Consider the following 57,671-nt stretch of genomic DNA (forward strand, 5'->3'; position numbering starts at 1 on the left):
TTCGTGTCGGTCCTCTCCTGGTACGACAACGAGTGGGGCTTCTCCAACCGCATGAGCGATACCGCGGTCGCGATGGGAGCCCTGATCTGACATGAACGCGCCTCGTGAAAGCTTCGTGGCCGAGACGGCCGGCCGCATCCTGCGCAAGCGCCGCACCAAGATCGTGGCGACGCTGGGTCCGGCGTCGTCCGATGCGGCGGTGATCGCTGCCCTCTTCGCGAGCGGCGTCGACGTCTTCCGCCTCAACTTCAGCCACGGCGCTCACGAGGACCACCTGCAGCGCCTCCGGATCATTCGTGATCTCGAGGCCAAGACCGGCCGGCCGATCGCCGTGCTGGCCGACCTGCAGGGGCCGAAGCTGCGGCTCTCGACCTTCGCGGCGGGCAAGATCGCCCTCCGCGAAGGTCAGGCCTTCCGCCTCGACCTCGACAAGGCCAATCCGGGCGACGAGACCCGGGTGGGCATGCCGCATCCCGAGATCTTCGCAGCCCTCGTCCCCGGCGCCGAGCTGCTGCTCGACGACGGAAAGGTGCGGCTGGAGGTCGTCGCCTGTGGCCCCGACTTCGCCGAGACCCGCGTGATCTCCGGCACCGCGCTCTCCGACCGCAAGGGCGTCAACGTCCCCGGCGTCGCCCTGCCGATCTCGGCGCTGACGCCCAAGGACCGCGCCGACCTCGCCTTCGCGCTCGACGCCGGCGTCGACTGGGTGGCGCTCTCCTTCGTCCAGCGTCCGGCCGACGTCGAGGAGGCCCGCGGCCTCGTCGGCGACCGGGTGGCGCTGCTCGCCAAGATCGAGAAGCCGCAGGCGATCGATCATCTCGAAGCCATCGTCGAGCTCTGCGACGGCATCATGGTGGCGCGCGGCGACCTCGGCGTGGAAATGCCGCCCGAGGACGTGCCGGGCCTGCAGAAGCGGATCGTCCGCGAGGCGCGCCGCGCCGGCAAGCCGGTGATCGTCGCCACCCAGATGCTGGAATCGATGATCACGGCGCCGGCGCCGACCCGCGCCGAGGCCTCCGACGTCGCCACCGCCATCTTCGACGGCGCCGACGCGGTGATGCTGTCGGCCGAGACGGCGGCGGGTGCCTATCCGATCGAGGCGGTGACGATCATGAACCGCATCGCCGAGCGGGTGGAACGCGATCCGGCCCATCGTCAGATGGTCGATGCCCAGCGCGCCGAGACGGAGCGCGCCTCGCCCTCCGACGCCATCACCGTGGCGGCGCACGGCGTCGCCCAGGCGATCGGCGCGGCGGCGATCGTCACCTACACGACGTCGGGTTCGACGACGCTGCGGGCGTCGCGCGAACGTCCCGACGTGCCGATCCTGTGTTTTGCTCGTTCGATCGCCATATCTCGGCGTATGATGCTCGCCTACGGCGTCCACTCGGTGGTCGCCGCGGTGCCGGACGGGTTCCGGGCCAAGATCGACGGTGCCGTAACGGCAGTGAAATCCGAGGGAATCGCCGTGGACGGCGATCTGATCGTGGTGACGGCGGGCGACGGCGTCACCGGCTCGACGAATGTCTTGAGGATCGCCACGGTCGGCGCATGATGCATGACGGACATGTTCGCCTGCATCACGATCACGGGACAACACGTATGATGACTTTAATCCGAAAGTATTAGGATCAAAGTCGACAGGGAGCCAGAGCGCGCGCTCAGGAGAGGGCGGGCGCCGAAACCGAGGTTCGGGACCATGAACATCCATTCTCGCGACGTCGCCGATGCAAACGCCACCGACCGGGTCGACCCCTGGCGGGGTTTCGTGCCCGGTTCCTGGAACCGGGCGATCGACGTACGCGACTTCGTCCAGCGCAACGTTCTGCCTTACGAGGGCGACGCGAGCTTCCTCGCGCCGGTGACCGCGCGCACCGAGGCGCTGTGGACGAAGCTCAAGGAAGTCCTCGCCGCCGAGCGCGCCAAGGGCGGCGTTCTCGACGTCGACGGTTCGGTGATCTCCTCGATCGTCAGCCACGGTGCCGGCTACATCGACCGTGACCTCGAGCAGATCGTCGGCCTGCAGACCGATGCGCCGCTGAAGCGCGCGATCATGCCGTTCGGCGGCTGGCGCATGGTCAAGAACGGCCTCGAGGCCTATGGCTTCCAGGGCCAGCCCTGGCTCGCCGAGGTGTTCCCGAACGTCCGCAAGAGCCACAACGACGGCGTCTTCGACGTCTACACTCCCGAGGCGCTGAAGTGCCGCAAGTCGGGCGTCATCACCGGCCTGCCGGACGCCTATGGCCGCGGTCGCATCATCGGCGACTATCGCCGCGTCGCGCTCTACGGCGTCGCCCGTCTGATCGAGGACAAGAAGGCGCAAGGTGCGAGCCTCGAACTCGACGTGCTGTCGGAAGACGTGCTGCGTCTGCGCGAGGAGATCGCCGAGCAGATCCGCGCGCTGAAGGAACTCGTCGCGATGGCGGCGAAATACGGCTGCGACGTCTCGCGTCCGGCCGAGAACGCCCGCGAAGCGGTGCAGTGGACCTATTTCGCCTATCTGGCGGCGGTCAAGGAGGCGAACGGCGCTGCCATGTCGCTCGGCCGCGTGTCGTCCTTCCTCGACGTCTACATCGAGCGCGATCTCGACGAAGGCGTTCTCGACGAGGCGGCGGCACAGGAGCTGATCGACCATTTCGTCATGAAGCTGCGCATCGTCCGCTTCCTGCGCACGCCGGAATACGACCAGCTGTTCTCGGGCGATCCCACCTGGGTGACGGAATCGATCGGCGGCATGGGCCTCGACGGCCGTCCGCTCGTCACCCGCTCGTCCTTCCGCTTCCTGCACACCCTGACCACCCTCGGCCCGGCGCCGGAGCCGAACCTGACGGTTCTGTGGTCGGAGAAGCTGCCGCAGGGCTTCAAGGATTATTGCGCCAAGACCTCGATCGACACCTCGTCGATCCAGTACGAGAACGACGACCTGATGCGTCCCTACTGGGGCGACGACTACGGCATCGCCTGCTGCGTCTCCGCCATGCGGATCGGCAAGCAGATGCAGTTCTTCGGCGCCCGCGCCAACCTCGCCAAGACGCTGCTCTACGCGATCAACGGTGGTCGCGACGAGAAGTCGGGCGAGCAGGTCGGTCCGACCTTCGCGGCGGTGGCCGGCGACGTGCTCGACTTCGAGGACGTCAAGGCCAAGCTCGTGCCGATGATGGAATGGCTCGCCAAGGTCTACGTCGGCGCGCTGAACTCGATCCACTACATGCATGACAAGTACATGTACGAGCGGATCGAGATGGCGCTGCACGATCGCGACATCCTGCGCACCATGGCCTGCGGCATCGCCGGTCTGTCGGTCGCGGCCGACAGCCTCTCGGCGATCAAGTTCGCCAAGGTCAAGCCGATCCGCGACGAGCGCGGCATCGTCGTCGACTTCGAGCGCGAAGGCGAATGGCCGGCCTTCGGCAACAACGACGACCGTGTCGACGAGATCGCCGTGTGGCTGGTCGAGACCTTCATGAACTGCATCCGCAAGCAGAAGACCTATCGCAACGCGATGCCGACGCAGTCGGTGCTGACGATCACCTCCAACGTGGTCTACGGCAAGAAGACCGGCAACACGCCGGACGGTCGTCGCGCCGGCGAGCCCTTCGCGCCGGGTGCCAACCCGATGCACGGTCGTGACGCGCTGGGTCCGGTCGCCTCGATGGCGTCGGTGGCGAAGCTGCCCTACGAACATTCGCAGGACGGCATCTCCTACACCTTCACCATCGTGCCTTCGGCGCTCGGCAACGACGAGCAGAGCCGGATCGACAACATCACCGGTCTCCTCGACGGCTACTTCTTCCAGGGCGGCCATCACATCAACGTCAACGTCTTCGATCGCGAGACGCTGATGGACGCGATGGATCATCCCGAGAAGTACCCGCAGCTGACCATTCGCGTGTCCGGCTATGCCGTGAACTTCGTCAAGCTGACGCGCGAGCAGCAGCTCGACGTCATCTCGCGGACGTTCCATGGGCTCAATTGATCGCCCCACCGCCGGTTGGGAAAGCTCCGCGCGCAAGCCTTCGGGCCTGCGCGCGAAGCGCCCGGCGATCCGTGGTTGGATCCACTCGACCGAAACCGGCGGTGCCGTCGACGGTCCGGGCATCCGCCACGTGCTGTTCCTGGCGGGCTGTCTGCTCCGCTGCCGCTACTGCCACAATCCCGACAGCTGGCACATGCACCACGGCCGTCCGACCACCTCGAAGGAGGTGCTCGACGAGCTCGCCCGCTATGCCAAGTTCCTGATCCATGCCAAGGGCGGTCTGACGCTCTCCGGCGGCGAGCCGCTGGTGCAGCCCGACTTCAGCCACGCCATCCTGCGCGGCGCCAAGGAGATGGGTCTCCACACCGCGCTCGACACGGCGGGCTTCCTCGGCTCGCATGCGACCGACGAACTGCTCGCCGACGTCGATCTGGTGCTGCTCGACATCAAGGCCTTCTCGGAAGAGACCTACCAGGACCTGACCGGCGTGGCGCTGGAGCCGACGCTCGCCTTCGCCCGCCGTCTGGCGGCGATGGGCAAGCCCGTCTGGCTGCGCTACGTGCTGGTGCCGGGGCTGACCGACAAGTTCGACGAGATCGAGGGGCTGGCGCGTTTCGCCGCCGACCTCGGCAACGTCGAGCGGGTCGACGTGCTGCCCTTCCACACGCTCGGCGAGTTCAAGTGGCAGGCCGAAGGGATCGCCTATTCGCTCACCGACACACAACCGCCGTCGCACGAGCTTATCGAACGTGCGCGCGACGTCTTCCGCAGTCGCGGTCTTCTCACCGCGTGACACCTCGCCCGGTCGGGCGTCCTTTCCAGGGAGATCCACATGACCACCATCGTCGACATTTCGGCGCGACAGATTCTCGACAGCCGCGGCAACCCCACCGTCGAGGTGGACGTCGTCCTGGAAGACGGTTCCTTCGGCCGCGCCGCCGTTCCCTCGGGCGCTTCCACCGGTGCCCACGAGGCGGTCGAGCTGCGTGACGGCGACAAGTCGGTTTATCTCGGCAAGGGCGTGCTCAAGGCCGTCGAAGCGGTCAACGGCGAGCTCGCCGAGACGATCGTCGGCTGGGAGGCCGAGGACCAGATCGCCATCGACACCGCGATGATCGAGCTCGACGGCACGTCCAACAAGGCCCGTCTCGGTGCCAACGCCATCCTCGGCGTGTCGCTCGCGGTCGCCAAGGCGGCGGCGGAAGCGGCCGGCCTGCCGCTCTATCGCTACGTCGGCGGCCCCAACGCCCGCGTCCTCCCCGTTCCGATGATGAACATCATCAACGGCGGCGTGCATGCCGACAATCCGATCGACTTCCAGGAATTCATGATCATGCCGGCGGGTCTGCCGACCTTCGCCGAAGGTCTGCGCGCCGGCGCCGAGATCTTCCACACGCTGAAGAGCGAGCTGAAGAAGGCCGGCCACAACACCAACGTCGGTGACGAGGGCGGCTTCGCGCCGAACCTCAAGTCGGCCGAGGCCGCGCTCGACTTCGTCATGGCGGCGATCGAGAAGGCCGGCTACGCGCCGGGCAAGGACGTGTACCTCGCGGCCGACTGCGCCTCGACCGAGTTCTTCAAGGACGGCAAGTACGTCTACGAAGGCGAGAAGAAGACCCGCGATTCCAAGGCGCAGGCCAAGTATCTCGCCAAGCTCGCCGCCGCCTATCCGATCATCTCGATCGAAGACGGCATGGCCGAGGACGACTGGGAGGGTTGGAAGTACCTGACCGACCTGATCGGCGACAAGGTGCAGCTGGTCGGTGACGATCTCTTCGTGACCAACTCCAAGCGTCTGGCCGAAGGCATCAAGTCGGGCACGGCCAACTCGATCCTGGTGAAGGTCAACCAGATCGGCTCGCTGACCGAGACGCTCGAGGCGGTCGAGATGGCGCACAAGGCCGGCTACACCGCGGTGATGTCGCATCGCTCGGGCGAGACCGAGGATTCGACCATCGCGGATCTCGCGGTCGCCACCAACTGCGGTCAGATCAAGACCGGCTCGCTCGCCCGCTCCGACCGGCTCGCCAAGTACAACCAGCTGCTCCGCATCGAGGAACAGCTCGGCGACGCCGCGCGCTACGCGGGGCTCTCGATCCTCAAGGCGTGAGCGGTTCGCTCGCGTGAGACATGACGACGGCGGCCCCTCGGGCCGCCGTTTTCGTTTCGGGAGAGGCGAGGGCATGGCATCGGCTTGCGCGATCGAGCGTCTCGGCGCACCATCCGCGTCCCCCGAGCCGAGGATGCCCGCCGCATGGAACCGACCACTCTTCTCGCCTTCACCGTCGCGCTGACGATCGCCGCCTTCCTGCCGGGGCCCGGCATGACGGCCGTGGTGGCGCGGGCGCTGGCGGTCGGGTTTCGCGGCACGCTGCCGCTGGTGCTCGGCATGATCCTCGGCGATCTGACCTTCCTCGCCTGTGCCGCCCTCGGCCTCGCGGCGCTCGCCAACACGTTCGAGACCGTCTTCACCGTCGTGAAGTGGGCGGGTGCCGCCTATCTCGTCTTCCTCGCCTTCCAGCTCTGGACGGCGAAGCCGCAGGCCGACGAGGTCTCGGCGGAGCGGGGCGCGCAGCGCTCGTTCCTCCGAGTGACGATCGGCGGGTTGGTGCTGACGCTCGGCAACCCCAAGACCATCGTCTTCTACATGGCGCTGCTGCCGTCCGTGATCGATCTGGCGACGTTGACGCCGGTCGGCTTCCTCGAACTCGCGGCGATCGTCTTCGTCGATCTGGCGATCGTCGGAGCGGTCTATGCCGGGCTCGCCGCCAAGGCGCGCGGCTTCTTCCGCGACGCCGGCGCGCGGCGCATTCTCGACCGCACGGCGGGCACGATGATGGTCGGTGCGGCCGTCGCGGTGGCGACACGCTAAGGAGGCGCAGGGGGGTCGACACACGCCTGTCACGCCCAAGAGGAAGAACGGGACGTCGATTTCAACGTCCGGATGTCTTCCATGAAGAATTTCGCCATTCTTTCGTTGTTCGCCGCGATCCTCGCGCCGCCTTTCGTCGCAGCATCCGCCTCTGCGGGGGAACGCTGGGCCCATCCGATTCTCAGCGACGACAAAGTCTGGCGTGTCGGGTCGGGCAAGCCCACGAGCTTCCTGGTTCGCGCGCTCTTCGATCCGCAGATGTGTCATGTGATCGGCTTGCCGAAGGTGGAACTTCTGGCGCCGCCGACACACGGTCGTCTCCAGCGTGTCGACGACGTCGTTCGATTGCGTGGCGGCCGTTGCGACGGCCTCGGGGCTCCCGCGATCCGCTTCACCTACACGCCCGACGCCGGCTTCGTCGGCGACGACGAGTTCGTGATCGAGGCGACGTCACCGCTGTATCGGGCCGGCAACGGCTATGCCAAGAAGCGTCATCACTATCGTTTCGTCGTCGCGAGGCCGTGAGGGAGGCGCGCGGCGCGTCGGTGTGGCGATTCGCCGACGGGAGAGGCCCCGGGGGTCATCTTTCGGCCGGAATCAACCCGTTGAATCCACAAGCTCATTTCGCGCCCTCGCAGGGCGTTTGAACGTGCGCGCGCGAGCGGGTAGAAGATCTCTCCGCACGACCTCGAAGAAAGTGACCCAGGACCCATGAGCGACATCCGAGACGACGGCCGTTCCAAGAACGGCGCGGACGAATACGGCGCCGATTCCATCAAGGTGCTGAAGGGTCTCGATGCGGTCCGCAAACGCCCCGGCATGTACATCGGCGACACCGACGACGGCTCGGGCCTGCACCACATGGTCTACGAGGTGGTCGACAACGCCATCGACGAGGCGCTGGCGGGCTGGGCGACCGAGGTCTACGTCGGCCTCAACGCCGACGGTTCGGTGACGGTGCGCGACGACGGTCGCGGCATCCCGACCGACATCCACGCCGAAGAGGGCGTCTCGGCGGCCAACGTCATCATGACGCAGCTGCACGCCGGCGGTAAGTTCGACCAGAACTCCTACAAGGTCTCGGGTGGTCTGCACGGCGTCGGCGTCTCGGTGGTCAACGCGCTCTCCGTCCAGCTCGATCTGCGCATCTGGCGCGACGACAAGGAGCACCACATGGTGTTCCGTCACGGCGTGCCGGACGAGGATCTCAAGGTCGTCGGCCCGGCGCCTGGCCGCCGCGGCACCGAGGTGACCTTCCTGCCGTCGTCGGAGACCTTCACCAAGACCGACTTCGACTTCGCCACGCTGGAGCACCGCCTGCGTGAGCTGGCGTTCCTCAATTCGGGCGTCAACATCACGCTCGAGGATCGGCGCGGGCCGGAGACCGTGGTGCAGAAGCTGCACTACGAGGGCGGTCTGGTCGAATTCGTGAAGTATCTCGACCGCGCCAAGAAGGCCGTCGTGCCGGCGCCGCTCTACACCAAGAGCGAGAAGGACGGCATCACCGTCGAATGCGCGATGTGGTGGAACGACAGCTATCACGAGCAGACGCTGTGCTTCACCAACAACATCCCGCAGCGCGACGGCGGCACCCATCTCGCCGGCTTCCGCGGCTCGCTGACCCGTCAGGTGACCGGCTATGCCGACACCTCGGGCCTGATGAAGAAGGAAAAGGTCTCGCTCTCGGGCGAAGACTGCCGCGAGGGGCTCACCTGCGTCCTCTCGGTCAAGGTGCCGGACCCGAAGTTCTCGTCGCAGACCAAGGACAAGCTGGTCTCCTCGGAGGTCCGTCCGGTCGTCGAGAACCTGCTCAACGAGGCGCTGTCGACCTGGTTCGAGGAGCATCCGACCGAGGCCCGCACGGTCGTCGGCAAGGTGATCGAGGCGGCTGCGGCGCGCGATGCGGCGCGGCGTGCGCGCGAACTCACCCGCCGCAAGGGCGTGCTCGACGTCGCTTCGCTGCCGGGCAAGCTCGCAGACTGTTCCGAGAAGGATCCGGCCAAGTCGGAACTCTTCATCGTCGAGGGTGACTCGGCCGGTGGCTCCGCCAAGCAGGGCCGCAACCGCGAGAACCAGGCGGTGCTGCCGCTGCGCGGCAAGATCCTCAACGTCGAGCGCGCGCGCTTCGACCGCATGCTGTCGTCGGAGCAGATCGGCACGCTGATCACCGCGCTCGGCACCGGCATCGGCGCCGACGAGTTCAACGTCGACAAGATCCGCTATCACAAGATCATCATCATGACCGACGCGGACGTCGACGGCGCGCACATCCGTACGCTGCTGCTGACGTTCTTCTATCGGCAGATGCCGGAGCTGATCGACCGCGGCTATCTCTACATCGCCCAGCCGCCGCTCTACAAAGTGACGCGCGGCAAGTCGGAGCAGTACCTCAAGGACCAGAAGGCCTTCGAGGACTATCTGATCGACCAGGGCCTCGAGGACACCCGTCTGGTGCTCTCGACCGGCGAAGAGATCGCCGGCCTCGACCTCAAGGGCCTGATCGAGGAGGCGCGGCAGATTCGCGGCCTCGTCGACAATCTGCATCACCGCTATCTGCCGGCGATCGTCGAACAGGCGACCATCGCCGGTGCCTTGTCGAAGGCGCTGCTCGAAGACCGCGAGAAGGCCGAGGCTGCCGCCAAGCGCCTCGCCGAACGGCTCGACGTGCTGGCCGACGCCTACGAGCAGGGCTGGTCGGGCCATGTCGGCGAAGACGGCGGCATCGTCGTGACGCGGACGCTGCGCGGCGTCGCCGAGACCCGCACGCTCGACGCCGGCCTGATCGGTTCGCTCGACGCGCGCAAGCTCGACGGCCATGCCGCCCGCCTCTCCGAGATCTTCGGCCGGCCGGCGCATCTCAGGCGCAAGGAGACGACCACCGTCGTCCACGGACCGGGCGAGTTGCTCGACGCCGTCTTCACCCAGGGCCGCCGCGGCATCGCCATGCAGCGCTACAAGGGTCTCGGCGAGATGAACCCGGAGCAGCTGTGGGAGACGACGCTCGATCCCAACATCCGTTCGCTCCTGCAGGTTCGGATCAAGGAGGCGGACGACGCCGGCGAGATCTTCACCCGCCTGATGGGCGACGAGGTCGAGCCGCGCCGCGACTTCATCACCGAGAACGCGCTCACCGCCAATCTCGACGCCTGAGGAAGCGGGGGCCGCGATGACGGAGCGCACGGAGATCGACGTCGCGGTGATCGGCGGCGGCGTCGTCGGTCTGGCGATCGCGGCGGATCTGTCGCGGCGCGGCCGCGAGGTGTTCGTCTTCGAGCGCGGGTTGATCATCGGCAGCGGCATCTCCTCGCGCAACAGCGAGGTGATCCATTCCGGCATCTATTACCCGACCGGCAGCCTGAAGCATCGGCTCTGCGTCGAGGGGCGTCGGCGGATCTACGCCTTCTGCGACGCCCGCGGCATCGGCTATTCGAAATGCGGCAAGCTGGTCGTGGCGACGAGCGAGGCCGAGATCGCGGCGATCGAGGGGATCGGCCGCCGGGCGGTCGAGAACGGGGTGGAGAACACCCGCCTCCTCGACCGGGCGGCGGTCCTGGCGCTCGAGCCGACGCTCAACGCCGTCGCGGCTCTCGAGGTCGCCGAGACCGGCATTCTCGACACCCATCAGTTCATGCTGGCGCTCGAGGGCGACGTCGAGGCGGGCGGCGGGGCGGTGCTCCTCGGCCACGACTTCGTCGGTGGCCGGGCGGCGGACGGGGTTTTCGATCTCGACTTCGTCGCCGAGGGCGCGGCGATGCCGGTTCGGGCGAAGGTGCTGGTGGTCGCGGCCGGGCCGTGGAGCCACGCGGTGCTGGCGAAGCTCGACGGCGTCGCGGCACCGGAGCGGCCGAAGCTCCGCCTCGCCAAGGGCTCCTATTTCTCCTATCCGGGCAAGCCGGTCTTCTCGCGGCTGATCTATCCCGCCCCGGTCGACGGCGGTCTCGGCACGCATCTGACGCTGGCACTCGACGGGCGGATGCGGTTCGGCCCCGACGTCGAATGGCTTTCGGGCGACGACGTCGACGCGGTCGACTTCGCGGTCGATCCGGCGCGCGGTGAGACCTTCTATGCCGCGATCCGCCGCTACTGGCCGGGGCTTCCCGACGGCGCGCTGGTGCCGGACTATTCCGGCGTCCGGCCGAAACTGTCGGGGCCGGGGGAGCCGGCGGCGGACTTCCGGATCGAGACGCCGGCCGCTAACGGCATCGCCGGGCTCGCCGTCCTCCTAGGCATCGAGAGCCCGGGGCTCACCTCGTCGCTGGCGATCGGCGACCTCGTCGCCAACCGGATCGAGGCGGAGGCGTGAGGCCGCGCGCGGGCAACGGGTTGCGCCGGTCGCCCGATCTGCACTAGACAGGGGCTCGAGACGGCCGGTGGCCGACAGGCACTACGGCACGCGGGGGGAATGGCCCATGGAATTCTCGTTCCTCGAGCCGGCCGGGCTGGTGGCGATCACGCCGAAGCGACACGGCGACGAGCGCGGCTGGTTTTCGGAAGTGTTCCGCGACGATCTCTTCCGCGCCAATGTCGCCGACGTGACCTTCGTCCAGCACAATCAGTCCTATTCGAAGCCGAAGGGCACGGTGCGCGGCCTGCATTTCCAGCTGGAACCGCGGGCGCAGGGCAAGCTCGTGCGCTGTCCGCGCGGCCGGGTGCTCGACGTCGCGGTCGATCTGCGCGCCTCCTCGCCGACCTACGGGCAGCATGCGGCACTCGAGCTCACGGCCGAGAACGGCCGCCAGCTGTGGATCCCCGCGGGCTTCGCCCACGGCTTCTGTACGCTCGAGGACGATTGCGAACTCGCCTATCTGGTGACCGACACCTACAGCCCCGAGCACGACCGCGGGCTCGCCTTCGACGATCCGGCGCTCGGCATCCGCTGGCCGGTCGCGGCGGCCGATGCCGTGATGTCGCCCAAGGATCGCCGGCAGCCGCGGCTCGCCGAACTCGGGACGGTCTTTGCCTGACGCCTTCTTCCGCCGGCGGCGGACAATCGGGAGTGACACATGCGGATCGTGGTGACGGGTGGAGCGGGCTTCATCGGGTCGGCGCTGGTGCGCCATCTCGTGCTTGAGGTCGGCGCCGAGGTGCTGACCCTCGACAAGCTGACCTATGCCGGCAACCTCGGGAACCTCGCCGCCGTCGAGGGCCGGGCGAACCATCGCTTCGTCCAGGCCGACATCTGCGATCGCGCCGCCGTCGACGGCGTCTTTTCGAGCTTCCGGCCGGACCGGATCTATCATCTCGCCGCCGAGAGCCACGTCGATCGCTCGATCACCGGGGCGGCGGACTTCGTCACCACCAACGTGATGGGCACCTTCACCCTGCTCGAGAGCGCCCGCCATTTCTGGAACGGGCTCGAGGGGGATGCGAAGCGCGACTTCCGCTTCCTCCACGTCTCGACCGACGAGGTCTACGGCTCGCTCGGCGCCGAGGGGCTCTTCACCGAGACGACGCCCTACGATCCCTCCTCGCCCTATTCGGCCTCGAAGGCGGCGTCGGATCATCTGGCGATCGCCTGGGGGCGGACCTACGGCCTGCCGACGGTCGTCTCCAACTGCTCGAACAACTACGGGCCCTATCACTTCCCCGAGAAGCTGATCCCGCTGGTCATCCTCAACGCGATGCACGGCAAGCCGCTGCCGGTCTACGGCGACGGCTCCAACATCCGCGACTGGCTCTATGTCGAGGACCACGCCCGGGCGCTGCACCTGATCGCCTCGAAGGGCCGGCTCGGCGAGACCTACAACGTCGGCGGTCGCAACGAGCGCAAGAACATCGACGTCGTCCGGACCGTCTGCACGATCCTCGACCGGCTGGCGCCGAAGAACCATCCGCACGCCGACCTCATCACCTTCGTCACCGACCGCCCCGGCCACGACGCGCGCTACGCGATCGACGCGACCAAGCTCGAGACCGAACTGGGCTGGAAGGCACAGGAGAATTTCGAGAGCGGCATCGAGAAGACGGTGCGCTGGTATCTCGACAACGAGGCCTGGTGGCGCCCGCTGCGCGACAAGGTCTATGCCGGCGAGCGGCTCGGCGTCCTGACCGGAGCGAAGTGAGCCGATGCGGATCGCGGTGACGGGCCGGAACGGACAGGTCGCGACGGCGCTGATCGAGCGGGCCGCGGCGGCGGGCCACACGGCAATCGCGGTCGGTCGCCCGGAACTCGATCTCGCCGAGGACGGCGACGCTACGGCGGTCTTCGCTGCGGTGAAGCCGGACGTGATCGTCTCGGCGGCGGCGCACACGGCCGTCGACAAGGCGGAGAGCGAGGCGGATCTGGCCTTCGCGATCAACGGCCGTGGTGCGGGCCGCGTGGCGAAGGCCGCGGCCGCGCTCGGCGTGCCGGTGATCCATCTCTCGACCGACTACGTCTTCGACGGCTCGAAGCCGACCGCCTGGATCGAGAGCGACCCGGTGGCGCCGCTCGGCGTCTACGGCGCCTCGAAGCTGGCGGGCGAGGAAGCCGTGCTCGGATCGGGCGCGCGGGCGGTGGTGCTGCGCGTCGCCTGGGTGCATTCGCCGTTCGGGGCGAATTTCGTCAAGACCATGCTCCGCCTCGCCGAGACGCGCGACCGGCTCGGCGTCGTCGCCGATCAGATCGGCGCACCGACCTCGGCCTTCGACATCGCCGACGGCATCCTGGCGATCGCGGCCAATCTCCTCGCGCGGCCGGCGGACCCTGCGCTCGAGGGCGTCTTCCACATGGGGGCCGGCGGGCCGGATGCCTCGTGGGCGGATTTCGCCGAGGCGATCTTCGAAGGCACCGCGGCACGCGGACTGAAGGTCCCGGCGGTCGATCGCATTGCGACCTCGGCCTATCCGACCCCGGCGAAGCGGCCGGCGCGGTCGCGGCTCGAGTCGGGAAAGCTCGCCGGCGTCCACGGCGTCGTCCTGCCCGATTGGCGGGGCTCGCTCGAACTGGTACTCGACAGGCTCGAGGGGCCGCGACGCGCGGCGCCCGAAGGAGTGGCTTGATCATGAAGGGCATCATCCTCGCCGGCGGCGCCGGCACGCGGCTTCACCCGATGACGCTGGTCACGTCGAAGCAGCTGATGCCGGTCTACGACAAGCCGATGATCTACTATCCGCTGTCGGTGCTGATGCTCGCCGGCATCCGCGAGATCCTGATCATCTCGACGCCGACCGATCTGCCGAACTTCGAGCGCCTGCTCGGCGACGGCTCGCAGTGGGGGCTCCAGCTCTCCTACCGCGTCCAGCCGCATCCCGGCGGTCTCGCCCAGGCCTATACGATCGGCGCCGACTTCGTCGCCGGCGGGCCGTCGTGCCTGATCCTCGGCGACAACATCTTCTACGGCCACGGCCTGCCGGTGCTGCTCGAGCGCGCGGTGGCGCGGCCGTCCGGCGCGACGGTCTTCGCCTATCACGTCACCGATCCGGAGCGTTACGGCGTCGTCGAGTTCGATCGCGACGGCAAGGCGCTGTCGATCGAGGAGAAGCCGGCGGTGCCGAAGTCCAACTGGGCGGTGACCGGGCTCTATTTCTACGACGAGACGGTGGTCGACATCGCCGCGAACATGAAGCCCTCGGCGCGCGGCGAACTCGAGATCACCGACGTCAACCGCGTCTATCTCGAGCGCGGCGCGCTCTCGGTCGAGATGATGGGGCGCGGCTACGCCTGGCTCGACACCGGTACGCCGGACAGCCTGATCGAGGCGGCGGAATTCGTCCGCACCCTCGAGAAGCGACAGGGCTTCAAGATCGCCTGCCCCGAGGAAATCGCCTATCGTATGGGCTTCATCGACGCGGCCGGCCTCGACCGTCTCGCCGACGCGCTGGGCAAGAGCGCCTACGGCGCCTATCTGCGCACGCTCGGCGCGCGGACGGGGGCATTCTGAGCCGTCGCTTCGGCCGCGGGTCGATCGGGAGATCGTTGCCATGAAGCAGGACGCGACGACGGGCACGAGACGGCAGCTGCCGCCCCTGTCGATGGTGCGGGCCTTCGAGGCGGTCGGTCGCCTGTCGTCGATGCGCAAGGCGGCCGACGAACTGGCGGTCTGCCACACGGTCGTCTCGCGCCACGTCCGCAATCTCGAGGCCTGGTTCGGTGCCCGCCTCGTCGAGCGCAGCCCGCGCGGCATCCAGCTGACCGAAGAGGGGCGCATCTTCCTGCGGTCCGTCTCCAGCGCCTTCGATCTGATCGCCTCCGCCACGGCGGAGCTGCGGCCGTCGACGGCGCGCGGCCTCTTCCGGGTGTGGTGCGTTCCGGGTCTCGCCGCGCGCTGGCTGGCGCCGCGGCTCGCCGGATTGCAGGAGGCGCTGCCGGGCGTCGAGATCGTGCTGCGCGCCACCAAGGAGCGGCCGAACTTCGCCCATTACGAGGCCGACGGCGAGATCGCCTACGGCGCCGAATCCACCGCGGCGGCGCGGTCGGAACTGCTCGAGCGTTCGCGGCTCTTCCCCGTGGCGAGCCCCAACTGGATCGCCGCCCATCCGCCGATCGAGAGCCTCGAGGACCTGACCAAGGTCACGCTGATCCACGAGGAGAGCCGCGACCAGTGGCGGCAGTGGTTCGAACTCGCCGGCCATCGCCCGCCCGGCGATCTCGCCGGTCCGCGCCTGTGGTACGCCTCCTCGGCGCTCGACGCGGCGGTGGCGGGGCAGGGCGTGGCGTTGGCGACGCGGCTGCAGGCGGCCGACGACATCCAGACCGGCCGGCTGATCGAGTTGCTCGAGACCGACGTGTCGATGGGGAACTACTGGTTCGTGGCGCCGGAAGCGCGCTGGAACGACCCCGTCGTCTCGCGCTTCCGCGCCTGGCTCGCCCGCTCGGTCGACGAGACCCGCGGCGGCGAGGGCGCGAGGGACTGACGCCCCCGCGACGCTCTCACAGGCTCGAGCGCATGCGCTCCGTCCGGCGCTCCAGCCACTTCACCGCGGCCAGCAGCACGATGGCGGTGGCGATCATCACGGCAGACGCCGCGGCGATGATCGGCGACAGGCTCTCGCGCAGACCCGAGAACATCTCGCGCGGGATGGTGCGCTGTTCGGGCGAGGCGAGGAAGAGCACCGTCACCACCTCGTCGAAGGACGCGGCGAAGGCGAAGAGCGCGCCGGTGACGACGCCGGGCAGCACCAGCGGCAGCATCACGCGGCGGAAGGCGAGGAGCGGCGGGGCGCCGAGCGAGGCCGCCGCGCGCATCAGGTTGTGGTCGAAGTTCGACAGCGAGGCGCCGACGGTGACGACCACGAAGGGGCTGCCGAGCGCGGCGTGCGCCAGCACGATGCCGAGATAGGACTGGGTCAGGCCGAGCGGCGCGAAGAAGAAGTAGAGGCCGACGGCATAGATGACGATCGGCACCACCAGCGGCGACAGCACCAGGCCGGTGATCAGCTTCTTGCCCCAGAAGTCGGTGCGGGCGAGGCCGACCGCGGCCATGGTGCCGAGCACGGTGGAGAGCGCCGCCGACATGGCGCCGATCAGGAACGAGTTCTTGACCGCGACCGCCCATTTCTCCGAGGCGAAGAAGGCGTCGAGCCACTTCATCGAGAAGCCGCGGATCGGATAGACGAGGAACTCGCCGTCGGAGAAGCCGAGCGGCAGGATCGCCAGGATCGGCGCGATCAGGAAGATCGCGGTCAGGATCGAGAAGATCGTGAGCGCCCAGCCGGAGAGGCGTTCCATCGCGGTGAGGGGCATGTGGTTCTGAGACATCGGCTCCTCCTCAGGCGCGGCGGGTGACGATCTTGGCGTAGACGACGGAGAGCACGGTGGTGCAGACGAGCAGCACCACGCCGAGCGCCGCGGCGAGACCCCAGTTGATCGTGTCGTTGACGAAGAAGGCGATGAACCAGGACAGCATCTGGTCGTCGGCGCCGCCCACCAGCGCCGGCGTGATGTAGTAGCCGATGGCCGAGATGAAGACGAGCAGCGCGCCCGCCGCCACACCCGGCAGCGACTGCGGGAAGTAGATGCGGCGGAAGGCGGTGAAGGGCGTGGCGCCGAGCGAGCGGGCGGCGCGCACCGTCTCCGGGCGGATGCCCTTCATCACGGCGGCGAGCGGCAGCACCATGAAGGGCAGCAGCACGTGGGTCATCGCCACGACGACGCCGACCCGGTTGAAGATCAGCCGCATCGGATGGTCGATCAGGTGCAGCCACATCAGGAACTGGTTGACGATGCCGTTCTCCTGCAGGAGCACGATCCAGGCGGCGGTGCGCACCAGCAGCGAGGTCCAGAAGGGCAGCAGCACGAAGACGGTCATCACCGCGGCGGTGGTCTTCGAGGCGCGCGTCATCAGGTAGGCATAGGGGTAGCCGATCAGCAGGGCGAAGAGCGTCACCGTGCCCGACACGGTGAAGGTGCGCCACAGGACCGAGCGATAGATCGCCTCCTTCTCCGGCACCGCGGTGATCGAGCCGCTGTCGGACTTGCGCAGGTCGAGCGAGGCGAGGAGGTAGTAGTCGGTCAGGGGGCCGGAGGCGCGGCGCAGCGCGGTCAGCGTCTCGGGCGCGACCCACTTCTCGTCGAGTTCGACGAAGACGGCGCGCCAGTCGCCGTTCGGCGCCGCGTCGAGCTTGGAGATGCGGCGGGCGGCCTTCATCACCAGCGTGCGGCCGCCGTCGACGGCGTAGTTGAGGCGGCGGGCCGCCATCGCGACCGTGTCGGAGGCGGCCGAGGACTTGATGTCGGCGGCGAGCGCCGGCCACAGGGTGGCGGGCGGTTCGCCCGTGCCGTCCCAGGCGCGGGTGATCTGGACGACGTTGGGCCACACGGAGGCGACGTCGCCGTCCATCACCGATCGACGCAGCATGTCGAAGATCGGGATCAGGAAGGTGAAGACGAGGAAGACCAGGAGCGGCGCCACGAGGAAGAAGGCGGTCCAGCGACGACCGCGCTCGGCGCGGGCGTGGGCGCGCAGGAGATCCAGTTCGGCGGCGGTGACGTCGGACATGGCGCGGGTTCCGGTGTGGCGTCGGGAAAAGGGAAGGGTGGATCGCGGCGGACACTCCCCCGCCGCGATCCGAGGGCGCTCAGTTCTGAGCGGCCCACTTGTTGAAGCGCTCGGTGAGCTTGTCGTTGTTCTCGAGCCAGAACTCGACGTCGATCATCTTGGCCGAGGCGAGGTTCTGCGGCGCGGTCGGCAGGTTCGGCAGCACGGCCGCATCGATCAGCGGCGTCGCGGCCTTGGTGGTCACGCCGTAGGCGATGTAGTTCGGCAGCTTCGCCTGGTTCTCCGGCTTGCCGGCGAGCGCCAGGAACTTGTAGGCGGCGTCGATGTTCGGCGAGCCCTTGAGGATGACCCAGCTGTCGAGGGTGTAGAGCGCCTGGTTCCAGACGATGCCGAAGTTGCGCTTGTCCTTCTTGTTGGCGGCGTCGATGCGGCCGTTGTAGACGGACGTCATCACGACTTCACCCGAGGCGAGGAACTGCGGCGGCTGGGCGCCCGACTTCCAGAACACGAGGTCCTTCTTGATGGTGTCGAGCTTCTTGAAGGCGCGGTCGACGCCGGCCGGGGTCTTGAGCTCGGCATAGACCTTGTCGGCGGCGACGCCGTCGGCCATCAGCGCGATCTCGAGCGTGGTCTTGGCGCCCATGCGTAGCGCGCGCTTGCCCGGCCAGGTCTTGGTGTCGAAGAAGTCCGACCAGGACTTCGGCGCCTTGTCGGCCGGGATCTTGTCCTTGTCGTAGCCGAGGACGAAGTCGTAGAGGATGGCGCCGACGCCGCACTTGTGGACGGCGTCCGGCAGATAGGCGTCCTTGCCGCCGATCTTGGCGAAGTCGAGCTTCTCGTAGAGGCCTTCCTCACAGCCGATCTCGAGCTCGTCGCTCTCGACCTGCACCACGTCCCAGCCGGCGTTGCCGCCCTGGACCTTGGCGCGCAGCACGCCGACGCCGCCGTCCCAGCTCTCGTCGACCATGTCGATGCCGGCCGCCTTGGCGGGCTCGAAATAGATGATCTTCTGGGCATCCTGATAGGCACCGCCCCACGAGACGACGGCGAGCTTGCCACCGGCGGCGTGAGCCACCGCGCCGGCGATCAGGACGGTTGCGGCGGTCGCCGCGAAGAGATGACTGCGCTTCATGGTGTTCTCCCGTTTGGATCGGAGCGTTGCGTCTCGTCGGGGTGCCGCAGGCCGAGGCCGGCGACGGGATGCGCCGGATCGCGCGAGGCGATCCGGGATGGGGATCACTGCGCGGTGCGGTCCGGGTCGTAGGCCCGGGCGTGGCGCGTCAGGAAGCCGAAGCGGATCTCGGCGCCGACCTCCGGTGCGACCACGTCGCGGGCCGGCTGCTTGGCGACGACGTCGAGGCCCTCGGCGGCGATGTGCACCTGGAGGTGGTCGCCGTGATAGACGACGTCGATCACCTTGCCGGTCAGCACGTCGTCGAGGCCGTCGGTGCCGTCGGCGATGCGGACGTTCTCGGGCCGGACGATGACGGCGGCGGGGCCGCTCTCGCCGACGTCGACGGCGAAGGCCTCGAGCATCGTGCCGCCGGCGGTCCGGACAACGGCGTTCTCGCCCTTGCGGCCGACGATGGTGCCGTCGAAGCGGTTGGATTCACCCACGAAGGTGGCGACGAGGCCGTCGGCTGGCTCCTCGTAGAGGGTGCGCGGATCGGCGAGGTGACGGATGCGGCCGCCGGCGAAGACGGCGATGCGATCCGACATCGTCAGCGCCTCGGTCTGGTCGTGGGTGACGTAGACCACCGTGAGGCCGAGCGACATGTGCAGCGAGCGGATCTCGTACTGCATGTGCTCGCGCAGCTGCTTGTCGAGCGCGCCGAGCGGCTCGTCCATCAGCACCAGCTCCGGCTCGAAGACGAGGGCACGGGCCAGCGCGATGCGTTGTTGCTGGCCGCCGGAGAGTTGCGCCGGCTTGCGCTCGGCGACATGGGGCAGGCGCACCATGTCGAGTGCGCGCTTGACCTTCGCCTCGACGTCGGCGCGCGAGAGGCCGCGCACCTCCAGCGGGAAGGCGATGTTCTCGGCGATCGTCATGTGCGGGAACAGGGCGTAGTTCTGGAACACCATGCCGATGCCGCGCTCGTGCGGCGGCTTGCGGGAGAGCGGCCAGTCGCCGAGATAGATCTCGCCGCCGGTCGGGACCTCGAAGCCGGCGAGCATCATCAGGCAGGTGGTCTTGCCCGAACCCGACGGCCCGAGCAGGGTCAGGAACTCGCCCTTGCGGATCTCGAGGTCGAGGTCCTTCACCACGTGGGTGCGGCCGTCATAGGTCTTGGAGACGTTCTGGAAGGTGACGAGCGTCGGGGCGCTCGCGAATTCCGACCGTCGGCCGGGCAGGGTCTTGGACGGCTTCAACGCTCCTCCTCGCCCACGATGGGCACTCTCGACAGGGGGGCGGCTTCTCTTTCGTCCGCCGCTGCACTGCACTTTGCGTAGGCATGACGCTACAAAGGGCAGGGGCCTTCACACAATTGCATTTTTTCGTCCATTGCGGTGCTCTCAGAGCACCACTTGAAAAGGGGCGCCGGCAAAGCCGATTCGCGGCCGGATTCCGCCCCAATCCAAGGGTTCTGCGCGGGCTGCGGCATCGGCCTACGACTATTTTCGCACCGCTCGGACGCAGTGTGGCCGCTTCGACGCACCACGGGGTGATTGCGTAGACGATGGCGCGCCGGCTGTTGCGACGCAGCGGAATGCGCGCCCGACGCGTGTGCGGGCGCGAAATCGATGTCGCGCGAGCGGCGACGATGGGCGGCGTGGCAGGGCCTCGGCATCCCGGCGTTCCTCGACGGCCGCAGGGTCGCGCTCCGGGGTCTGATGCTCCGGTATCGAGGCGCGAGGCGGCTGCGGTCAGGTTCGCCGAGACGGGGTCCCTCCGCAAGCCCTCCGAACGAACGTTCGTACAGGAAGCGACGCGAGGACCTCTGCCGTCCGCCGCCTCACTTCAGCAGGGCGGAGAGGGCGGTGACCGAGACGCCTTCCTCGACCAGCCGACCGAGTTCCTCGGCGACCATGGCGACGGCGCGATCGACGTCGTCGTCGGTATGGGCGGCGGAGAGGAAGAAGCGCAGGCGGGCGGAGCGTTCCGGCACGCCGGGCGGGATGATCGGGAAGGCGTTGACGCCGCGGGCGAAGAGCCGGTCGGCGAGGACGACGGTGCGGATGCTGTCGCCGACGACGATCGGCACGACGGCATGGCCCCAGCTCTCGCCGACGTCGAGACCGGCGGCGCGGGCGCGTTCGAGGAAGCGGCGGGCGACCGCCTGGAGGCGGGCGACGCGCTCGGGCTCTTCCCGCATCAGGCGCAGCGCCGTCAGCGAGGCGACGGCGAGCGGCACCGGCATGCCGACCGAATAGACCATGCCGGGGGCATGGAACTTCAGATAGTCGATCAGCGCGGTCGTGCCGGCGATGTAGCCGCCGCAGCCGACCAGCGTCTTCGACAGCGTGCCCATCCAGATGTCGACGCGACGGGGATCGACGTGCGCATGTTCGGCGATGCCGCGTCCCGTGGCGCCGAGGACGCCGAGGGCATGGGCCTCGTCGACCATCAGCCAGGCGCCCCAGCGCTCCTTGATCTCGACCAGACGGGCGAGGTCGGGGCCGTCGCCGTCCATCGAGAACAGGCCCTCGGTGACGATCAGGCAGCGCTCGAACTTGTGACGGTTGGCCTCGAGCAGGCGCTCGAGCGCGTCGAGGTCGTTGTGGGGGTAGAGGCGGCGCTGGGCGCGCGAGGTCTCGGCGCCGACGACGATCGAGTTGTGGGCGAGCGCGTCGTGGACGATCAGGTCCTTCGGCCCGATCAGCGCGGCGATGACCGAGACGTTGGTGGCGTGGCCGGAGACGAAGACCAGCGCGGCGTCGGCGTCGTAGAGCGCGGCGATCTCGTGTTCGAGCGCGCGATGGGCGGGGCGTTCGCCCGCCGTCAGGCGGCTGGCGGAGACCGAGGTACCCCATTCGGCGGCGGCGGCGGCGACGGCTTCCGTCACCTGTGGATGGCCGTTGAGGCCGAGATAGTCGTAGGAGGCGAAGTTCAGGCAGTCGCGGCCGTCGATCGTCGCGCGGGCGCCGGAGCGGCTCTCGTGCAGGCGATGGAACGGATTGGCGATGCCCAGCATCTCGCCGGCGACGAGATGGGTGGTCATCGAGCGATAGCCGGGCAGCGAGACGAAGGACGTGTCCCAGTTGCCGCGCGGGGCCGCCTCGCGCGGGCGGGCGGCCGGCGGCGAGCCGCGGCGCATGGCGGCGAGCATGGCGGCGCGCTGGTCGCCGGAGAGCCGGCCGCGGTCGTCTTCGCTGGTCACGTCCGCCCCTCCAGGCGCTTGCGATGGGCCTCGAGCTCGGCCGAGAGGCCGGCGAAGGCCTCGCCGTCGCCGCCGTGCATGGCGATGAGGCTCTCGTCGCCGGCGTCGAGGCGCCCCTCCTCGGCAGTATCGCCGCCGCGCAGCGACTGCAACAGGCGGCGCGCCAGATCGTGCAGGTTCTTGACCGAGGTGATGGCGACCAGCGGCAGCTCGACGCCGAAGCGGCTCTCGACGTTCATGCGCAGTTCGAGCGCCATCAGCGAATCGAGACCGAGCTCGTCGAGCGGCCGGCCGACGTCGACCTCCGACGGCGCCAGCCTGAGGATGCGGGCGACCTCACCGGCGACGATGTCGCAGAGGATCTTCAGCGCCTCGCCGTCCGACTTGCCGTCGATCAGGGTGGCGAGATCGGTCTCGCCCTCCTCGCTCTCGCCGTCGTCGCGCAGGAAGTCCTCGAAGGCGGGCGCGGCGAGCAGCGCCAGATCGCGCAGGGCGCCGACCTTGCGGAAGCCGGCGCAGCAGATCACCGGATCGTCGAAACGGTCGGCGCGGGCGACGAGGTCGTCGAGCCGGGCGAGCGCCTCGCGGGCGCGGAAGCCGGCGACGCCGGTGACGCGCTCGAGCCGGGCGGCGGTCGCGCCTTCGCGGGCGAGCACGCCGACGTCGGCGATGGCGCCCCAGGCGACGGCGAGCGCCGGCAGGCCCTCGGCGCGGCGGCGGCGGGCGAGGCCCTCGACGAAGGCGTTGGCGGCGGCATAGGCCGACTGGCCGGGGTTGCCGACCAGCGCCGCGGCCGAGGAGAAGAGCACGAAGGTCTCGACCGGCTGGTCGCGGGTGGCGCGGTCGAGGTTGACGGCGCCGGCGACCTTGGGGGCGAGGACGCGGTCGATCCGCGCCGTGTCGAGATCGGGAAGGAGGCCGTCGTCGAGCACCATGGCGGTCAGCCAGACGCCGGAGATCGGTCCGACGTCGCGGGCGGTGCGCGCGACCAGCGTCTCGACCGAGGCGAGATCGGCGGCGTCCACCGTTTCGACGCGGAGATCGACGCCGCGGGCGGCGAGTGCGGCGACCTTCTCGGCCGCGCCGTCCTCGAGCCGGCCGGAGCGGGAGGCGACGACGATGCGGCGGGCGCCCCGGTCGGCGAGGTGGAGCGCGGTGGCGAGACCGAAGCCGCCGGTGCCGCCGACGACCAGCTGGACGCCGTCGCCGGGGGCGAAGGGGTGCATGGCTGCGGGCGGCAGGCGGCGCGTGCCGGGGACGGGCGGGCGCACCAGGATCTTACCGACGTGGCCGGCGGCCTGCATCAGGCGGAAGGCCTCGCCGATCTCGTCGGCCTCGAACAGGCGATGCGGCAGCGCCGAGAAGCGTCCGTCGCGGAAGCCCTCGGCGATCGCCGCGAAGCCGCGGGCGACGATCGAGGGATCGTGGGCGAGCAACTGATCGACGTCGACGCCGTGATAGGTGAGGTTGCGGCGGAAGGGGCGCAGCGCCAGCTCGGTGTTGGCGACATAGTCGCGCTTGCCGAGTTCGACGAAGCGGCCGAAGGGCTTCAGGCACTTCACGCCGGCCCGCATGGCGTCGCCCGACAGGCTGTTCAGCACCACGTCGACGCCGCCGAGGTCCTTGCGGACGGTGTCGACGAAGTCGAGCGAGCGCGAATCGAGGATGGTCTCGGCCCCGAACAGGCGGGCGAGCGCGCGCTTCTCCGGCGTCGAGACGGTGGCGACGACGCGGGCGCCGAGGCTGCGGGCGACCTGCAGCGCCGCCAGTCCGACGCCGCCGGCGGCGCCGTGGACGAGGACGACCTCGCCCGGCTTCAGCCGCGCGCATTCGACGAGCCCGTACCAGGCGGTGACGAAGGCGACCGGCACGGTGGCGGCGGCTGTCGGCTCGATGCCCTCGGGGGCGGGGACGAAGACGTCGGCGGGGCCGGTGACGTGGCTGGCGAAGGCGCGCGGGGCGAAGCCGAGCACGACGTCGCCGGGGCGGAAGCGGGCGGCACCCTCGCCGAGCGCGACGACGCGGCCGACGCATTCGAAACCGTAGTCGGCGCCGGCGAGCCCGTCGGCGACGTCGCCCTCGTCGAGCAGGCCCATCGCCAGCATCACGTCGCGGAAATTGAGGCCGGTGGCGATCACCTCGACCTCGATCTCACCGAGGCCGGGGGCGCGGCGGGGCTTGGGCCGCCAGGTGAAGTGCTCGAGCGCGCCGCGTCGCGGCAGCACCGCCTCGAGCGCCTCGGACGCCGCTTCGGCAGCGGGCGCGGCGGGCAGGCCGCGGCGGACGCGCGGCACGAAGGCGCCGGCGGGCGTGACGGTGGTGTCGCCCTCGCCGTCATCGCGGGCGATCCAGGCGGCGAGGGCCGCGCCGGCCGCGGCATCGTCGAGCGCCGGATCGAGATCGAGGAGGCGGATGCGGCTACCGACGCGTTCGTTGACGGCGACGCGGAGGAAGCCGCGGATCGCGTCGCAGACCGGATCGCGCCCGGCGACGCTGCCGGTGCGCAGCACGACGGCGAGGCGGGGGGATCCCGCACCGGCGAGGAGGTCGGCGCGCAGGGTCTCGAGCGCCGCGACGGCACGGCGCTGTTCGTCGCCGGAGGCGTGCGGCAAGAGGCGGACGCGTTCGACGGGAGCCTCGTCGGAGGGCGTCTCGCCATCGTCGATCAGGCGACCGCCGCGTGCCGCGAGGGCGGTGCGGAGGGCGGCGAGGAGGCCGGCATCGACCGCGTCGGCGTCGAGGAGCCGGGCGACCGGCACCGGCGCGGGCTTCGCCGGCCGGGGAGGCACGCGGCCGATCAGCGCGATCTCGTCGGCGGTGCCGACGGCGTGTTCGCCGATCGCCTTGCAGCCGAGCCGTTCGAGCCGCCGCCGCGCGTCGCCGATCGGGCAGACGCCGCCGATCGGCAGATGCGGATCGAGGGAGCCGGCGAACCAGCCGTCGGCCATGCCGAACCAGAAGTCGATCAGCCCGTCGTCCATCGGGTGGAGGACCATGAGGGCGCCATCGTCGATCACGTGGGCGGCCATCTTCTCGAGCAGATCGTCGTCGCGGCAGTGGCTGGCGACCATCACCGCGACATCGAAACGCGGCGCATCGGCGGAGGCCGTGGCGAGGTCGAGCACCTCGATGCCCGAGCCGACCGGCAGGCGTGCGGCGAGGCGTTCGAGGCGGGTCCGGTCGGTGCCGGCGACCGTCACCCGCAGGCCGGTGCGTTGGATGTGACCGAGCAGCAGGGCGAGGATGTGGCGGGCGTGGGACTGGGCGATCAGCAGGCGCGGCGGCACGTCGCCGGCGGCGCTCATCAGGGCCCGGAGGGCTGCATCGACACTGCGCCGTGCCGCAGCGGACAGGAGCGGGGTCTCCTCGAAGACCTGCGCCGGCGTGCGGCCACGGCCGGGGGCCGGGCCCTCGGCGAGGAAGCCGTCGATCTCGGCGGCGGTGCGGGCGGCGTGCAGCAACGCGTCGCTGGCGGCGGGGAACTCGGCGGCGAAGGTCGCCAGGATCGGTTCGGGCTCGGGCAGACCGGTCTCGGCGGCGAGCCGGATGCAGCCGGCGTCGAGGTCCGCCAGACCGGCGTCCGCCAGCAGCTCGGCCATGCGGCCGACCCAGCCGGTCGCCTCGGGCGAGAGCCGTCCGGCGAGGACCGCGGCGCCGATGTCGAGGCGGCGGTCGGCGTCGGCGATCCGGGTGAGCGCTCGGCACGCGGTCGCCAGCATGTGGGCGCGCAGCATCAGCCGCGCCTCGTCGGGCGCCTCCTCGCCGCGGCCGGCGAAGGTGGCGCCGATCACCGCCGCCGGATCGAGCGGCGTCACGCGCTCGCGCCGGCAGATCTCGACGCGGAAGCAGACGTCGTCGACGGCGCGCTGTTCCAGCACGACGCGGCGCATGTGGATGCCGTCGGCCTCGGCGACGATCCTGCCCTCGGCGTCGAACAGATGGACGGCGACGGTCAGCGTGTTCTCGGTCTCGCGCTCGACCCGGACATTGGCGGCGACGACGGTCGCGCCGTCGCGATGGAGCACGAGGCGGGCGATGCCGACCGGCAGATGGGTCTCGCGCGACGCGGGGTCGGCGTCGACGAAGCAGAACAGCGGGTGGAGCGCCGCGTCGAGGCTCGCGGGATGGAGCAGCAGCGGCGACAGCCCCTGTCCGAGCGGGATCGGCTTCGCGGGCCGTGTCTCGACCGTCATCGAGTCGCCGCGCCGGTCGCAGGCGAGCGCGAGGCGGAAGGCCGGGCCGTAGTCGATGCCGAAGGTCGAGGCCGCGGCATAGATCGCGTCGGTCGCGAAGCGGCCGCGGCGGCCGCCTGAGGCGGCCGGCGGGCGACGCGGTGCGGTCGGCGCGGCGAGGCGGGCGCGGGCGTTGAGGCTCCACTCGTCGGGACCGAAGCGCGGGCGGCTCCAGATCTCGACGGCACCGGTCGCCTCGGCGTGGCGGATCGACAGTTCGCGCATGCCGTCGGCCGGCAGGGTCAGCGGCACCAGCACGTCGAGATCTTCGAAGGCGAGCGGGCCTTCCGGCTCGAGGTCGCGACCGACGGCGAGGATCATCTCGGCGATCGCGGCGGCGGGTACGACGATCTCACCCTCGACGACGTGGTCGGCGAGCCAGGGCTGGAGGCGGGCGTCGAGGCGGGTGCGCCACTCGTGCTGTCCCTGCGCCAGGCGGGCGCCGATCAGCGGGTGACCGAGCGCCTCGCCGAAGACGTCGAGCCGCTCGGAGGTATGGGCGAAGCGGTGTTCGCGCCGCTGCCAGGCATAGGCCGGCAGGCCGAGCGTGCGGTCGACCGGCGGCGGCGGGGTCGACGATTCGGCGAGCGTCGCGCCGTTGGCGACCAGCCGGGCGACGATGCGGGCGATCGGGTCGGCGTGGGCGCGGCGATCGTCGGCCTCGGCGAGGGTCGCGACCGTGCGCGCCGCCGAACCGACGTCGCGCAGCGTGTCGGCGATCGGCGACTGGAGGATCGGCCGCGGGCCGATCTCGACGAAGAGCCCGGCGCCGAGGGCGGCGGCCCGTCCGATCGCGTCGCGGAAGCGGACGGGCGCGCGGACGTTCCACCACCAGTGATCGGCGTCGAGCAGGCGGTCGCCGATCGGCTCGCCTGTCACGGTCGAGATCACGGTGACCGAAGCGGGGCGCGGGGTGATCGGGCCGAGCGCCTCCAGCATGCGCTCGCGCAGGCCTTCGACGAAACGGGAGTGGAACGGGTATTCGATGTCGAGCGTGCGGCTGGCGATGCGGCGGCGGCGGCCCTCGCGGACGGCGAGGGCGATCGCCTCGGTCGCGCCGGAGATCGTCACCGAGGCGGGGCCGTTGTCGGCGGCGATCTCGACGTCGTCGCGGCCGAGGGCGGCGAGGAGGTCGGCGACCGTGTCGCGGCCGGCGGCGAAGACCGCCATGGTGCCGCGGCCGTGCACCGCCTCCTGGCAGGCGGAGCGGGCGACGACGATGCGCAGCGCCTCTTCGAGGCCGATCGCGCCGGCGTCGGTCGCCGCGGCGAGTTCGCCGATCGAATGGCCGACGACCATCGCCGGGCGGAGGCCGGCGGCCAAGAGGCTCGCCGTCGTCGCGGTCTGCAGGCCGAAGAGGATCGGCTGGAGGAAGGCGCCGAAGCGCATCTTCTCGGCCAGTTCAGGGTCGTGCAGGTCGTCGACCAGCGAGCGGTCGGCGAGCGTCGCGAAGGTCGCGGCGACCTCCTCGAAGCGAGCGCGGAAGGCGGCGTTGCGGGCAAAGGCCGTGCGGCCCATGCCGGCCCACTGGGCGCCGTTGCCGGAATAGACGAGGCAGACGCCGGCGTCGCGGCCGCGCGCCACGCCCTCCTCGACGTCGCCGTGGCGGCCGTCGGCGGCGAAACCGGCGAGCGCGCCGGCGAGATCGTCGGTGTCGAGCGCGACGACGGCGCGGTGTTCCATCGGGTCGCGGCCGGCGACCAGCGCCGCGGCGAGGCGGCGGGCGTCGACACCCGCCTCGAGCCGTTCGGCGATCGCCTTGGCGCCGGCGCGCAGCGCCTCGCGCGAGGCGGCGGAGACGACGAGACGGTCGGGTGAGGACATCTCCGCGGCCGGCGCGGCAGGGCGTTTCGGCGCGCCGCGCAGCACGACATGGGCGTTGGTGCCGCCGAAGCCGAAGGAGGAGACGCCGGCGACCAGGGTCTCGGGTTCCTCGGGCAGGGCGACGGCCGCCCGTGCCGGGGCGAGATTGAGGCCTTCGAAGTCGATGTCGGGGTGGAGCGCCTCGAGATGCAGGCTCGCCGGCAGGACGCGCGTCTCGAGCGCGATCAGCGCCTTCATGAGGCCGGCGACGCCGGAGGCGGGCTCCAGGTGACCGATGTTCGACTTGACCGAGCCGATCGGCAGCGGGCGCGACCGGCGGCGGCCGAGGACGCGGCCGAGCGCCTCCGCCTCGATCGGGTCGCCGACCCGGGTGCCTGTGCCGTGGGCCTCGACGAAGGCGACCGCGTCGGCGTCGAAGTCGCGATAGATGCGCTCGAGCAGCGCCGTCTGGCCGTCGAGCCCGGGCAGGGCGATGCCGGAGGTGCGGCCGTCGGAGTTGACGTCGGCGGCCTCGACCGTGGCGCGCAGCGCGCCGGGGCGGGCGCGGTCGGTCCGCGTCAGGACGAGGGCGACGGCGCCTTCCGACCGGACATAGCCGTCGCCGTCGGCCGAGAACGGGCGGCAGAGCCCGGTCTGCGACAGCATCGCGGCGCGCGAGAAGCCGACGAAGGAGAAGGGCGACAGCAGCACGTTGACGCCGGCGACGATCGCCGTCTCGATCCGTCCCGCCTCGAGGTCGGCGACGGCGCGGGCGAAGGCGACCAGCGACGACGAACAGGCGGTGTCGACGGTGAAGCTCGGTCCGCGCAGGTCGAAGACGTAGGAGATGCGGTTGGCCAGGATCGACAGCGTGTTGCCGGTCATGAAATGGCTGTCGATCGAGGCCGGATCGGCGGCGTGGATGTTGCCGTGATCGAGGCTCGAGCCGCCGACGTAGACGCCGACGTCGCCACGGGCGAGTGAGGCGGGCGGGATCTCGGCATCGCCGAGCGCGTCCCAGACGACCTCGAGCAGCAGGCGCTGCTGCGGGTCCATCTGCGCCGCCTCGCGCGGCGACAGGCCGAAGACGGTGGTGTCGAAGGCGAAGGGCGCATCGAGATAGCCGCCGGCGAAGGAATAGGCATAGCCGGGCGCGTTGCGGGCGGGATGGAGATGGCGGGCGACGTTCCAGCGGCCCTCGGGGGCGGGGCGCACGGCCGAGCGGCCCTCGGCGAGCAGCGCGCGGAAGGCCGCCTCGTCGGGCGCACCGGGCAGGCGACAAGCCGCGCCGACGATGCCGATCGTCGGGGCGCGGAAGGCGTCCAATCGCCCGGAGGTCTCGGTTCGCTCGGTCATCGCGGCAATCGGATCACTTCGTTCTCCCGGCGGCGAGCGGCCCGAGCCCGTCGGCCCGTCTCCCGCCGAATTCTCTGCGCGGCCCGGAGGCCACCTTCCGCCCGCTGTCGCGGACCCTGTCCCGATCACGTTTTCAGCGAACCAGCCGTTCCCACGATCCGTTGCGTGTGTAAAGTTTCGGCATTGTTTCCTGCGTCGTCGGTCGGCGGTAAGGCGTCCAGATCCGTCACCAATCTTTGTGCCACACTCGATGCTCCGACTTCCACGGCTTCTTCGGCGACGAAGCCGCCTCTGAGCTGAATACGCTGTTGTATCAACCGAAAAAAGGCATCGGTCAGGCGCGGATCGGGCGGTGTCGGGGCGGTCCAGAAGCTTTCGAGCGGGCCGGGGGCCACCATGCCGGCGACGCCGTAGACGGCACGGCCGAGGACGAAGACCGGTCGACCGGCGAGAAGCGCGGTCACGCCCACCGTCGAATTGACGAGGACGACACCCTCCGCGGCGGCGATCAGGGCGTCGAGCGGACCGCCGACGATCACCGCGACGCGGTCGGCGATGCCGAGGGCGGCGGCCCTGCGACCGATCGCGACGCGCCAGTCGGCGAGCCCGTTGTCGATCGGGTGGAGCTTGAACAGCAGGTGGCGATCGGTCGGCGCCGCGGCGGCGAAGGAGGCGAGCGTCGCCTCGACCAGCGCCATGAGATCGCCGCCGGGGGCGTGAACCTTGATCTGCCAGTCGCCGGCGAGCTGCAGCGGGAAGAGGAAGAAGCGCCGCCGGCCGTCGAGGAAGGCGGGCAGCGTGGCGGCGAGGCGCCGCCGCTCGAGTGGTGCCTTCACTTGCCGCAGGAGCCAGCCGGCATATTCGACCAGCGGATGGACCGGCCCGTGGGTGCGGTAGTGGCGATGAACGAAGGGGCCGAGGACGACGTTCGGCAGGTGATAGGCGAGATCGTAGAGCGAATAGGTGAGCTCCGACTGCCGCCACAGCGGCCGCGTGTCGACCGGCGGCGCGCCTTCCGCCATGGCGAGGATCGTCGCCGGATCGCGCGGCATGCGCGAGCGGCCGGACATGCCGTCGGGCTCGAGGGTCAGCCAGTCGGGGCGCAGATAGCCGTGTTCGAGGATGTGGACGCGGGCGCCGCGCGCCTTGGCCACGGGTATCGCCGCGGCATGGACCGGGCGGCCGTCGCCGAGCATGACGACGTCGGTGATGCCCTCGCGATCGATCAGCCGTTCGAGGAAGGCCGGCCAGTCGGCGAGCCGGCCCTTCCAGAAGATCGACGGTGGGGCGGGGCGGCGGCGGCCGAAGGGCAGCCCGGTGATCAGACGCCAGAAGACGAGATCGCCGAGGCAGAAGGCGACGTGGCGGACGCCGTGCCCGGCCTCGATCACCCGATCGGCGACGCGGCGCAGGAAGGGCGAGGCGGGACCTTCGAGGAAGAGCACCACGCGACGGCGCGGCGGGCTCGGATCGCGAGAGGGGGACGGCGCTTCGCTCATCGCTCTCCTCGATCGGGGTGTGGTGGCCGGCCGATCGACCGCACCGGCTCAGGAGCGACCGGTCAGGTGCCGGTCGGAAGGGGCCGCGCGGGCCGAAGGGTCACTGGCCCAGGGACTTCGCCGTCACCGCGGGGGCGGCCGCCTGCTGCACCACCGACAGGACCTTGCGGACGGTCGTGAACGGGGCATTGGCGACATAGACCATGTCCTTGTTCTGGACCGAGAAACGGCGGGCCACGAAGAAGGTGTTGGTGTTGCGCAGGTCGACCCGATAGACGACGTCGACCTTCGTCCTGCCGGCCGGGATCGGGAACTTCGGATCGAGGCGGCGGGCCACCTCGACGTTCTCCTGGCGCAGCAGGAAGACCGCCGACGGATCGGACTGCTCGTCGAGAAGGCCGCCGGACTTGGCGACCGCTTCTTCCAGCGTGATGCCGCGGGCGTCGAAGGTGACGAGCGCGTTGCGGCCGGTCGCGCCGAAGGCGGTGAAGGTCCGCGAGTCGCGGACGATGGTCAGCGTGTCGCCGGCGCGGGCGAAGATGTTCTCGCTCGGGCGATCGAGCAGGGTCTGCATCGGCACCACGGCGGTGCGGCCGCCGCGGGTCAGGCTGACGAAGGTCTCGTGCACGGGCGAGCGGATGCCGCCGGCCTGGGCGATGACGTCGAGGATGCGATCGCCGCGGGTCGACAGCGGAATGCGGGCGCCGTTGACCACCTCGCCGGTGATGGTGACCGTGTTGGCGAGATTGCGGCTGACGGTGACCAGCGCCTGCGGCTCGATCGCCTTGCCGGTGAGAGCGGCGACGATACGCTGCTCGACCGCCGGCGGCGCGAAGCCGGCGACGCGGATGCGGCCGGCATAGGGAACGGTGATCGAGCCGTCGCGGGCGACGACCTGGTCGGGGATGACCACCGAGCGCGAGCCCGGCGAGGCATTGGAGACGACCGCCGAGGAGAAGAGACCACCGGCGGAGGCTTCCCAGATCGTCACGGTGACCGAATCGCCGATGCCGATCAGCGGTTCGGGCGACGGTGCGTTGGAGCCGAAGCGGGCGAGCAGCGAGGAATCGGGACGGGTGGCGACGACGTCGGCGACGCGGGCGTCGAGATCGACGACGAGATAGCCGTCGAACGACTCGTCGGCGGCCGGTGCGCCGTCGGAGACGACGGCCTGCGAAGACGGGCCCTGAGCGGGGAGCGCGGAGCAGCCGACCAGCAGAGAGGTCGCCGCAACGATGGCCGCCAGATGCATCAGAACCCGCATGGAAACCCCGTGAACGCCGAAAACCCGGAACGCGTGCCGCAAACACGCGACGCCGGCCGCACCATGCGGTGCACCGAGCCCGCCATGCTTAACACAGGAAGTCCTTACAAGGCGTGACAATCGGGTAACAGGTGTTTTTCCGCGTCAGGCGAAGGCGGGGTCAGGCGAAGGCGGGCGCGTCGATCGGCGACGGATGGGAGGGCTGCTCTTCGGCCGGAGCCGGCGGCGTGCGGTCGGCGCGGGCGACGAGTTCGGGAATGCCGAGGGCGGCCTCCGCGGCCATCGCCTCGACGGCCCGGCGCGTGGCATCGGCGGCGCGGGCGCGGACCTGCGGGTCGTCGATCAGGTTCACGATCGCCGCGATCCAGACCTTGCGGCGATTGGTCAGGATGACTTCGTCGGTCGCACCGGCCGCGCCGTAGGCCGGCGAGGCCGAGAAGACACCTGCGGCGCCGAGGCGGACGACGTCGATCCGCTTGGTGCCGGCGCGGGCACGGTTGGCGCGCGAACGCAGCAGCGGCACGACGACGATGTCCGCCCGTTCCCGGCGCGTCCGTTCGAGATAGGCGGGCCAGGAGGTGGGAGCGACGACGGTGGCGCGATCGATGCCCTTCCACAGGTCGCGGGCACGATCGTCGGCCGTCACCTCGAAGACGACGTTCGGCCTGAGGCGCAGCACCTCGGTCATCACCGGCACGAGGAAGCGATGCTCGCGCAGGTGGACGCCGGTGGCGTGATAGGCGATGCGGAGAGGGCCGTCGTCGCGGCGGTGCGACGCTTCGCCGCGCCAGATCTCGGGGGCGGGGGCGGGCGGCAGGACGCGGACGCCGTCGCCGCCGATCGCCTCGGCGAGCGCGGGCGTCGCCGTCCAGACGTGGTCGACGTGGCGGTTCAGCCGCGCGAGCGGGGCGAGGCCGCGGCGCCACAGGAACAGGCGGTAGCCGAGCGTGGCGTCGGCGCCGGTGACGACGGCGCCGATGTCGTCGTCGGTGAAGAAGCCGACGCCGGCGAGGTCCGGCCCGTGGCGGTCGATCCACGACACCACGCGTCGGCTGGCATAGCGGCAGACGAGGACGAAGGTCCCGGCGGCCTCCAGGGTCTCGATCGCCTTGTCGCGAATGTCGACGATGCGGGCCGGCGGCATGCCGGGAGCGGCGAGGCGGGCGGCGAGATAGTAGTCGAGCGTCGGATTGGGCAGACGGGCGAAGACGACGATGCGTTCGATCGGCCGATCGCTGGGCGTCGCCACGGCGCGGACGGTCGGGCGCGGCAGGAGCCCCGCGATGGCGCGGGCGAAGCCGCGCAGACCGCGGCGGACATGGGCGCGCAGTCGCCTCACCCGTCGCTTCATCGCGGGAACCTCGCGGCGCGGTCGCGCGAGACGATCGCCGGCAGCAGGGTCTCGCCGGCGAGCGACAGGGCGGGAGAGTGGAACGGGTCGCGCATCAGTGCATCACCCCAGCGATCGGACATGACCGCCTCCTCGGCGGCGCGTCGGGACCGCATGTCGTCCGTCTCGGCACGACCGCGGCTCGCCTGTTCGCGGTGGAGGAGCGTCGCCACGGGCGTCCAGACGATCCGTAGACCGCGCGCCCGCAGCTTCAGGCACCAGTCGACGTCGTTGAAGGCGACGGCGAGTCGCCCTGCGTCCATCCCGCCGATGGAATCCCATGTCGTCCTGCGGGTCAACAGACAGGCCGCGGTGACGGCGGAGACGTCGCGCCGCAGCGAGAGGAGGCCGCCGTCCTCGCCGCCCTCGGGCCGCAGAAAGGCGAAGGCATGGCCGGCGATGCCGCCGGCGCCGAGCGTGATGCCGGCATGCTGGATCGTGCCGTCGGGGAAGAGGAGGCGGGCGCCGACCGCGCCGACGCTCTCGTCCTCGAGTTCGGCGACCATGGCGCGGAGCCAGCCGGGCTCACGCGCCTCGACGTCGTCGTTGAGGAGCAGCAGGTACTCGCTCGTCGCGGCGGCGATGCCGGCGGCATTGAGGGCGGGGAAGTCGAAGGGCTCGGGGGCGGCGACGCGGCGGACGCGCGGATCGGCCTCGAGCCGGCGGAAGAGATCGAGCGTCGTCGGCGCGACCGAGCCGTTGTCGACGACGATCACCTCGAGATCGACGCCCGCGGTCTTCGTGAACAGGCCGTCGAGGCAGGCGGCGAGGAGATCGGGCCGGTCGCGGGTCGGGATCACCACCGAGACGGCGGGGCGGACGTCATCGGCGAGACGGGGCGCCGGTCGCGGGATCGGTCGCGGACGCGGAGCCGCGGCAGGGCGGGCGACGAGCAGGCGGGGGACATGGGCGATGCGGTCGCCGCCGCCGGCCTCGGCGACGGCGAGGAGCCGGGTCGCGGCGTCGGTCTCGACCGGGGTGCCGGGCAGGGTGCCGCGACGGACGACGACGGCGGTCGGCGCGAGGCCGCCGGCTTCCGCCAGCGCGCGGTTCCAGGCGGGGTGGAAGAGCGGATCGCGTCGCCGCCCGTCGGCCTCGATCGTGTCCTCGTCGCAGTAGACGGCGCGTGTCGTCGGATCGACGGCGAAGGGGCGGACGAGATGATGGAGCGCGTCGGGAGACAGCCGCGTGCCGGCGGGCAGCACGAGGTCGAGATCGGCATCCGCCGCCGCCGCGGTGCTCGGATCGCCGATCACGACGCCGTCGGTCCAGGTCTGCGCCGCGAGATCGGCACGGGTCGCGGCGCGAAGGCGCGCGTCGTCGCCGCGGAGGTGGACGGCGAGGTGTGGGCGGGCGGGCCAGGTCGCGTGTTCGGCGATCCACGACGGCCGATCGGCGGTGTCCTCGGTGGCGCGCAGCGCCAGCAGCGTCGCGTGGGGCGGCGTGGCGACCGCCTCCAGGAGGCGCAACAATCGGATCTCGGCGCCGCGGCGGTTGCCGCCGAGGGCGAGGCGCAGGATCGACACGAGCCCTCGCGGGCGGGTGGCGAGCGCGGCGGCGAGCCGGAGCGGCGACGGGCGCACGAGATCGACGCGCGGCGTCCGGCCGGTCGGGCTGGCGTCGGCGGAGGGGACGAGGGTGACGGCCTCGGTCTCGGCCGGCAGAAGCAGCGTCAAACGGCCGCGGCCGTCGGTGTCGACATGGACATGGCGCGGCGGCACGGCCCGGGCCGGGGCGAGCGTCAGGACGACCGCGGGCGTGGCGCCGAGGCGGTGGTCGGGATCGTCGACGCGGATCTCCGCGAGGCGGCCGGCGAGCCGGCCGACGGGGCGATCGGGCATGGCCGCGAAGGGCGCGCCCGTGTCGGCCCCCGGCCTCATGGGGCGCTCCCGCCGGGGCGGGCGGCGAGGAAGGCGGCGAGCCGCGGCGGCGGATCGACGAAGCCGCCGGGCTCGTTGACCCGGCCGGCGACGACGCGATCGGCGATGTCGGCCACCGCCGCGGCACGGCCGGCGGGATCGTAGAAGTCGCCCTTGATCTGGATGGTGGCGCCGAGGAGACGCAGGAAGGCGTCGACGAGATCCGGGTCGGGCGTCTCGGGCGCGCGCCAGAACGTGTCGAGCGGCCCGGCGTGCACGAGGCCCGGCATGTCGTAGACGGCGGCGCCGAGGACGGCGAGCGGCCGACCGGCCCGCAGGACGTGGATGCCGACCGTGGAATTGACCAGCAGCACGCCGCGCGACCGGAGGATCAGTCCGCCGAGATCGCCGCCGACGACGGTGAAGACGCGATCGGCGACGCCGTGACGGGCGGCGATCTTCGCGGCGACGCGGTCCCAGCGCTCCATCATGTTGTCGTGCGGATGCAGCTTGATCACCAGCCGCTCGTCGGGGGCGGCATTGGCGGCGAAGGAGCCGATCACCGTCTCCATCAGGTCGGAGAGATGGCCCCAGTGGGAGTTCGCGCGGATCTGGAAATCGGCCTGCAGTTGCATGGCGAAGAGCCAATGGCGCGTGTCGGCGTCCCAGCGCGCGATCGCCTTGGTCACCTTGCGCAGCCGCGGCACCACGAAGGCGCGCGGGATCCACGAGAGGTACTCGTGAATGGTATTGTAATACCGCTCCGATCGATAACCCGGGTAGAGCGGACGGGCGAAGAAGTCGAGCAGCGACTGGGCGACCTCGTGGACGGCCAGCACGTGGAACCGGTGGTGATATCGGATCGTGAAGTCGGGGGCGGGCAGGCCGCGGGCGTTCTCGCGCACGACGTCGGGGTCGTTCGGGAAATGCGAGCGGACGCCCATGCCGCCGCGCTCGAGCGTGATCCAGTCGGGGCGGAAATAGCCGTTCTCGACGACGTGGAAGCGCACGCCGAGCCGTGCGGCGACCTCGGCCGCCGCGGCGTGGAACGGCAGACGGTCGGCGTAGCACAGGATGTCGGTGATGCCGTCGCGGACGATCAGCGCCTCGAGCCGCGCCGGCCAGCGGGCGAGCGAACCGCGATAGGAGACCGCTCCGGGGCGGCGCCAGAAGAGGGCATCGGAGGGAGCGAGATGGACCTTGCGGACGGCGGCACCGCGCGCCTCGAAGGCAGCCGCCAGATCACGCCAGAGCGACGAAGCCGGCCCCTGGAGAAACAGGATGGACGCCTGCTCGGGATGCGGAGACATGATGATCGGCTCTTTGAACAACGGTGGCGTCCGGCCGACGCAGGATCGAAAGCGGGGGAAATCAGCGCGACGGTATCCCGTATGACCTCCACTAGGCAACCTGGCCGACGAGCGGCCGCGTGACGGCGGCGGGAGCGGGCGGGAACGGGGGCGGCGAGGGGGTGCCGTTTTGCCGATCGGCCGATTCTGATATGCTCGACTTGGTCGGTGTCGGATCGGCGTGCTCGTTTCGCGACGACGCATGCGGGCCTATGGTCGCCGAACGTGCTCGGAATTCGGGATACGGGTTGTGGGCTCGGCGACGATCGGGTCGCCGAAGTGCTCGATGGTTCGCTTCGTCGCATGGACGCCGCAGTTCGAATCGGGAGAACGGCGTTGTTCCATCGGCCTTCACGCGCAGTTCAGTCCACCCGGATGCCCATGACCAGATTTTCGCGCGAGAGCAGAGTGGGGCGTGCGACGTCGAATCCGAAGGCGCCGGCTCGATGAGGGTCCTGTTCGTCGTCCATCAGTTTCCGCCGTTGCACGAGACGGGGACGGAGACGTTGTGCCTGCGAACGGCGCAAGCGCTCAAGGCGCGCGGCCACGACGTGCTGGTGGCGACGGCTCGCCACGACATCGCCGTCGGCCGTCGGACGAGGCGACGCGTGGTCGAGGGTGTCGACGTCGTCGACGTTCCGACCGGAGGGTGGCGCCTCGTCGGGTCGATCGCGCGGCGCCTCTCCGAGACGGCGGGCCGGCGGGGCGTCGAGCGCGTGGTCGCGAACGTCGCCCGCGATTTCGCGCCCGATCTGGTTCATGTCCATCATGCGATGCACTTCGGCTTCGGCGTCGTTCCCCGATTCGAGGCGCCGGTCGTCTACACGGTCACGGATCGCTATCCGGTCTGCCCGTTCTTCACCGCGCTGCTCGAGGACGGACGCCGCTGCCATGCGCCCGGCAGCGATCTGACGGCGTGTGGCGATCACTGCGAGTCTCGGCTCGCGAGGCCGTTGCGACACGGCGTGGGGCGGGCGACGATCGGCCGCCTGCTCGCCGGCTCGCGTGCGAGCATCGGCGCCGCGCTCACGGCCCGCGGCGTGGCCGCGCGGCGCGCCGTGGCCGCGTCCGCACGTCTCATCACGGCGTCGACCGAGATTCGTGACGACCTGTTGCGGCTGGGGGCCGATCCCGGCCGTGTTCGTGTGGCGATGCATGCGGTTCCTCCGACGCCGGTCGCCGATCGCGAGGTCGCGGCGCCGTTGCGGATCGGGTTCTATGGTACGTTCCTGCCCCACAAGGGCGCCCACGTCCTGCTGGACGCGCTGAAGCGCCTGCCGCCCGATCTGCCCTTCGAGGCTCGACTGTGGGGGCATCACATGGGCAAGTCGCCCTATCGATCGACGATCGAGGGCATGGCGGCGAGCGATCCGCGCATTCGCCTCTGCGAGCGCGTTCCGCAGGCGGCGTTCGGAACGGTGTTGGGGTGGGCCGACGTGGTGGTGGTGCCTTCGCTCTGGAGTGAGAACGCCCCGTTGGTGTTGATGGCCGCACTGGAAGCGCGACGGTATGTCGTCGTCTCGGACGGGAGTGGTCTGGCGTCCTGCGTGCCGTCGCAACGCGAGGGACGCGTGGTGCCCACCGACGATCCCGCGGCGTTGGCGGATGCGCTCCGGGCTCTCCTGCGGGATCCGCGCCCCGTCGTGGACCTGCGCGACGCGCCTCGGCCGGAGAGTTCCTTTCCGCGATATGTCGACATGCTGCTCGACGAATACGGTGCCGCTCTCGAGGGGAGGCCGTGTCTCGGCCCCGGGGTAGTGCAATGAGGATCGTCGTCACCGGCGCCGACGGGTTCCTCGGGCGGCTTCTCACCATGCGTCTGGCGGCGCTCGGCCACGCGGTCGTCGCCGGCGTACGGCGCGAGCCGCAGCGGCCGCGTCCGGGAGCGGCGGAGGTCGTCGCCTACGATCTCGCCGACCAGCGTTCGGCCGATGCGCTCGTCGACGGGGCCGACGTCGTCTACCACCTCGCGTGGTCGACCATCCCGGCGACGGCCGAGGAGGACCCGCTCGGCGACGTGGCGACGAACGTCCTGGGATCGTTGCGGCTCATGGAAGCCGTCGCGCGATCCGGGCGGCGGCGGTTGGTCTTCACCTCGTCGGGCGGAACGCTCTACGGCAGCGCCGTCCACCCGGCGCGCGAGACCGATGCGATCGTGCCCGTCGGCTGCTACGGGATCGCCAAGGCGACCGTGGAGCAACATCTCGATCTGCACAATCGGCGCGGCACGCTCGATGCGGTGATCCTGCGCATGGCCAATCCGTTCGGCCCGGGGCAGATGCGATCCGGGCGGATGTTCGGCGTGATCGCGCATTTCGTGTCGCGCGTCGTGGCGGGCGAACCGATCGTCATCTTCGGCGACGGCACGGTGATACGCGACTTCCTGGCGGTCGAGGACGCCGTCGACGCTCTCGTTCGCGTCGGTCTCGGATCGACGGCCTCGACGCTCTACAACATCGGATCGGGGCGAGGGCGGTCGCTGGCCGAAGTCGCGCGGATCGTCATGGAGACGGTGGGACGCCGCGTCGCGGTCGACCATCTGCCGCCGCGCCGCTTCGATGCGCATCACTCGGTGCTCGACGTCGGTCGCGCCGCCGGCGAACTCGACTGGCGTCCGCGGACGCCCTTCGAAGTCGCGGTCGCGCGGCTGGCGGAACTCCACGAGAAGGAGCCGGAGACATGAAGGTGGCGCTGGTCGTCCACTGCTTCTTTCCCACGCACTTCTACGGCACCGAGGCCTATACGCTGACGCTCGCCAAGGGGCTGGTCCGGTGTGGACACGAGGTGACCGTCGTTTCGGCCACGTTCGTCGGAGAGCCGGAACAGAGCGAGCCGCTCGAGGAGCGCGTCCACGACGGAATTCGCGTCGTCTCGATCGACAAGAACGCCTGGCCGCATGCCGACGTTCGCGAGACCTGGGATCAACCGGCGATGCGGCCGGTGCTCGGCCGGGTGTTCGATCGGATCGAGCCCGATCTCGTCCACGTCTGTCATCTGATCAATCACACGCGGGCTCTGCTCGACGTCCTCGCCGAACGGGGAATCCCGACGGTGGCGACGCTGACCGACTTCTTCGGCATCTGCTACAACAACCGCCTGGAGGCCGCCGACGGCTCGGTCTGTCGAGGTCCTTCGGCCGACCGGTCCAACTGTCTCGCCTGCTACCTGAAGGCTGCGGGCGCGCGCCCGGAGGCGGACGCGGTGACGCGCCTGGCGAGCGGGCGCTTCGCGCGACCGATCGCCAAGGCCCTCGCGATCGGTGCGAGGCTGTCGGGCGGGCGCATGACGGTCGCCGGGTTCCGAACGGGCGACATCGTCGATCGTGCCGACCGACTGCGCGAGGCCTGGGCCGTGTGCCGGGGTGCCATCGCGCCGACGCAGATGCTGAAGTCCGCCTATGAGGCGAACGGCTTTCCCGCCGCGATTCGCCTGTCGCGGTTCGGCATCGACATCGATCGCGCGATCAAGCCGCGTGGTCCGGAGGGGCGTATTCGACTGGCCTATGTGGGGCAGCTGGCGCCCCACAAGGGCGTCCACGTGCTCATCGACGCGTTGGCGCAGGTCGCCTCGCCGGCGCTCGAGCTGACGATATGGGGATCGACGGCCCAGGATCCGGCCTATGCGTCGGACCTCGCGGAGCGCGCCGAGGGCCTTGCCGTCACCTTTGCCGGCACGTTCGCGGTCGAGCGGATGGCCGAGGTCATGGCCGAGATCGATTGTCTCGTCATCCCGTCGACTTGGCCCGAGAACAGCCCGCTCGTGCTGTTGCAGGCCCTGGCGACCCATACGCCGGTGATCGTGTCCGACGTCGAGGGGCTGACCGAGCTGGTCCGACCGGGAGAGAACGGGCTGACGTTCCCGCGCGGCGATGTCGACGGCCTGGCTCGGGTGTTGCGGGTGTTGGTGAATCGGCCGGAGACGGCTGCGATGCTGTCGGCAGGGACGCACTATGCGCGCACGCCCGACGACATGGTCGACGAGGTGGTGGCGCTCTACGACGAGGTCATGGCCGACACCGGCGCCGTCGGGTCGGGCCGGGCGGACGGTTAGGTCGACTGGCGCCGCGTCTCCCCGCTCGAGGCCGGACCGACGGTGGCGTTCGCGACTCCGCTGCGCTAGATTGCCCCGACCTTCTGCTCATTTCTCGCGGCATTTCGGATGTTGTTCAGTATCGATGAAGATCAGGGCGGCTGGATCATCGGCTGGATCATGCCGAACAATCCGAACACGACCCCGGTCGTCGAAGTCCACTTGCCGGATGGCGTCGTCTGCACCGTCCCTGCGATGCATTATCGCCCACTTCTGAAGACCCAGGGACTGCACAACACCGGCATCTGCGGCTTCGTCTGCGACGAGAACAACACGCCGGGTCTCGGCGCCGCGGAAGACCTGTCGATCTATTGCGCCGATACCGGCGTTCTCATCTACCGGCGCCCCGGGAATCGCAAGTTTCTCCAGACACGATGCCTGCATCTGGAAACACGGTTGTTTGCCGCGTCGAAATATATCGCGACCGACAATTTCCAGATGGCCTATCGGAATGCCGAGACACTTCCCGACGAGACGTTGGGGGCCGTCCTGGGCATCGCCTTCAGCGCCTCCATTTTCGTCTCCGGGCGACTGAACTATCAGGCTTTCGCGCCGATCGTGCGCGATCGCGGCTTCAAGGTCGTTCTGCTGCTGCGTGATCCTCTCGACGAGCTGGCTGAGCGTCTGACGATCCTCAAATGGGCGACGGCGAACGGTCGCGACGACATTCTCGTCCATTTCGAGGCGTCGGTCCCGGACACGAAGGCCGATTTCGGCAAACTGGATCTCCAGTCGGCGGAATCGGTCGCGGCTCGACTCGGGGCGCTGTCACCGGCGACACGGCGCATTCTCTCGAACCCGGTCGTGCGCCAGTTGACGCAGCTCTCGCCCGACGACGAGATCGATCCGTTCGCCGTCTCGATCGCCCTGGACGTTCTGGCCGATTTCGCCGCCGTGGGATTCGACCGGCACTTGCCGATCGCCCTCGAGACCTTTCAGGCCGTGACTGGCGACGAAGGCCCCGTGCCGGACTTCGCCTTCGGCGGGTCGGCCCAGGTCGCGGCGCTGGCCGCCTCGCTGCGGACGCTTCCCGTCGCCGCCGAGTTGATCGAACTCGATCAGTCCGTCTACCGAGCCGCACTCCAGGCCCATTCTCGCGTCGGCGCCTCGTAGGGGATGCCGGCGGTTCGAGCCGGCGGCTAAGCCGTCTTTCGCAGCCACATCGCGCTGCCCGGATCGACGAGAAAGTTCGGGACGGTCTCCGCGATCGCGTCATGCGCGACCGTTCTCATGAAGTCATTGAAGAAGACGATCTCGAACGACGGGTTGAATTGCAGAAACGCCCGGACGGCATAGAGTTCGTTCCACGACCTGCCTTCGTCGACGACCCACGACTCGGGGTATTCGAACGGGAAGAACATGTCGTGGATGTGCACGAGGACGCCCGGCCGCAGGCGGGGCAGGACTTCGAACAGTTCGAAACAGACGTCGCTGCCGGTCTTCAGGACGTGGGTCGAGTCGATGATCAGCATGTCGTCCTGCCGAAGCCGATCGAAGATTTCGAGCGGCACGGATTGGACCGGCCTGTCGATGGCCGTGAAACGCCCCTCATCTCCGGGCTCGAGCAGAGACCGCAATGTGTCCGGGTAGGGATCGATCGACGTGAGGTCGGGCTTCCAATCCGGAACGCGGTCCATCGTGTCGCGAATGCAGGCGCTGGAGTGACCGCAGCCGACCTCGATGATGTGCCGTGGCCGAAAATGAACCAGCATGGCGTTCAGCAACAGGCCGTCGCCCCACGAATAGGCACCGTTGTCGAAGTAGTAGCGCAGTCCCGGCTGCTTCTCGGCCCGAAACGGCGCCTTCAGCATGGTGGGGGCCAGTTGCCCCCAGAGAGCGTGCATCGCCGCCAGGTCCAACGAAATGCCGGGCAGGGCGGCCGCCGGGCTGCGATCGCGCACGGCGGCGAGGTGCTCGGTGACCGTCTCTGGTGCCACGATGGGCGAATAGAAGTGGCCGGGCGCCACGAAGGGTTTGGCGCGAAGGTCGTGTTCGGGCGACCGCATCAGTCGTTGCACGACATCGGACGGAGCGACGCCCTCCATCAGCAGCGGAAGAAAGTACGCGTATTCGTGCTCCAACGGCGCGCGCCGGAACATGGCGGCAAACACGGCGTCCAGGAACATCCGATGTTCGGCCGCTGCCTTGGACCGCAGGAATTTCATCGGAAGAAAGCGGAACATGTCGGCCTCGGATCACCGTGGATTCGTCTTCAGGCCATCGAGCAGCCAGCGGATGCGTCTTCTGGCGGCGTCGACGGAATAGTCCTTCGCTGCCAGCTCTATTCCTGCTTCGGAAATGCGATCCCAGAGCCGGTCGTCGCGGCAGAGGCGGACGATGGCGGTCGCGAAGGCTTCGGCGCCTTCCGCGATCATCGCGTTCTCGGAATCGGTGAGGGCCATGCCTTCGGCCGCCTGTGGCGTGACGACGCTCGGCAGACCCGCGGCGAGTGCGCCGACGACCTTGCCCTTGATTCCCGCGCCGAAACGAAGCGGCGCCACGTTGACCCGGGCCCTGCCGTAGATCTCGGAGAGATCGTCGACATGGCCGAGGCAGCGAATCCCGATCGACGGATCGTCTCGACGAGTGACCCGTTCCGGGGCATCGGCGCCGCAGATGAGGAGAACCGCCTCCGGCAGCGCCGCTCGGACCAGGGGCCAGATCTCGTCGCAGAGAAAGTCGACGGCGTCGAGATTGGGCCGGTGGCCGAACCCGCCGATGAAGAGCACGTCCGCCGTGCTCGGTCGCGGCACGAGACGACCGGGTATCGGACGCATGAGCGGGACGAGATGCAGGTTGGCGCGCGGCGCCAATCGCGACGCGAGTTCATGCTCGAAGGTGCTGACCACGATCGCCGCGTCGGCCGCCGTGATTGCCTCGATCTCGCGGTGCCGGAGACTTTCGGCTTCGGCTCTTCCTTCGTCGGATCGGGCGAATTCGGCCTCTCGCGCCTGACGCAGGAAATGCAGATCGACCGTGTTGAAGATCGTCTTCGCCCGGGGGGCGACCGCACGAACCAGAGGAAGGAGCGACGCGGCCACGGTGATCCGATTGATCACGACGAGGTCGTAGTCCGCGGCTTCCTGTTTGACGAAGGCCGCCGCATCGTCGAGGCGCGGCTCGACGGGCGTCCGCACGCCGAGACGCCGCAGATCGTCGGTGTACCGGCCCGCGTGGGCGCGCTCGTAGACCGGAACGAAGGTCACGTCATAACCGGCTTCCTGGAAGATCCGGATCAACCAGACGACGTCGTTCGATCCCGAATCGCGGTCGGGCTTCGGTGTCGCGGCGTCGAACATCAGGAGGCGGGGCCTGCGACGACGGATGAGGGGCGCGATGCTGGCATGCCATGCGACGACGGCCGGATCGAGGGGCTCGCCACCGGGCCAGGCGTCGGCCGCCGGGGTGTCGAGCGACACGAACGGCTCGACGCAGAGGCGATAGCCGTTCTCCCGAACGCGCTGACTGTAGTCGATCACGGCCGGCAGCAGGCCACCCGTTCCGGCGCGCAATCCGCCGAGCGCGACATAGAGCGACTTGTCGACGGCGAGGCAGCCGCTGGCCGCGAACTCGATGTTCTGGACGCGCATGGCCCGGTCGTCGTCCGTGCGCATGCCGGCCAGCGACGGCTGCAACCTGCCGCCGGTGTCCGCGATCTCCGCGCCGGCCCAGGCGATCGCATCGCCGCACGTCACGAGCCCGCAGGCGGCGGCGATCGTCGCGTCGCATTCGAAGAGACGGGCGAAGGCGTCGAGCGCACCGGCGGAAAGCGTGCCGGGGCGGGAGACGACCAGCACGAAGCGGCCGGATGCCCTTCGAATGATCCGATCGAGATGCTCGGCGGGATCGACGTCGCCGATCATCGGCGCATGGCGCAGTCCGACGGATTCCTCGACCGGAGCACCGCTGGCGACGACGACGTCGAGCGTGCCGGCTGCGGCCTCGGCACGGAACCCATCCGCGAGGCCGAAGAAATCGTCGTCGTGGCGCTCGGAGAGAAAGACCAGGGTGGCGTCGGCGTCCGCCCGTCCGGGAACGCGGGCCGCTTCGTAGGTCGACCGTTCCGCGTACGTGCGAACCGCGAATGCGGGCCTCTCCGCGCGCGGCGCCGAGAGGCTCCGAACCAGGCGGCGCGGTGCGCCGACCGCCCAATCCAGCAATCGTCCGGCTCGCCAGGCCAGGGACGACCTGATGGCCGCGATCTCGCGCGCGAGGATCTCGTTTTCGGAACGCAGACGGCGCAGGTCGGATTCCGTCTGCAGAACGATGCCGTTGAGGCGATGGATGTCGCGTCGGAGCGAGGTGTTGCGCCGAGACACTTCGTTCGCTTCCACCTGCGCGGCGTCGAGCGCGTCGCGCTGCGTCACCGAGAGCGTGATCGCGCGCGCCCAGGCGTGGATCAGCCGATCCGTGGCATCGCTCGGGATCTCGGCATCCTCGGTGGGCCTCGACGTCTGGTGGGTCGGCTGCTCTTCCATCTCAGCGGGTCCATTGCAGCGCGAGCTCGATCCTGTCGAGCATTCGATCCAGCGTGTACCTCAGCGCGGCGCGGCGGCCCGCCTTCGCCATCGCGGCGCGCGCGCCGGGGGCCTTGATCTGACGAACGATGGCCTCGGCGAGCGACGCGGCATCGCCGTGGCGAAACAGCAGCCCGCACCGTCCGTCCTCGACGACCTCCGGGTTGCCTCCGGTGCGCGACGCGATCACGGGGATGCCGCTGGCCATCGCCAGAAGCAGCGTGAGCGAGAAGGGTTCATAGAGCGACGGAAAAAGATAGAGGTCGTGACCGTTGAAGAGCGCCGGCAGAGCCGCCTCCGCGACCTCGGGGACGAAACGCACGCAGTCGCCGAGTTCGAGTTCGGCGACGAGGTTCTGCAGGCGATCCCGATACGCGACGTCACGGGCGTCGCCGACGATCGTCAGGCGCAGGTCACATTCGTCGGCGAGACGGCGACGCGCCGATGCCAGCGCCTCGATGGCGGTGTGAGCACCCTTGATCTCCACGAGCCGCCCGGCGAACAGCAGGTCGGCCGAACCCTGTCGGCGCAGGTGATCGCGCTCCGGCAGCGTGTCCCCCGTGATCGGTGGGACGATGCCGTTGTGGATCACGGTCGCCGCGGAGAACGAACAGCCGGCATACGCGTGCAGATCCCGAACGAACTGCGATCCGAAGATGGCGTGGCTGCGAATCGGCTCGGCCGCGGGGAAGCGCGCATCCGCACCGAACGGCTGGTCGCCGTGTACGTGATCGGCGAAGAAGCGGGCCACGCGATCGGGGTTCCGTGCGGCGACCAACCAGTTGTCCGTGAGAAACAACGCGCTGGGGATGGGCAGGGCGCAGATCTCATCCAGGAGCGATCCGTCCAGGAAATAGAGGTTCCAGGCAAAGATCAGGTCGGGGCGCAATTGCGAGACGACGGCACGCAACGCCGCGACGTTGTGATCCGCGATGGCCTGCCGTTCTTCCTCGCCGTATCGGCAGGGGGCATAGATGTCTTCGTAGTTCGCGGCCAGTTGCAGCTCGCGTGTCACGCCGAACAGGCTCGGTTGCGGTGCGTCGCCACCGAAGTCGCTCGTCAACACGTCGATCTGGTGCCCGCGCTCCGCCAAACCCTGCGCCACTTGCGCGCACAGCCGCTCGTAACCGCCGATCGTGTGCGGTTCGAAGAAGTTCGAGACGAACAGGATCTTCACGCTGCGGCCTTCGAAAGTTTTTCGATGACATCGAGATCGGAAAAAATCTTGCTGTCGATCAGGCTGGTTGCCGGGTGTTCGGAGAAATAATTCCTACAGACCGTCACTGCGGGCCCGAGCCCGTGCATGTACAGCATTTCCTCGAAGGACTTCAGATCGATGCCGAGACTGTCGGCGTAGATCTCTCGATAGAAACCCAAGACGAGCGCCAGCTCCGCTTTGACTTTCTGGGCGCCCTCGCTGATCGTGTTCGCGCCGTGTGTCCTGTACCCCAGCAGTTTCGCGGGAAGGTAGGATACCTTGCGGCCGTGCGCCAAGAGCCGCAGCAGAAAGTCCAGATCGTGCACATAGCGCAGGTTGGCGAAGCCGCCGACTTCTTCGAAGAGATCGCGGCGAAACACGAAGTTCGACGTCGAGACCGCGAAGTTCGCTTCCATCAGGCTCAGGCTCATGGCCCGTGTGCTCATGAAATTCGCCGTGGCTCGTTCGTACCACGCGTTTTCGACGGCCAGACCTTCCCTGTCGATGAACTCGACGCCGGTGAAGACCGCATCGATCGACGGATCGCGTTCGAGGGTCGACAGCGCGGTTTCCAGACGTGTCGGGGCGAACACGTCGTCGGAATTCAGGATGGCGACGAGCGGATGTCTCGCGAGCTCGATGCCCGCATTGATGGCCGTGTGCGCGCCGGCATTGGCTTGCCGGCGGAACACGATGTTCGGCCAGATCTTTCCGGCCTCGTCCATGATCTCCGCGGATCGGTCGGTCGATCCGTCGTCGATGACGACGACTTCGTCGGGCTTGTGGGTCTGCGTGAACAGGCTCGCCAGAGAATGGGCGACATATCGCGAATGATTGTAGAGCGGTATCACCACGGAGACGCCCAACGAGCCGCTCGCCATCGGATCAACCCTCCGATCAGTCCGTGAACTCGATCGTCTTCATGCAGATCCCGAGGACGCGCGCATCTTCACCGAGGCCGACGGAGCTGGGAGAGACCGCCGTGGGAATGACGAAGCTCAAGACGTTGCCGCGCGTGGCGAACTGAAGCGATCGAAGATCGAACGTCGTGCGGCAATAGCCGGTCGCCTTCACGAAACCGACGAACCATCCATTGAGATAGACCCAAACCTGCTGTTCACGGACGGCGGCGCCATGGGTGAAGGCATCGAACTCGACGACGATCTTCTTGTCGTTGCGCGGCGCTGCGGCACGGAACCGAAACTCGGCGGTGGTTTCGGACGTCCAGGTCATCAGGGCATGCTCGGTCGCCGTCGACCACCCCGCACCCAGATAGGGTGACGCGTTGCCGTCGAAGCCGAATCCGATCAGCTCGTTGAGCGTCAAATGTTCCATTTCGAGATGCCTTCCCCGTTGTAGACTGCGGCGCGAAAAAAGTACTTCATTCAATGAGATGGTGTCCACACGCGGATCGCCGAGAAATCCCTTGCCAAGGCGCAGAGGAGCTGTCAATAGACGAAATCCCGACGGGGCATCACCCACAGGCAATCATAACTTGCGTGTGCTTCCGTGTCTCGGTCGTTGTCCGGCTCGCAATCCATTCGGTTTCATGCTGAGACGGCAAAGGTGTTGAGACGTTCTCGCTCTGCTCCCGGTTTTGGGGCTATGTTTGCTGTGATTTGCTCGTCCGCTCGCCTTGGGAAGCGTCATGAATGACGAACTCGAACGGTTCCTGCCGCAGTTGCGTGGCCGAATTGCCTATGAGCACAAGCATCGATATGCGCTCTGTTCGGCTTTCGTTCGAGACCGGCGCGTGTTGGACGTCTCCTGCGGCGAGGGCTACGGATCGGCGTTCCTGGGGCAATTCGCGCGGGACGTGGTCGGTGTCGACCTCGATCAGGCCACGATCAATCGCGCGAGGAAGACCTATGCCTCGAGCCGGAACGTCCGGTTCGAACAGGGGGATTGCCGGAAGCTGCCGTTCCGGGACGGCAGTTTCGACGTCGTCGTCTCGTTCGAGCTGATCGAACACATTCCCGACGGCGACCTCCTCATCGCCGAAGCGAGGCGTGTCCTGAAGCCCGGTGGTCTGCTGGTCATCTCGACGCCGGAACGCACGATATACAACCGGTATCTCAAAGAGCCCAATCGGCATCACGTGCACGAATATGCCGCGGACGAATTTCACGCGGCGCTGAGCGCGGAATTTCCGCAAGTGCGCATGCTGGGTCAGCGATTCAATCTCGGATCGTTCGTGACGCTGCCGCCGGACCTCGGTTCGGACGCCTCGTCCTATCGCGGATATCTGGGGGGCGAGGCCGACGTCGGGATCAGTGTGGCTCCCGGCCTGGCTCCGGCTCGCGAAGCCGAATATCTGATCGCATTCTGCAGCGATGGCCCGTTGCCCGACCTCGCGGAGGCGCTCTCGGTCTATGTCGATCCCGCCGACGATCTGTTCCTCGACTACGAGAAGGTCGTCGCCTGGGCGTCGAACGTCCACGACGAGGACGAGAAACTGCGTCGGCGCGTGAACGCCCTCGTCGAGGAGAGACAGGCGCTCGAAGCGCGTCTGGCGACGGAGGCGGGCCGCGCCGAACTCTATGAGCAGATGGCGAAGCGTGGGCAGGCCCTGGCGCAGACGCTGACCGACGAGGCGCGCGACGCCGCGCGGCGCCATGACGAGTCGGTTGCCGAGCGGAACGCTCGTGTCGGTCAGATGGCCGAGGCCCTGCGCGATGCCGAAGCCGGGCAGCGTGAGGCTCGCCTGCGCCTCGACGAGGCGACGGCCGAGAACGAGGCGCTGAGGCGTCGGTTCGATCTGCTGAGCGGAGACTTCGACCAACTGCGCGATCGACATGATCGTGTCCAGGCGGAAAACCTGTCGCTCGCGACGCGGATTCGCGAGCGTGACGGTGAGATCCGTTCGTCCTCGTTGCGCCTCGAAGCGGCCGAATCTGCCTTGCAGGATTGCCGGCGCGAGCAGATCGCGTCCGAGCATGCGCGGCAGGTCCTGCAGCTGGAGATCGCCGCTCATCAGGCGACGATCGCCGCCGATCGCGAGACCCGTGCCGCCGCCTCGGAGGCTGCGCGTGTCGAAATCGACGAATTGCGGGCGTCCGTCGCCGAAGCCGCGGATCGACTGGCCCATACCGAAGACGTCAACGCCCACCTCGAGGCGGAACGCGTGAAGTCCGAGGCGAGAGTGGAGGCGCTGGTGTCGAAGAGCGAGAGACTGGAAAAGCGGATCATTGCGGCCAACGAGGCCAGCGCAGCCGAAGCGAAGCGGGCGACCGATGCGCTCCGCAGCGCTCTCGGTCGGGTTGCCGCCCTGTCCGCCCATGCGGACATGGCCGCCCTGGTCGCCGACTGCCAGGACAGGATTCGTCGCTCGACCATTGCTCTGCGGATGAGCGGGAAGGTCCGTGGCTTCGTCGCAGGGGCGGCGCAGGTCAGCCCCCCCCGTCTCGGGCGCGGCCGCCGAATATCCCGGCTCGCCGACCAGCTGCGGGCGCGTGGTCTCTTCGCCGACGACTGGTATGCCGATGCCCATGCGGATCGGATCGGTGCGGAAAAGCCGTTCGATCACTTCCTCCGCGAGGGATTGTGGCAGGGACTGGATCCGCACCCGCTGTTCATGGGGGCGTGGTATCGCGAGCGGGTCGGAACGGACCTTCCGCACGGGCTGACGGCGATCGAACACTACCTCGCCCGGCGCGACTACGACGCGCTGGCGGCCCATCCGCTCTTCGATCACGCCTATTACTGCGAACGCTATCCCGACGTCGCCGCGGCCAAGATCGATCCGCTCAGCCACTATCTCGACAACGGCTGGCGCGAGGGGCGGCATCCGCACCCGCTGTTCGACCCCGACTATTACTCGGAAGCGCGCTCGGAGGCGGCTCGGGCTCACCCGATTGCGCTGATCGACTACCTCGTCGATCCGGATGCGAGCCCGCATCCGCTCTTCGATTCCCACTGGTACTGCGAGACCTACTTCGATCTCCTCGGCGACGCGAACCCGCTCGTCCACTATCTTTCGACCGGATGGCGGATCGGCTGTAAGCCGCATCCCTTCTTCGACAACGACTGGTACCTCGCGAAGACCCCGGATCTGGCGTCGAGCGACACCGCCCCGCTGGCGCACTATGCGCGGATCGGGTGGAAGGAACCTCGTTCCCCGCATCCGATGTTCGACGCCGCCTGGTATGTCGCCGAGTATCCGGACGTCGTCGCCGCAGACGTGCCGCCACTGGTCCATTTCATCGCCAGCGGCGCGCGCGAAGGGCGCCGTCCCAACGGCAGTCCGGCGGTCCAGGCCTATTACGAGGTGTTCGCCGGTGCGGCGCGCGAGGTCGCCGATTTCTTCCTCGGACGCTTGAGGGCGCCGGACGTTCGGCGTGCGGCCGATCGATCGGTCAATGTCGTTCAGGGCGCCTTCGGGGCCAACGCGACGGCGACCGACGCTCGACATCCGCATGCTCCGGCCGAGACGGACCAGTATTGGTTGCCGCAGGGCCTGCGCGACTATGTCCTCGATCGCTTCGGCGAAGCCGCGGTCGCGCCGATCGGCGATCTGATGGCTCTGGTCGAGCGTTTCGGATTTGGCGGAACGGCGTTCGAAGCGTCGCCGCAGTTCGGCGAACTGGCGGAACGCGTTCGCCTGGAAGCGAGCCGGCACGCCGTGGAAGCTCCGGACGTCTCGATCGTCGTGCCGGTCCACAACGGTCTGGTCTACACGCTCACCTGCCTCGCCTCGCTCTTCCTCTGGCCGTGTGACCTGAGCTTCGAGGTCATCGTCGCCGACGATGCGTCCACGGATGGAACGAACGACTGCATGCAGACGATGGCGGGCGCCGTCGTTCATGTCCGTCAGGAGGCCAATCTCGGATTCCTGCGCAACTGCAATGCCGCGGCCGAGAAGGCGCGGGGTCGGTACGTCGTGTTCCTGAACAACGACACGATCCTCTTGCCGGGTTGGCTGGATGCCCTCGTTCGTCCTCTGATGAAGGACGCGTCGATCGGAATGACGGGGTCCAAGCTCCTGAATGGAGACGGCACGCTGCAGGAGGCGGGCGGGATCTTCTGGAACGACGGATCGGCCTGGAACTTCGGGCGCAATCAAGATCCCCGCATGCCGGAGTTCAATTACACGAAGGACGTCGACTATTGTTCGGGGGCTTCGATCGCCCTGTCCATCGATGTCTGGCGCCGGACCGGTGGCTTCGATCCGATCTTCGTCCCCGCCTATTGCGAGGATTCCGACCTCGCATTCCGCCTTCGCGAGGAAGGCCTTCGGGTCGTCTACACGCCGCACTCCGAGGTGATCCACCACGAAGGCCGCAGCCATGGCCGCGACACGTCGAGTGGGATCAAGGCCTATCAGGTCGCCAACAACGAGAAGCTGCTGGCGCGGTGGGCGGACGTGTTGAAGCGCGATCACTTCGACAATGCCGAGAACGTGGTTCTCGCCCGAGACCGGTCGCGCGGGAAGCCGCACATTCTCATGGTCGACCACTATATTCCGCAGTGGGATCGCGACGCGGGTTCCAGAACCGTCTATCTCTACGTCAGGCTCTTCGTCGATCAGGGTTTTCAGGTCACCTTCTGGCCGGACAACCTGTTCGAAGATCGCAAGTACTGCCGTGTCTTGCAGTCGATGGGCGTCGAGGTGATCTACTCGTCGGCCTATGTCGATCGTTTCGGCGATTGGTATGCTGAACACGCGCCCTATTTCGACTACGTCTATCTCAGCCGTCCCCATATCGCGATGAAATATATCGACGCCATTCGGCGATATGGCGATCAGGAAATACTGTACTACGGCCACGACATTCACTGGCAGCGCAACGAGCGGGAATACGAGCTGAGCGGCGATCCGCAGTTGCTCGTCAGGGCGCGGGAGGCGCGGGAACTGGAGGTCGACCTCTGGCGGGCCTGCGACACGATCCTCTATCCCAGCCAGGACGAGATCGACGTCGTTCGCGACGTCGTCGGCGACGACAAGGCGGCTGCCGCCATTCCCATGGCCTATTACGGTCCCGAAGAGACGGCGCTGGGAGAAGCCAACGTATCGAAGCTGTCGTCGAGCGATGCCCACGCGTTGATGTTCGTCGGCGGCTTCTCGCACGGGCCGAACGTCGATGGCGTTCGCTGGTTCGTCGAAGAGGTTCTGCCGCTGCTTCTCGCCGACGACCCGCGTTGGCATCTGGTGGTCGCAGGGTCCAACGCCACGCCGGAGATCCGCGCCTACGACAGCCCCAACGTGAAGATCGCCGGGCAGATCAGCGACGAGGAACTCGGAGCGCTCTATGCGTCCTCCGGTGCCGCGATCGTTCCCCTGCGGTACGGCGCCGGCGTGAAGGGCAAGGTGATCGAGGCCTTCGTCAAGGGCGTGCCGGTCTTCACCACACGCACCGGCATTCAGGGGATCCCCGACGGCGAGAACCTGGCCTTCGTCGCCGAGAGCGCCGAAGACTTCGCGGCGGCGCTGATCTCGTCGGCGAAGGACGATGCGGTCCGGGTCCGGAAGGCGGAGAACGCGCTGGCCTTCATTCGTGAACGCTATTCCGCCGAGGGGGCGATGGCCTGCCTGGCGCCGTTCATCTCCGAATTCGATCGCAAGCTCGAGAAGAACCCATGATTCGTAGTCGCGCACCACTCCGGCTGGGCCTCGCCGGCGGAGGAACGGATCTGTCGCCCTTCTGCGACGAGTACGGCGGCGCCGTCCTCAACTGCACGATCGATCGCTACGCATATTGCTTTCTCGAGTTCCGCACCGACGGCAAGGTCGTCTTCGAGGCGCGCGACATCGATCGACGCGAGGAACACGAGGCCGGCAAGGCGCTCGACATCTCGCAGGGACTGCGCCTGCATCGGTGCCTCTACAACCATTTCCTTCCGCTCTCGCCTGAGTTGGCGTGGGGCGTCAACGTCGCGACGACGGTCGATGCGCCGGCCGGCTCCGGTCTCGGATCGTCCTCGGCGCTGGTCGTCGCGATGTGCGAGGCTTTCGGGGTGGCGACGACGACGCCTCTGGGCCTCTACGATCTCGCCCATCTCGCCTATCGGATCGAGCGGATCGAACTCGACCTCGCCGGCGGCCGGCAGGATCAGTATGCCGCGGTCTTCGGTGGCATGAACTTCATCGAGTTCCTCGCGAACGATCGCGTCATCGTCCAGCCGCTCCGACTGCGCACCGACATCCTGAGCGAGATCGAGACGTCTCTCGTCATCTGCTTTTCCGGTGTCTCCCGAAAGTCGGAGGACATCATCCGAGACCAGATCGGAAACATGCACAAGCAGGAGCGCAAGGCCCTCGACGGGTTGTTCGCGCTGAAGGACGGTGCTCTGGCGATGCGGCAGGCGGTGCTTCTGGGCGATGTCCCGGAACTGGCGCGCATTCTGAACCGCTCTTGGGAATCGAAGAAGCAGACGGCCGGTTCGGTGACGAGCGACCGGATCGAGACGCTCTTTCAGGTCGGGCTCGACGCCGGTGCGCTGGCCGGAAAGGTGTCCGGCGCGGGGGGCGGTGGCTTCCTGATGTTCGTCGTTCGTCCGGAAGATCGTATTCGCGTGATCAATGTCCTGAACGCCAACGGTGGAAACGCCAGTCCGGTTCACTTGACGTCGCAAGGGGTCGAATCCTGGATGAAGCCGGTTCGTCGATGACCGCAGGGTCTCTTCGTCCGTCGTTCGCGTTTCCGGCCGGCGCGCATCGTCGTTGCGCCGCCGTCTGCGCGCCGGGTGAGGCGGACTTTTCTTCCGAGACGGAGCACTGAGAATGGATCTGGTTCCGAGGCAGGCCGTCGTCCTGTGTGGCGGCATGGGGAGCCGCCTGGGTCCGCTGACGCGGGCCACGCCGAAGCCGCTGCTGCAGATCGGTGGGCGGCCCTTTCTTAGCTGGGTGCTCGGGGAGTTGGTGAGGCACGGCGTCGAGGAGGTCGTCCTCCTCGCCGGCTTCGAGGCGCAGCAGGTGGTCGACTTCGCCGAGGTCGAGGCCGCGCGTCTCGGCATCGAGATCGCCGTCGAGATCGAGCCGCGGCCCGCCGGAACGGGCGGTGCGCTCTGGCAGGCGCGCCACCGGCTGGACGAACGGTTCCTGATGCTCAATGGGGATTCTCTCTTCGACATCAATCTCCTGGGGCTCTGGTCGGCGGCGCGTTCCAACGACGATGCGATCGCCACGCTGGCGCTTCGTCAGTTGCCGGATGCCGCGCGGTTCGGTGTGGTGGAGTGTGACGGCGATCGCGTGTCGCGCTTTGCCGCGCGGCCGGCGAACCCGGGCCCCTGCCTCGTCAACGGCGGTGTCTATGTCCTGTCCCGCCGGATCATCGATTTCCTGCGTTCCGAATGTTCGATCGAACAGGACGTCTTCCCGGTTCTCGCCGCGAGCGGGCACGTGACGGGGGTGCCGAGCGACGGCTTCTTCATCGACATCGGCGTGCCCGATTCCTTCGAGGAAGCGTCGGAGACCGTTCCGCGCCATTTCCGCCGTCCGGCGGTGTTTCTCGATCGCGACGGGGTGATCAACGAAGACTACGGCTATGTCGGAACCGTCGATCGCTTCGTGTGGCGGCCGGGTGTCGAGCGTGCGATTCGCGCTCTCAACGACGCCGGGGTCTTCGTCTTCGTGGTGACCAATCAGGCGGGCGTGGCGCGTGGGTACTATGGCGAAGCCGATGTCGCGGCTCTGCATGGGCACATTCAGACCGAACTGGCGAAGGTCGGAGCGCACATCGACGACTTTCGCTATTGCCCCTTCCATCCGGAGGGGACCGTCGCCGACTACGCGACGGCATCGTCGTGGCGGAAGCCCGAGCCCGGCATGCTCGTCGACCTTCTGGCGCATTGGGATATCGACCGCGAGGCCAGTCTCCTGATCGGCGACATGCCCCACGACGTCGAAGCGGCGCGGCGGGCCGGAATCGCCGGGCGCCTCATCGGTGACGACGCGCTCGACGACGTCGTCTCGACCTGGCTTGCCGTGCGTCGACCGTGATCGGTCGGGCTCGTAAGCGAGAGAGCGACCTCGAGGGTCACGGATCCGGCGGGCGACGCGGCAGCCGGGCCGCATAGATCGCCCCATAGGCCTCCGCCATGACGTCGACGTCGAAGCGGCGCAGAGCGATCTCGCGATTGCGAGCCCCGAGCGTCTCGAGGCGGTCGGGATCGTCGAGCAGGTCCAGGATGCATCGGACGGTTTCGCTCAGATTTCGACCCAGCGTCGCGTCGCTCTCGAGGATCTCCGGCAGCGCGCCCTCGTGGCTTCCCGCGACGGCGAGCCCCATCGCCATCGCAAACGGCGTCACCTGGCCGAAGCTCTCCTGGTGCACGGGTGCGACGAAGACCCGGAACTGCCTGTACCACTCGGGTAGATCCCCATAGGGGACCGTTCCGGTGAAGACGAAATTCGCGCCGACGCCGGCCTCGTTCACCTGACGGACGAACGAATCGAACAGCGAACCGTCGCCGATGATGAAGCAGCGCGTCCGTGGCCGAAGCCTCGCGACCTCGATGAACGGTCTGATGGACGTGTCGTCGAGTTTGTCTCGCTCCAGCCGATAGACCATGCCGATGGAATCCTCGGCATGGGGAGCGAAGGGACGCTCCGAGAAACGACGCAGGTCGATCGCGGGGTAGACGACGGCGGCGGGGACGTGCGCCGCGGTGCCGCCGACCCCCAGAGCCGAATGCGAAACGAAGATGTCCTGGACGATGCTCTTCGACACGAAGCGCGGAACGGGGGTGTTGATGTTCTGAACGACGCCGATACCGACGGCTTCGGCCGCCGCGAAGGCCGCCTCGTACCAACAATCGTCGGTGGAGCCCCAATAGTGAACGTGGACGAGGTCGGGCGCGAGGCGGCGCAACTCCTCCGTCATGGCCTCTCGCGAGCCCGGAAGCGGATGGACATGAATGTCCATCCCGACGTGGCGGCCTCGACGGGGCAGAGCGGCGGTGATCACGCTCATGTCGTAGGCATGGCCGAGGTGGTCGTGCAGGTCGACCAACAGCTGCGTCGAGCCGCCGACGAACACGTTCGGAATGAAGTGGACGATGCGAGGCCGGTGGGCCAGCGGCGGGTGCAGGCGCTTCACTTCGTAGACGGTTCGTCGCGACCGCGTGAAACGACCGACCGCGGCGCGCAACAGTCCCTCGGCGAGAACCGCCGGAGAGACGTCGGCGCGCATGATCTGCCGCTGCGTGTCGAAGACCGGGCGACTGCTCAATGCCTTCTCGCGGCGCCAGAGGGCTTTCAGACGGGTCGAAAGATCACGCAGTCGCGGCATTGGTTGCTCGGGAGAATGGGGGGCGCTCCATGCGCCGCAACTTACATGAACGCGGCGACGAAATGTCGAACAATTGCCGCCGGTGATCCGGCGCGATCGACGGCGTTTCCCAAACGTCACCGACCCTGACGGACAAGGCCGCGACAGACCTCGCGAGGCGCGTCACAGACCCGTGTTCCGGCCGGCGTTTGATGGACAAGGAGGAGCGGAATGACTATCAGTTCCCGCCTGGGGGTTGCCGCGGGTGGTCTCGCCCCTGACGCGAATTGAGGTGAATGCGGTGCTGAATTGGGCGCGTAGCCTCGGCGGTCTCATTCGGCCGGCATCGGTGGAACAGGGCGGTTCGGGCCATTCCGCCGCCACTGCACGCGATGTCGCTCGATTCTGGGACAAGAACGTCGGGCGGCACCGCGATCCGTTCTCCCACTGGGAGAGCCCGGCACCGATCCAGGCGGAACTCAATCGGCTGACGACGGGGCAGGGCGATCTCAGTCCCGTCACCTGGTTCGTCGAAAAGTACGGCCCGTTCGGGAAGGTCGCCGATCTGGGCTGCGGAGACGGTGTTCTCCTCTATCCGCTGGTGGCGCACTTCCCCGAGTTGCAGGCGGACGCCTACGACATCTCGCGCGGTTCGCTGCAGATGGCGCGGCAGAGAGTCCTCGACGGGCTCGGTTCCGACGAACGCTGTCGTTTCATCGAGTGTGACCTCAACATCCCCGATGCGCTGCCGCGTTCGACCTACGACGCCGCCTTCGCCATCGGATCGATGCACCACATCGCGAATCTCGACGTCTGCTTCG

The 57,671-nt window shown here is 68.8% G+C and carries 38 protein-coding genes (1 of these 38 running past the window's edge); 21 read left to right on the top strand and 17 right to left on the bottom strand.

The window, feature by feature from the left end; translation table 11 throughout:
* The first annotated feature begins 91 nt into the window (after positions 1-91).
* From pyk to ACT541_RS19860, 13 genes are all read left to right on the top strand, one after another.
* Complete coding sequence (gene pyk, locus ACT541_RS19800) at positions 92-1,555, top strand: pyruvate kinase (RefSeq protein WP_476138983.1); 1,464 nt, start codon at positions 92-94, stop codon at positions 1,553-1,555.
* A gap of 144 nt (positions 1,556-1,699) precedes the next feature.
* Positions 1,700-3,976, top strand: coding sequence for a formate C-acetyltransferase (gene pflB / locus ACT541_RS19805; protein ID WP_476138985.1), 2,277 nt, complete (start codon positions 1,700-1,702; stop codon positions 3,974-3,976).
* Positions 3,963-4,769, top strand: a complete 807-nt coding sequence (gene pflA, locus ACT541_RS19810; RefSeq protein ID WP_476138987.1) for a pyruvate formate-lyase-activating protein — start codon at positions 3,963-3,965, stop codon at positions 4,767-4,769. The genes pflB and pflA overlap by 14 nt, the downstream gene beginning before the upstream one ends.
* Before the next feature lie 39 nt (positions 4,770-4,808).
* Positions 4,809-6,086, top strand: coding sequence for a phosphopyruvate hydratase (gene eno, locus ACT541_RS19815; protein ID WP_476138989.1), 1,278 nt, complete (start codon positions 4,809-4,811; stop codon positions 6,084-6,086).
* 144 nt (positions 6,087-6,230) lie between these two features.
* Entirely contained in the window at positions 6,231-6,848 is a 618-nt protein-coding gene (locus ACT541_RS19820; protein WP_476138991.1) for a LysE family translocator, read from the top strand.
* Positions 6,849-6,929: 81 nt separating this feature from the next.
* Positions 6,930-7,373, top strand: coding sequence for an Ig-like domain-containing protein (locus ACT541_RS19825; RefSeq protein WP_476138993.1), 444 nt, complete (start codon positions 6,930-6,932; stop codon positions 7,371-7,373).
* Between the two features lie 186 nt (positions 7,374-7,559).
* On the top strand, positions 7,560-9,998 hold the full coding sequence (gyrB, locus tag ACT541_RS19830; RefSeq protein WP_476138995.1) for a DNA topoisomerase (ATP-hydrolyzing) subunit B: 2,439 nt from the start codon (positions 7,560-7,562) through the stop codon (positions 9,996-9,998).
* Between the two features lie 16 nt (positions 9,999-10,014).
* Positions 10,015-11,151 (top strand): NAD(P)/FAD-dependent oxidoreductase, encoded by a 1,137-nt coding sequence (locus tag ACT541_RS19835; RefSeq protein ID WP_476138997.1) that lies wholly within the window; start codon positions 10,015-10,017, stop codon positions 11,149-11,151.
* Between the two features lie 106 nt (positions 11,152-11,257).
* Positions 11,258-11,812, top strand: coding sequence for a dTDP-4-dehydrorhamnose 3,5-epimerase (rfbC, locus tag ACT541_RS19840; protein WP_476138999.1), 555 nt, complete (start codon positions 11,258-11,260; stop codon positions 11,810-11,812).
* Positions 11,813-11,851: 39 nt separating this feature from the next.
* Positions 11,852-12,910, top strand: coding sequence for a dTDP-glucose 4,6-dehydratase (rfbB, locus tag ACT541_RS19845; protein WP_476139001.1), 1,059 nt, complete (start codon positions 11,852-11,854; stop codon positions 12,908-12,910).
* A 4-nt stretch (positions 12,911-12,914) separates the two neighbouring features.
* Positions 12,915-13,829, top strand: a complete 915-nt coding sequence (gene rfbD, locus ACT541_RS19850) for a dTDP-4-dehydrorhamnose reductase (RefSeq protein WP_476139003.1) — start codon at positions 12,915-12,917, stop codon at positions 13,827-13,829.
* 2 nt (positions 13,830-13,831) lie between these two features.
* Positions 13,832-14,710, top strand: a complete 879-nt coding sequence (rfbA, locus tag ACT541_RS19855; RefSeq protein ID WP_476139005.1) for a glucose-1-phosphate thymidylyltransferase RfbA — start codon at positions 13,832-13,834, stop codon at positions 14,708-14,710.
* Between the two features lie 40 nt (positions 14,711-14,750).
* Positions 14,751-15,683 (top strand): LysR substrate-binding domain-containing protein, encoded by a 933-nt coding sequence (locus ACT541_RS19860; RefSeq protein WP_476139007.1) that lies wholly within the window; start codon positions 14,751-14,753, stop codon positions 15,681-15,683.
* Positions 15,684-15,699: 16 nt separating this feature from the next.
* On the opposite strand, the gene ACT541_RS19865 is transcribed toward ACT541_RS19860, so the two are convergent.
* The 11 genes from ACT541_RS19865 to ACT541_RS19915 form a co-directional block, all read right to left on the bottom strand.
* On the bottom strand, positions 15,700-16,527 hold the full coding sequence (locus ACT541_RS19865; protein ID WP_476139009.1) for an ABC transporter permease: 828 nt from the start codon (positions 16,525-16,527) through the stop codon (positions 15,700-15,702).
* Positions 16,528-16,537: 10 nt separating this feature from the next.
* Positions 16,538-17,767, bottom strand: coding sequence for an ABC transporter permease (locus tag ACT541_RS19870; protein ID WP_476139011.1), 1,230 nt, complete (start codon positions 17,765-17,767; stop codon positions 16,538-16,540).
* 79 nt (positions 17,768-17,846) lie between these two features.
* Positions 17,847-18,899, bottom strand: a complete 1,053-nt coding sequence (locus ACT541_RS19875) for an ABC transporter substrate-binding protein (RefSeq protein ID WP_476139013.1) — start codon at positions 18,897-18,899, stop codon at positions 17,847-17,849.
* 104 nt (positions 18,900-19,003) lie between these two features.
* Positions 19,004-20,137 (bottom strand): ABC transporter ATP-binding protein, encoded by a 1,134-nt coding sequence (locus ACT541_RS19880; protein ID WP_476139015.1) that lies wholly within the window; start codon positions 20,135-20,137, stop codon positions 19,004-19,006.
* Positions 20,138-20,721: 584 nt separating this feature from the next.
* Positions 20,722-22,035: an aminotransferase class I/II-fold pyridoxal phosphate-dependent enzyme gene (locus tag ACT541_RS19885; protein ID WP_476139074.1), complete on the bottom strand. Its 1,314-nt coding sequence runs from the start codon at positions 22,033-22,035 to the stop codon at positions 20,722-20,724.
* A 47-nt stretch (positions 22,036-22,082) separates the two neighbouring features.
* Complete coding sequence (locus ACT541_RS19890) at positions 22,083-29,477, bottom strand: SDR family NAD(P)-dependent oxidoreductase (RefSeq protein WP_476139017.1); 7,395 nt, start codon at positions 29,475-29,477, stop codon at positions 22,083-22,085.
* A gap of 125 nt (positions 29,478-29,602) precedes the next feature.
* Positions 29,603-30,976, bottom strand: coding sequence for a capsule biosynthesis protein (locus tag ACT541_RS19895; RefSeq protein ID WP_476139019.1), 1,374 nt, complete (start codon positions 30,974-30,976; stop codon positions 29,603-29,605).
* 100 nt (positions 30,977-31,076) lie between these two features.
* Complete coding sequence (locus tag ACT541_RS19900; protein WP_476139021.1) at positions 31,077-32,240, bottom strand: polysaccharide biosynthesis/export family protein; 1,164 nt, start codon at positions 32,238-32,240, stop codon at positions 31,077-31,079.
* A gap of 160 nt (positions 32,241-32,400) precedes the next feature.
* Positions 32,401-33,591, bottom strand: a complete 1,191-nt coding sequence (locus ACT541_RS19905) for a hypothetical protein (RefSeq protein WP_476139023.1) — start codon at positions 33,589-33,591, stop codon at positions 32,401-32,403.
* Positions 33,588-35,510 carry a glycosyltransferase gene (locus ACT541_RS19910; RefSeq protein ID WP_476139025.1) on the bottom strand — a complete coding sequence of 641 codons (1,923 nt, stop codon included), beginning with the start codon at positions 35,508-35,510 and terminating at the stop codon, positions 33,588-33,590. The genes ACT541_RS19905 and ACT541_RS19910 overlap by 4 nt, the downstream gene beginning before the upstream one ends.
* Positions 35,507-36,799 (bottom strand): capsular polysaccharide export protein, LipB/KpsS family, encoded by a 1,293-nt coding sequence (locus tag ACT541_RS19915; protein WP_476139027.1) that lies wholly within the window; start codon positions 36,797-36,799, stop codon positions 35,507-35,509. Before ACT541_RS19915 ends, ACT541_RS19910 begins: the two co-directional genes overlap by 4 nt.
* Positions 36,800-36,990: 191 nt before the next feature.
* Between ACT541_RS19915 and ACT541_RS19920 the strand changes: the two genes are divergently transcribed.
* From ACT541_RS19920 to ACT541_RS19935, 4 genes are all read left to right on the top strand, one after another.
* Positions 36,991-38,604 (top strand): glycosyltransferase, encoded by a 1,614-nt coding sequence (locus ACT541_RS19920; RefSeq protein WP_476139029.1) that lies wholly within the window; start codon positions 36,991-36,993, stop codon positions 38,602-38,604.
* Positions 38,601-39,521 carry an NAD-dependent epimerase/dehydratase family protein gene (locus ACT541_RS19925; protein ID WP_476139031.1) on the top strand — a complete coding sequence of 307 codons (921 nt, stop codon included), beginning with the start codon at positions 38,601-38,603 and terminating at the stop codon, positions 39,519-39,521. Before ACT541_RS19920 ends, ACT541_RS19925 begins: the two co-directional genes overlap by 4 nt.
* Entirely contained in the window at positions 39,518-40,888 is a 1,371-nt protein-coding gene (locus ACT541_RS19930) for a glycosyltransferase family 4 protein (RefSeq protein ID WP_476139033.1), read from the top strand. Before ACT541_RS19925 ends, ACT541_RS19930 begins: the two co-directional genes overlap by 4 nt.
* Before the next feature lie 108 nt (positions 40,889-40,996).
* Positions 40,997-42,040, top strand: a complete 1,044-nt coding sequence (locus tag ACT541_RS19935) for a hypothetical protein (RefSeq protein ID WP_476139035.1) — start codon at positions 40,997-40,999, stop codon at positions 42,038-42,040.
* Positions 42,041-42,066: 26 nt separating this feature from the next.
* Here the strand turns inward: ACT541_RS19935 and ACT541_RS19940 are convergent, their stop codons facing one another.
* Genes ACT541_RS19940 through ACT541_RS19960 form a run of 5 tightly spaced genes read right to left on the bottom strand, consistent with a single transcriptional unit; the run spans position 42,067 to position 48,094 of the window.
* A complete protein-coding gene (locus tag ACT541_RS19940) occupies positions 42,067-43,110 on the bottom strand; it encodes a class I SAM-dependent methyltransferase (RefSeq protein WP_476139037.1) in 1,044 nt (347 codons plus the stop codon).
* 12 nt (positions 43,111-43,122) lie between these two features.
* A complete protein-coding gene (locus ACT541_RS19945) occupies positions 43,123-45,405 on the bottom strand; it encodes a glycosyltransferase (RefSeq protein WP_476139039.1) in 2,283 nt (760 codons plus the stop codon).
* Position 45,406: 1 nt separating this feature from the next.
* Positions 45,407-46,621 carry a glycosyltransferase family 4 protein gene (locus ACT541_RS19950; RefSeq protein WP_476139040.1) on the bottom strand — a complete coding sequence of 405 codons (1,215 nt, stop codon included), beginning with the start codon at positions 46,619-46,621 and terminating at the stop codon, positions 45,407-45,409.
* On the bottom strand, positions 46,618-47,523 hold the full coding sequence (locus ACT541_RS19955; RefSeq protein WP_476139042.1) for a glycosyltransferase family 2 protein: 906 nt from the start codon (positions 47,521-47,523) through the stop codon (positions 46,618-46,620). Before ACT541_RS19955 ends, ACT541_RS19950 begins: the two co-directional genes overlap by 4 nt.
* A 16-nt stretch (positions 47,524-47,539) precedes the next feature.
* Positions 47,540-48,094, bottom strand: coding sequence for a hypothetical protein (locus tag ACT541_RS19960; RefSeq protein WP_476139044.1), 555 nt, complete (start codon positions 48,092-48,094; stop codon positions 47,540-47,542).
* A 196-nt stretch (positions 48,095-48,290) separates the two neighbouring features.
* Here ACT541_RS19960 and ACT541_RS19965 point away from each other — a divergent pair, with 196 nt between their 5' ends.
* The 3 genes from ACT541_RS19965 (at position 48,291) to ACT541_RS19975 (ending at position 55,580) form a co-directional block, all read left to right on the top strand.
* Positions 48,291-53,222, top strand: coding sequence for a methyltransferase domain-containing protein (locus ACT541_RS19965; protein ID WP_476139046.1), 4,932 nt, complete (start codon positions 48,291-48,293; stop codon positions 53,220-53,222).
* Positions 53,219-54,250 (top strand): GHMP family kinase ATP-binding protein, encoded by a 1,032-nt coding sequence (locus tag ACT541_RS19970; protein WP_476139048.1) that lies wholly within the window; start codon positions 53,219-53,221, stop codon positions 54,248-54,250. The genes ACT541_RS19965 and ACT541_RS19970 overlap by 4 nt, the downstream gene beginning before the upstream one ends.
* Positions 54,251-54,362: 112 nt before the next feature.
* Positions 54,363-55,580 (top strand): HAD-IIIA family hydrolase, encoded by a 1,218-nt coding sequence (locus ACT541_RS19975; RefSeq protein ID WP_476139050.1) that lies wholly within the window; start codon positions 54,363-54,365, stop codon positions 55,578-55,580.
* Positions 55,581-55,617: 37 nt separating this feature from the next.
* Here ACT541_RS19975 and ACT541_RS19980 read toward each other — a convergent pair whose 3' ends face one another.
* Positions 55,618-56,811, bottom strand: a complete 1,194-nt coding sequence (locus ACT541_RS19980) for a glycosyltransferase family 4 protein (RefSeq protein WP_476139052.1) — start codon at positions 56,809-56,811, stop codon at positions 55,618-55,620.
* 304 nt (positions 56,812-57,115) lie between these two features.
* Between ACT541_RS19980 and ACT541_RS19985 the strand changes: the two genes are divergently transcribed.
* A protein-coding gene (locus ACT541_RS19985) for a methyltransferase domain-containing protein (protein ID WP_476139054.1) crosses the window boundary here: on the top strand, positions 57,116-57,671 show its beginning. The gene runs 1,328 nt beyond the window's last position; only the first 556 of its 1,884 coding nucleotides appear in the window; its start codon is at positions 57,116-57,118; the stop codon falls past the right edge of the window.

Source organism: Pinisolibacter sp. DMC100 (genome assembly GCF_056313705.1).

What these genes read in the sequence shown, in the direction of transcription:
- pyk (WP_476138983.1), top strand. Translation starts at nt 92, where the DNA reads ATGAACGCGCCTCGTGAAAGCTTCGTGGCCGAGACGGCCGGCCGCATC.
- pflB (WP_476138985.1), top strand. Translation starts at nt 1,700, where the DNA reads ATGAACATCCATTCTCGCGACGTCGCCGATGCAAACGCCACCGACCGG.
- pflA (WP_476138987.1), top strand. Translation starts at nt 3,963, where the DNA reads ATGGGCTCAATTGATCGCCCCACCGCCGGTTGGGAAAGCTCCGCGCGC.
- eno (WP_476138989.1), top strand. Translation starts at nt 4,809, where the DNA reads ATGACCACCATCGTCGACATTTCGGCGCGACAGATTCTCGACAGCCGC.
- ACT541_RS19820 (WP_476138991.1), top strand. Translation starts at nt 6,231, where the DNA reads ATGGAACCGACCACTCTTCTCGCCTTCACCGTCGCGCTGACGATCGCC.
- ACT541_RS19825 (WP_476138993.1), top strand. Translation starts at nt 6,930, where the DNA reads ATGAAGAATTTCGCCATTCTTTCGTTGTTCGCCGCGATCCTCGCGCCG.
- gyrB (WP_476138995.1), top strand. Translation starts at nt 7,560, where the DNA reads ATGAGCGACATCCGAGACGACGGCCGTTCCAAGAACGGCGCGGACGAA.
- ACT541_RS19835 (WP_476138997.1), top strand. Translation starts at nt 10,015, where the DNA reads ATGACGGAGCGCACGGAGATCGACGTCGCGGTGATCGGCGGCGGCGTC.
- rfbC (WP_476138999.1), top strand. Translation starts at nt 11,258, where the DNA reads ATGGAATTCTCGTTCCTCGAGCCGGCCGGGCTGGTGGCGATCACGCCG.
- rfbB (WP_476139001.1), top strand. Translation starts at nt 11,852, where the DNA reads ATGCGGATCGTGGTGACGGGTGGAGCGGGCTTCATCGGGTCGGCGCTG.
- rfbD (WP_476139003.1), top strand. Translation starts at nt 12,915, where the DNA reads ATGCGGATCGCGGTGACGGGCCGGAACGGACAGGTCGCGACGGCGCTG.
- rfbA (WP_476139005.1), top strand. Translation starts at nt 13,832, where the DNA reads ATGAAGGGCATCATCCTCGCCGGCGGCGCCGGCACGCGGCTTCACCCG.
- ACT541_RS19860 (WP_476139007.1), top strand. Translation starts at nt 14,751, where the DNA reads ATGAAGCAGGACGCGACGACGGGCACGAGACGGCAGCTGCCGCCCCTG.
- ACT541_RS19865 (WP_476139009.1), bottom strand. Translation starts at nt 16,527, where the DNA reads ATGTCTCAGAACCACATGCCCCTCACCGCGATGGAACGCCTCTCCGGC.
- ACT541_RS19870 (WP_476139011.1), bottom strand. Translation starts at nt 17,767, where the DNA reads ATGTCCGACGTCACCGCCGCCGAACTGGATCTCCTGCGCGCCCACGCC.
- ACT541_RS19875 (WP_476139013.1), bottom strand. Translation starts at nt 18,899, where the DNA reads ATGAAGCGCAGTCATCTCTTCGCGGCGACCGCCGCAACCGTCCTGATC.
- ACT541_RS19885 (WP_476139074.1), bottom strand. Translation starts at nt 22,035, where the DNA reads ATGCTCGCCGCCATGCGCCGCGGCTCGCCGCCGGCCGCCCGCCCGCGC.
- ACT541_RS19890 (WP_476139017.1), bottom strand. Translation starts at nt 29,477, where the DNA reads ATGACCGAGCGAACCGAGACCTCCGGGCGATTGGACGCCTTCCGCGCC.
- ACT541_RS19895 (WP_476139019.1), bottom strand. Translation starts at nt 30,976, where the DNA reads ATGAGCGAAGCGCCGTCCCCCTCTCGCGATCCGAGCCCGCCGCGCCGT.
- ACT541_RS19900 (WP_476139021.1), bottom strand. Translation starts at nt 32,240, where the DNA reads ATGCGGGTTCTGATGCATCTGGCGGCCATCGTTGCGGCGACCTCTCTG.
- ACT541_RS19905 (WP_476139023.1), bottom strand. Translation starts at nt 33,591, where the DNA reads ATGAAGCGACGGGTGAGGCGACTGCGCGCCCATGTCCGCCGCGGTCTG.
- ACT541_RS19910 (WP_476139025.1), bottom strand. Translation starts at nt 35,510, where the DNA reads ATGAGGCCGGGGGCCGACACGGGCGCGCCCTTCGCGGCCATGCCCGAT.
- ACT541_RS19915 (WP_476139027.1), bottom strand. Translation starts at nt 36,799, where the DNA reads ATGTCTCCGCATCCCGAGCAGGCGTCCATCCTGTTTCTCCAGGGGCCG.
- ACT541_RS19920 (WP_476139029.1), top strand. Translation starts at nt 36,991, where the DNA reads ATGCTCGACTTGGTCGGTGTCGGATCGGCGTGCTCGTTTCGCGACGAC.
- ACT541_RS19925 (WP_476139031.1), top strand. Translation starts at nt 38,601, where the DNA reads ATGAGGATCGTCGTCACCGGCGCCGACGGGTTCCTCGGGCGGCTTCTC.
- ACT541_RS19930 (WP_476139033.1), top strand. Translation starts at nt 39,518, where the DNA reads ATGAAGGTGGCGCTGGTCGTCCACTGCTTCTTTCCCACGCACTTCTAC.
- ACT541_RS19935 (WP_476139035.1), top strand. Translation starts at nt 40,997, where the DNA reads ATGTTGTTCAGTATCGATGAAGATCAGGGCGGCTGGATCATCGGCTGG.
- ACT541_RS19940 (WP_476139037.1), bottom strand. Translation starts at nt 43,110, where the DNA reads ATGTTCCGCTTTCTTCCGATGAAATTCCTGCGGTCCAAGGCAGCGGCC.
- ACT541_RS19945 (WP_476139039.1), bottom strand. Translation starts at nt 45,405, where the DNA reads ATGGAAGAGCAGCCGACCCACCAGACGTCGAGGCCCACCGAGGATGCC.
- ACT541_RS19955 (WP_476139042.1), bottom strand. Translation starts at nt 47,523, where the DNA reads ATGGCGAGCGGCTCGTTGGGCGTCTCCGTGGTGATACCGCTCTACAAT.
- ACT541_RS19965 (WP_476139046.1), top strand. Translation starts at nt 48,291, where the DNA reads ATGAATGACGAACTCGAACGGTTCCTGCCGCAGTTGCGTGGCCGAATT.
- ACT541_RS19970 (WP_476139048.1), top strand. Translation starts at nt 53,219, where the DNA reads ATGATTCGTAGTCGCGCACCACTCCGGCTGGGCCTCGCCGGCGGAGGA.
- ACT541_RS19975 (WP_476139050.1), top strand. Translation starts at nt 54,363, where the DNA reads ATGGATCTGGTTCCGAGGCAGGCCGTCGTCCTGTGTGGCGGCATGGGG.